At 31.5% G+C, this 57,671-nt stretch carries 52 protein-coding genes, 1 pseudogene and 2 other annotated features (1 of these 55 running past the window's edge); of the genes and pseudogenes, 44 read left to right on the top strand and 9 right to left on the bottom strand.

What is annotated here, in order from left to right; genetic code table 11:
* Window positions 1-1,237, top strand: partial view of a helix-turn-helix domain-containing protein gene (locus tag ACREV6_RS24310; protein ID WP_431580628.1) — the 3' portion only. 59 nt of this gene lie to the left of the window's left edge; only the last 1,237 of its 1,296 coding nucleotides appear in the window; the start codon falls outside the window, past its left edge; it ends in the stop codon at window positions 1,235-1,237.
* 129 nt (window positions 1,238-1,366) lie between these two features.
* On the opposite strand, the gene ACREV6_RS24305 is transcribed toward ACREV6_RS24310, so the two are convergent.
* The 4 genes from ACREV6_RS24305 to ACREV6_RS24290 form a co-directional block, all read right to left on the bottom strand.
* Window positions 1,367-1,708 (bottom strand): hypothetical protein, encoded by a 342-nt coding sequence (locus tag ACREV6_RS24305; protein WP_431580627.1) that lies wholly within the window; start codon window positions 1,706-1,708, stop codon window positions 1,367-1,369.
* 70 nt (window positions 1,709-1,778) lie between these two features.
* On the bottom strand, window positions 1,779-2,027 hold the full coding sequence (locus ACREV6_RS24300; protein ID WP_431580626.1) for a hypothetical protein: 249 nt from the start codon (window positions 2,025-2,027) through the stop codon (window positions 1,779-1,781).
* A gap of 39 nt (window positions 2,028-2,066) precedes the next feature.
* Window positions 2,067-2,570 (bottom strand): hypothetical protein, encoded by a 504-nt coding sequence (locus tag ACREV6_RS24295; protein ID WP_431580625.1) that lies wholly within the window; start codon window positions 2,568-2,570, stop codon window positions 2,067-2,069.
* A 192-nt stretch (window positions 2,571-2,762) separates the two neighbouring features.
* Window positions 2,763-3,092, bottom strand: coding sequence for a hypothetical protein (locus ACREV6_RS24290; RefSeq protein ID WP_431580624.1), 330 nt, complete (start codon window positions 3,090-3,092; stop codon window positions 2,763-2,765).
* Between the two features lie 385 nt (window positions 3,093-3,477).
* On the opposite strand from ACREV6_RS24290, the gene ACREV6_RS24285 reads away from it, so the two are divergent.
* The 22 genes and pseudogenes from ACREV6_RS24285 (at window position 3,478) to ACREV6_RS24180 (ending at window position 28,107) form a co-directional block, all read left to right on the top strand.
* Window positions 3,478-4,113 (top strand): serine hydrolase domain-containing protein, encoded by a 636-nt coding sequence (locus ACREV6_RS24285; RefSeq protein ID WP_431580623.1) that lies wholly within the window; start codon window positions 3,478-3,480, stop codon window positions 4,111-4,113.
* The gene (locus ACREV6_RS24280) at window positions 4,092-4,523 is read left to right on the top strand and encodes a response regulator transcription factor (RefSeq protein ID WP_431580633.1); all 432 of its coding nucleotides are present in this window, start codon (window positions 4,092-4,094) and stop codon (window positions 4,521-4,523) included. Before ACREV6_RS24285 ends, ACREV6_RS24280 begins: the two co-directional genes overlap by 22 nt.
* Window positions 4,481-4,630, top strand: coding sequence for a winged helix-turn-helix domain-containing protein (locus ACREV6_RS24275; protein ID WP_431580622.1), 150 nt, complete (start codon window positions 4,481-4,483; stop codon window positions 4,628-4,630). The genes ACREV6_RS24280 and ACREV6_RS24275 overlap by 43 nt, the downstream gene beginning before the upstream one ends.
* A 13-nt stretch (window positions 4,631-4,643) precedes the next feature.
* Window positions 4,644-5,363 carry a HAMP domain-containing protein gene (locus ACREV6_RS24270; RefSeq protein WP_431580621.1) on the top strand — a complete coding sequence of 240 codons (720 nt, stop codon included), beginning with the start codon at window positions 4,644-4,646 and terminating at the stop codon, window positions 5,361-5,363.
* 36 nt (window positions 5,364-5,399) lie between these two features.
* A complete protein-coding gene (locus ACREV6_RS24265; protein WP_431580632.1) occupies window positions 5,400-5,657 on the top strand; it encodes an ATP-binding protein in 258 nt (85 codons plus the stop codon).
* A gap of 280 nt (window positions 5,658-5,937) precedes the next feature.
* Window positions 5,938-6,054: pseudogene (locus tag ACREV6_RS24260) on the top strand (DNA-binding response regulator); the annotation flags it as partial.
* 121 nt (window positions 6,055-6,175) lie between these two features.
* A complete protein-coding gene (locus ACREV6_RS24255; RefSeq protein ID WP_431580620.1) occupies window positions 6,176-7,942 on the top strand; it encodes a sensor histidine kinase in 1,767 nt (588 codons plus the stop codon).
* Complete coding sequence (locus tag ACREV6_RS24250) at window positions 7,942-8,700, top strand: response regulator transcription factor (protein WP_431580619.1); 759 nt, start codon at window positions 7,942-7,944, stop codon at window positions 8,698-8,700. The genes ACREV6_RS24255 and ACREV6_RS24250 overlap by 1 nt, the downstream gene beginning before the upstream one ends.
* Window positions 8,701-8,879: 179 nt before the next feature.
* Window positions 8,880-9,920, top strand: coding sequence for a BMP family ABC transporter substrate-binding protein (locus tag ACREV6_RS24245; protein ID WP_431580618.1), 1,041 nt, complete (start codon window positions 8,880-8,882; stop codon window positions 9,918-9,920).
* 29 nt (window positions 9,921-9,949) lie between these two features.
* Complete coding sequence (locus ACREV6_RS24240; RefSeq protein WP_431580617.1) at window positions 9,950-11,251, top strand: pyrimidine-nucleoside phosphorylase; 1,302 nt, start codon at window positions 9,950-9,952, stop codon at window positions 11,249-11,251.
* A 19-nt stretch (window positions 11,252-11,270) separates the two neighbouring features.
* Entirely contained in the window at window positions 11,271-12,470 is a 1,200-nt protein-coding gene (locus tag ACREV6_RS24235; protein WP_431580616.1) for a phosphopentomutase, read from the top strand.
* A gap of 36 nt (window positions 12,471-12,506) precedes the next feature.
* Complete coding sequence (locus ACREV6_RS24230) at window positions 12,507-13,709, top strand: NupC/NupG family nucleoside CNT transporter (RefSeq protein ID WP_431580615.1); 1,203 nt, start codon at window positions 12,507-12,509, stop codon at window positions 13,707-13,709.
* Between the two features lie 295 nt (window positions 13,710-14,004).
* Window positions 14,005-14,871: a DUF1002 domain-containing protein gene (locus ACREV6_RS24225; protein WP_431580614.1), complete on the top strand. Its 867-nt coding sequence runs from the start codon at window positions 14,005-14,007 to the stop codon at window positions 14,869-14,871.
* A 231-nt stretch (window positions 14,872-15,102) separates the two neighbouring features.
* Window positions 15,103-17,022 (top strand): OPT family oligopeptide transporter, encoded by a 1,920-nt coding sequence (locus ACREV6_RS24220; RefSeq protein ID WP_431580613.1) that lies wholly within the window; start codon window positions 15,103-15,105, stop codon window positions 17,020-17,022.
* Complete coding sequence (locus ACREV6_RS24215) at window positions 17,009-17,350, top strand: PqqD family protein (protein ID WP_431580612.1); 342 nt, start codon at window positions 17,009-17,011, stop codon at window positions 17,348-17,350. Before ACREV6_RS24220 ends, ACREV6_RS24215 begins: the two co-directional genes overlap by 14 nt.
* Before the next feature lie 238 nt (window positions 17,351-17,588).
* Entirely contained in the window at window positions 17,589-18,557 is a 969-nt protein-coding gene (locus ACREV6_RS24210; protein ID WP_431580611.1) for a tRNA dihydrouridine synthase, read from the top strand.
* A 474-nt stretch (window positions 18,558-19,031) separates the two neighbouring features.
* A complete protein-coding gene (locus tag ACREV6_RS24205) occupies window positions 19,032-19,181 on the top strand; it encodes a hypothetical protein (protein ID WP_431580610.1) in 150 nt (49 codons plus the stop codon).
* Entirely contained in the window at window positions 19,171-21,078 is a 1,908-nt protein-coding gene (locus tag ACREV6_RS24200; protein WP_431580609.1) for an acyl-CoA dehydrogenase family protein, read from the top strand. Before ACREV6_RS24205 ends, ACREV6_RS24200 begins: the two co-directional genes overlap by 11 nt.
* 55 nt (window positions 21,079-21,133) lie before the next feature.
* The gene (locus ACREV6_RS24195; protein WP_431580608.1) at window positions 21,134-22,333 is read left to right on the top strand and encodes an FprA family A-type flavoprotein; all 1,200 of its coding nucleotides are present in this window, start codon (window positions 21,134-21,136) and stop codon (window positions 22,331-22,333) included.
* Between the two features lie 334 nt (window positions 22,334-22,667).
* Complete coding sequence (locus tag ACREV6_RS24190; RefSeq protein WP_431580607.1) at window positions 22,668-23,081, top strand: RrF2 family transcriptional regulator; 414 nt, start codon at window positions 22,668-22,670, stop codon at window positions 23,079-23,081.
* Between the two features lie 605 nt (window positions 23,082-23,686).
* On the top strand, window positions 23,687-26,215 hold the full coding sequence (locus ACREV6_RS24185; RefSeq protein WP_431580606.1) for a glycoside hydrolase family 31 protein: 2,529 nt from the start codon (window positions 23,687-23,689) through the stop codon (window positions 26,213-26,215).
* 62 nt (window positions 26,216-26,277) lie between these two features.
* A complete protein-coding gene (locus ACREV6_RS24180) occupies window positions 26,278-28,107 on the top strand; it encodes a glycoside hydrolase family 66 protein (RefSeq protein WP_431580605.1) in 1,830 nt (609 codons plus the stop codon).
* Window positions 28,108-28,283: 176 nt separating this feature from the next.
* Here ACREV6_RS24180 and ACREV6_RS24175 read toward each other — a convergent pair whose 3' ends face one another.
* Window positions 28,284-28,790, bottom strand: coding sequence for a GNAT family N-acetyltransferase (locus ACREV6_RS24175; RefSeq protein WP_431580604.1), 507 nt, complete (start codon window positions 28,788-28,790; stop codon window positions 28,284-28,286).
* Between the two features lie 310 nt (window positions 28,791-29,100).
* Here ACREV6_RS24175 and ACREV6_RS24170 point away from each other — a divergent pair, with 310 nt between their 5' ends.
* From ACREV6_RS24170 to ACREV6_RS24120, 11 genes are all read left to right on the top strand, one after another.
* The gene (locus tag ACREV6_RS24170; protein ID WP_431580603.1) at window positions 29,101-29,799 is read left to right on the top strand and encodes a response regulator transcription factor; all 699 of its coding nucleotides are present in this window, start codon (window positions 29,101-29,103) and stop codon (window positions 29,797-29,799) included.
* Between the two features lie 2 nt (window positions 29,800-29,801).
* On the top strand, window positions 29,802-30,725 hold the full coding sequence (locus ACREV6_RS24165; protein ID WP_431580602.1) for a sensor histidine kinase: 924 nt from the start codon (window positions 29,802-29,804) through the stop codon (window positions 30,723-30,725).
* 133 nt (window positions 30,726-30,858) lie between these two features.
* Window positions 30,859-31,779: an ABC transporter ATP-binding protein gene (locus ACREV6_RS24160; protein ID WP_431580601.1), complete on the top strand. Its 921-nt coding sequence runs from the start codon at window positions 30,859-30,861 to the stop codon at window positions 31,777-31,779.
* Window positions 31,772-32,515: an ABC transporter permease gene (locus ACREV6_RS24155; protein ID WP_431580600.1), complete on the top strand. Its 744-nt coding sequence runs from the start codon at window positions 31,772-31,774 to the stop codon at window positions 32,513-32,515. The genes ACREV6_RS24160 and ACREV6_RS24155 overlap by 8 nt, the downstream gene beginning before the upstream one ends.
* Window positions 32,516-32,868: 353 nt before the next feature.
* The gene (locus ACREV6_RS24150) at window positions 32,869-33,456 is read left to right on the top strand and encodes a DUF1062 domain-containing protein (RefSeq protein WP_431580599.1); all 588 of its coding nucleotides are present in this window, start codon (window positions 32,869-32,871) and stop codon (window positions 33,454-33,456) included.
* 359 nt (window positions 33,457-33,815) lie between these two features.
* Complete coding sequence (gene glpQ / locus ACREV6_RS24145) at window positions 33,816-34,910, top strand: glycerophosphodiester phosphodiesterase (RefSeq protein ID WP_431580598.1); 1,095 nt, start codon at window positions 33,816-33,818, stop codon at window positions 34,908-34,910.
* A 192-nt stretch (window positions 34,911-35,102) separates the two neighbouring features.
* Window positions 35,103-35,783 (top strand): response regulator transcription factor, encoded by a 681-nt coding sequence (locus ACREV6_RS24140; RefSeq protein ID WP_431580597.1) that lies wholly within the window; start codon window positions 35,103-35,105, stop codon window positions 35,781-35,783.
* Window position 35,784: 1 nt separating this feature from the next.
* Complete coding sequence (locus ACREV6_RS24135) at window positions 35,785-37,197, top strand: sensor histidine kinase (RefSeq protein ID WP_431580596.1); 1,413 nt, start codon at window positions 35,785-35,787, stop codon at window positions 37,195-37,197.
* Between the two features lie 108 nt (window positions 37,198-37,305).
* A complete protein-coding gene (locus tag ACREV6_RS24130; RefSeq protein WP_431580595.1) occupies window positions 37,306-38,094 on the top strand; it encodes a DUF3919 family protein in 789 nt (262 codons plus the stop codon).
* A 33-nt stretch (window positions 38,095-38,127) separates the two neighbouring features.
* Window positions 38,128-39,162: an ABC transporter substrate-binding protein gene (locus ACREV6_RS24125; protein WP_431580594.1), complete on the top strand. Its 1,035-nt coding sequence runs from the start codon at window positions 38,128-38,130 to the stop codon at window positions 39,160-39,162.
* Between the two features lie 56 nt (window positions 39,163-39,218).
* Entirely contained in the window at window positions 39,219-40,568 is a 1,350-nt protein-coding gene (locus ACREV6_RS24120; RefSeq protein ID WP_431580593.1) for an MFS transporter, read from the top strand.
* A 76-nt stretch (window positions 40,569-40,644) separates the two neighbouring features.
* Here the strand turns inward: ACREV6_RS24120 and ACREV6_RS24115 are convergent, their stop codons facing one another.
* Entirely contained in the window at window positions 40,645-42,303 is a 1,659-nt protein-coding gene (locus ACREV6_RS24115; protein ID WP_431580592.1) for an ABC transporter ATP-binding protein, read from the bottom strand.
* Window positions 42,304-42,443: 140 nt separating this feature from the next.
* Window positions 42,444-44,249: an ABC transporter ATP-binding protein gene (locus ACREV6_RS24110; protein ID WP_431580591.1), complete on the bottom strand. Its 1,806-nt coding sequence runs from the start codon at window positions 44,247-44,249 to the stop codon at window positions 42,444-42,446.
* Window positions 44,250-44,558: 309 nt separating this feature from the next.
* On the opposite strand from ACREV6_RS24110, the gene rodA reads away from it, so the two are divergent.
* The 3 genes from rodA (at window position 44,559) to ACREV6_RS24095 (ending at window position 47,632) form a co-directional block, all read left to right on the top strand.
* Window positions 44,559-45,707, top strand: coding sequence for a rod shape-determining protein RodA (gene rodA / locus ACREV6_RS24105; protein ID WP_431580590.1), 1,149 nt, complete (start codon window positions 44,559-44,561; stop codon window positions 45,705-45,707).
* Between the two features lie 227 nt (window positions 45,708-45,934).
* Window positions 45,935-46,093 carry an aspartyl-phosphate phosphatase Spo0E family protein gene (locus tag ACREV6_RS24100; RefSeq protein ID WP_431580589.1) on the top strand — a complete coding sequence of 53 codons (159 nt, stop codon included), beginning with the start codon at window positions 45,935-45,937 and terminating at the stop codon, window positions 46,091-46,093.
* A 333-nt stretch (window positions 46,094-46,426) separates the two neighbouring features.
* Entirely contained in the window at window positions 46,427-47,632 is a 1,206-nt protein-coding gene (locus ACREV6_RS24095) for a BaiN/RdsA family NAD(P)/FAD-dependent oxidoreductase (RefSeq protein WP_431580588.1), read from the top strand.
* Between the two features lie 73 nt (window positions 47,633-47,705).
* Here the strand turns inward: ACREV6_RS24095 and ACREV6_RS24090 are convergent, their stop codons facing one another.
* Together ACREV6_RS24090 and ACREV6_RS24085 are read right to left on the bottom strand one after the other, a co-directional pair.
* Window positions 47,706-48,155, bottom strand: coding sequence for a GyrI-like domain-containing protein (locus ACREV6_RS24090; RefSeq protein ID WP_431580587.1), 450 nt, complete (start codon window positions 48,153-48,155; stop codon window positions 47,706-47,708).
* A gap of 73 nt (window positions 48,156-48,228) precedes the next feature.
* The gene (locus ACREV6_RS24085; RefSeq protein WP_431580586.1) at window positions 48,229-49,200 is read right to left on the bottom strand and encodes a helix-turn-helix transcriptional regulator; all 972 of its coding nucleotides are present in this window, start codon (window positions 49,198-49,200) and stop codon (window positions 48,229-48,231) included.
* A 206-nt stretch (window positions 49,201-49,406) separates the two neighbouring features.
* Window positions 49,407-49,634, top strand: a binding site (T-box leader).
* Window positions 49,635-49,920: 286 nt separating this feature from the next.
* On the opposite strand from ACREV6_RS24085, the gene aspS reads away from it, so the two are divergent.
* The 7 genes from aspS to ACREV6_RS24050 all read left to right on the top strand — a co-directional run bounded on the left by aspS (window position 49,921) and on the right by ACREV6_RS24050 (window position 57,470).
* Window positions 49,921-51,210: an aspartate--tRNA(Asn) ligase gene (gene aspS, locus ACREV6_RS24080; protein ID WP_431580585.1), complete on the top strand. Its 1,290-nt coding sequence runs from the start codon at window positions 49,921-49,923 to the stop codon at window positions 51,208-51,210.
* A 94-nt stretch (window positions 51,211-51,304) separates the two neighbouring features.
* Entirely contained in the window at window positions 51,305-52,213 is a 909-nt protein-coding gene (locus tag ACREV6_RS24075; protein ID WP_431580584.1) for an AraC family transcriptional regulator, read from the top strand.
* Between the two features lie 99 nt (window positions 52,214-52,312).
* Window positions 52,313-52,569, top strand: a binding site (T-box leader).
* A gap of 61 nt (window positions 52,570-52,630) precedes the next feature.
* Complete coding sequence (gene metG, locus ACREV6_RS24070; protein ID WP_431580583.1) at window positions 52,631-54,262, top strand: methionine--tRNA ligase; 1,632 nt, start codon at window positions 52,631-52,633, stop codon at window positions 54,260-54,262.
* Window positions 54,263-54,497: 235 nt separating this feature from the next.
* Window positions 54,498-55,013 carry a GNAT family N-acetyltransferase gene (locus tag ACREV6_RS24065; protein ID WP_431580582.1) on the top strand — a complete coding sequence of 172 codons (516 nt, stop codon included), beginning with the start codon at window positions 54,498-54,500 and terminating at the stop codon, window positions 55,011-55,013.
* Between the two features lie 31 nt (window positions 55,014-55,044).
* Window positions 55,045-55,854: a GNAT family N-acetyltransferase gene (locus ACREV6_RS24060; protein ID WP_431580581.1), complete on the top strand. Its 810-nt coding sequence runs from the start codon at window positions 55,045-55,047 to the stop codon at window positions 55,852-55,854.
* Between the two features lie 367 nt (window positions 55,855-56,221).
* Complete coding sequence (locus tag ACREV6_RS24055) at window positions 56,222-56,791, top strand: GNAT family N-acetyltransferase (RefSeq protein WP_431580580.1); 570 nt, start codon at window positions 56,222-56,224, stop codon at window positions 56,789-56,791.
* A 4-nt stretch (window positions 56,792-56,795) separates the two neighbouring features.
* A complete protein-coding gene (locus ACREV6_RS24050; RefSeq protein WP_431580579.1) occupies window positions 56,796-57,470 on the top strand; it encodes a Type 1 glutamine amidotransferase-like domain-containing protein in 675 nt (224 codons plus the stop codon).
* Window positions 57,471-57,671 lie beyond the last annotated feature (201 nt).

The following is a 57,671-nucleotide window of genomic DNA, read 5'->3' as shown; positions in this document are numbered from 1 at the left end:
GATTAAATACAATAGGATTAAAGAAGGTATTAGTCAAGAAGCTTTAGCCCATGGAATATGTTCTGCCAGCCATTTAAGTTATTTCGAAAATGGTAAAAAGAAACTTAGAAGTGAGTTAATAGAGGCCTTATTAAAAAAGCTAAAAATAACTAATATAACAGGTAGAAAGGATATTGGGTTAATCCGTCAAAAATTTCATGCATTGATGTTTCAAGTAGAAAGTTTTGACTATGAATCAGCTGAAATCACTTATAATGAGTTGTCTACTTTGGAACCTCTCCTACGTAATTCACCTTATAATATAGAATTTAATATTTACTCTCTAATGTACAATATTTTAGTTGAAAGAAAAAGTTATAACGAACTGGAAGCAGCTATTAATATTCTTGATAAAGTTTACAGCAGTTTACACCCAGATCTTCAATATATATATATGTTAGTTACAGGAAGATTTCTCTATGAATATATAAGCCAAACTGAAGGCATCAGAAGACTTGAGAAAGCTTACGAAATCAAGGAAACTCCATGGATTAATTATCGCTTGGGTGTGGCTTATTGTCTAAACTGGCAACATTTAAAAGGCATTATTTACCTAGAGAAGGCATTAAATAGTTATTCACTTTCAGGACGATACAGGAATACCCTACAGTGTCAAAGCTTTTTAGGGTCAAGTTATATCTTTTTAAAAATGTACAAACAGGCAGAATTTCATTTAACGTCTGTAGCTAATGGTTCTGATTATTTTACTTTAGATAAAAATATATTTGGTGTATATACTAACCTGGCTAAACTATATTTGGATATGGGTAAGTATGATAAAGCTATTGCATATTGCCAGCTTGCTATGAATCCATTAAATTCATGGGAAACTGATAAACGTTGGATAAAATCTGCATGGCATGCAAGTGAACAACCAATACTTGGTGCTTGTATCTACATAGAAATCCATAAAAAATTAAATGATGTTTTCAATTATAAAGAAATATTTGATGAATTCTTAACTGATTACTATAAAAATTCCGTATATTACAATTATCTTTATTGTCTATCTTTAAGTGTTTTTAATTTAAATGAAGATATATTTTATAATGAAGTAACTAATACTATATTGCCATTTTACAGAGATAATGGATATTTAGACATTCATTATAAAATAACACTTTTACTAATAAAACATCTAGAAAGTAAGAGGAAATACAAAGCTGCAAATAACTTATACCGAGAGTTATTATGTTAAACCTGATTATATAATATGAAAAATGAAGTGCGACGTAAAAAGAACGTAAAATTCAATTGAATTTTACGTTCTTTTCTACAGTTGTGACTCACTCTGACCATAGATTATTCTCATTTTGCGAGGTTCTGTTTATAGGCCACCAAATATGTATGATAGAACACTTGAATTTCTAAGTATAAACACTATAAGTAATGTCAACATAAAAATTCGTAACCATTGTTTTTTATTCATTGGTAAAATTAGAAATAATATGATAGCAGAAAAAATATCAAATCCCAAAGTAAATGTAAACATATAAAAAAAAGGATAACCTTGTGAAACTAACAAGCCAATGGGCATTGAGGCACATAACGCTGCAATCCATCCATTTCCTCTGCTAAACCATACTATATAGGCTGCTATTGGCGATGCTAACGCTATTCCACTCCAACGGATAAAGTAATAAGTGGGGAAAAAGCCAAACAACTTCATTGAATAGATATAATATGTCAACAACATGCCGCTAAAAAATGCAAAAACCTTTATGGCTCCAATTCTCGGGTTATTGCTCCACGCAACTATTATTGTAGCCAACAGAACCCATATACCTAAAATTGGTAGTTATGTTGCTGACAGTCGGCCAAATGCTTCTCATTAGGCTGTTTGATGGAATTGTATCGCTATATTTGGATATAAAACCAAGAAGCATTCCTAATGCAAAGATTAATAGCACTTTTAAAATTATCTGTTTTATTGTTAATGGAGCGTATTGTTCTTCTCTTATTTTGTTCAAAGCTTCTTTTATAGACAAATATTATGACCTCCTTGTTCATCACTACATAAATAATCCTTACTTAACCCCAATATTAAGTATCAATTCACTTTCTACCTCAGAAGTATTAATATCCACATATTTCAGCACAAGCTTCTCACTACCCATAGATTTAGCTTTAAATAAAAGGTTTTGTCGCCTATTTGAATCACCCTTTAAAGAAGTAAACTTAAAGTCATATGGCTCTATAAAATTATCTCCGTTATACTCTAGATTTTTAATGTATTTAGCCTGTTCTACTTCCCATTTACATGGCCTAGTAATATTAGCAGAAAGTGACACTAAAAATTCAGTATCTTTTGGTACAAGCAAATTAAGGTTTTTATTTTCGTTTAATTTATACTGTTCAAACATTGTGAGAGGTGTCTGAAATTTTATAATATAAACTGCTTGCGAATTATACTTATGATTTTTCAAAATAGCATTACTCTTTCCCATATAGATCACTGTTTTGGAATTAAAATATAGTATATATAAAAACAATAAAACTACTATAAACACTAAAGGGAGTTTTTTTTTCATAATTTCATCCTCCTAAAGTTCTTATTTTGAGGAAATAAACTTTATTATTTATAATACTGGAAGCTTAAATCTAATTAGTATAATCATTGTTTTCACCTATATCAGTAATTCGCTTTATATCTAATGATATGGGTTTACTTGTGTCGACATATATGAAAGATGTGAACTAAAATCAATATCCTCTAATCTTAATTAAGGCATAATACCAAAGCCAATAATAGTTAATATAGATAGTATAGTTAAAACTATATTTCCTCCAAATCCTACTTTAGATAAAATTCTAATGATTTTATTTTCTGGTGTTCTTAAAGATTTAATGGAACCCATTCCTAATGCCCAGTATATAAAAAATAGAAGCATAGCCAAGTTACTTGAAGCTATTATTGGTAAAAGTTCAGAATCGCTTATCCTTAATCCTGATACCCAAGCAAATATACTAAAGCTTAATAATAAACATGATAAAATAACTAAAATACTTCTAATAAGTTTAATAAGTTTGTTAATAATAAAACCTCCAAACATTTATAGTTTTCTTTTTTAGTTGTTGCATAGTAAATTACGAGCACGACATATTGATTTAGTTAATCATACTATAATTGCCATAATTTATATATATAAATTAAGATGGGTTTTATAAAAAAACTATTTACTATAATAAATGTGCACACAATAAATGTCGTGAAATATTAATTATATTTTTATATATAAACTTTAGTTTTTCGTAAGAAAAAAGTTAAATTTAAAAATTTGTTTTGTTATAAAATCTAACTATAGAATAATTAAGGAGTTGGAATTTATGAAAATGAAAGCAAAAAAAATTATGGTAATATTATTAAGTACTATATTGATAAGCTAAGGGTTACATAGTAATAGTTTTGGAAAGGAAATAGAGAAGAAACATTTAGAGGTGAATAACAGTCAGAATTTACAGCGATTCACAGATGTTTTTTTAAAGAAAAATATGGGGAAGTATTCAATCCCAGGAGCAGCTATAGATATTGTTAAGGATGGCAAAGAAGTGTTTAAAAGGAGATATGGATATAGTAATATTGAAGGAAAGATACCAGTAGATCCAGATAAAACTGTTTTCCCAGCAGCATCAGTAAGCAAAATGTTTACTGCAACAGCTATTATGCAATTGTATGATATTGCAACCAATTCATTAAATCCACTTCCGTTTAACTTTGAAGAAGAGTTTTTAAATAAATTTTATCCTGCTATTAATAATAAATTTAATGAAATAAAGAAGAATCTATCTAAGGATTTCAGTAAATATGAAGGAACATATAGAAGCTATGATGGAATAGCAAAAAGTAATATTATGAAGATTGGTTTTTTATTTAATCCTTCAATGGATATGAAAATTAAAGATAACAAAGATGGTACATTAACACTTAATGAATATACGTCTGCTAAAGAGGAAATCAATACAACTCTTGTTGAAAAGGAAGAAGGAGAATTTGTAAGGGCAGATGGACGAGGAGATTTTGCATTTAAAATAAATGATAATGGTAAAGTAATATCCCTGAGGTTGATGGTATAGAAATTTGCAGAATCATTAGGAATTCTTCCCTTGTACCTATAATAATGCTCTCTGCTAAAAGCGGAGATATAGATAAAATTTTATCCTTAGGAGTGGGTGCCGATGATTATATTACTAAGCCATTTTCACCCATGGAGGTAGTTGCTAGAATTAAAGCTCATCTCAGGAGATATAAAACCTTCTCAACTCCATCAAATAATATTTCCGAGAAAAAGGACTTTGGTCAGCTTACTATAGATAGTAAAAGCTATAAAGTGACTTACATGGATAAAGAAATTCATTTTACTTCCAGGGAATTTGAGATAATAGATTTCTTATCTCAGTACCCATCTCAAGTATTTTCAAAGGAACAACTCTATGATAATGTTTGGGGATTAAGTGGATTTGGGGAGCTAAATACCATACCATAGCTGTTTATATAAAAAGAATTCGTGAAAAACTTTCTTCATACAATCTAAATTATATTAAAACCGTTTGGGGAGTTGGCTATAAGTGGGAAGAGGATTTAGATAAATAAAAGAGGTATAGATTTGAAATTTAAGGTTTTCACATTATCAATAATTATATTAAGTACCTTTGTTATTATATATTCAGCTGCTCTCATATATAGTAAAAATGAGTTTTATCCTACGGCAAACAAAGGTAGGCTCTTAACAAATTCTGCAAAAATAAATATTGAACAAGCTTTAGCAAAAAATGGTTTTACCAATGAGATAAAATCTCAATATTCTTTTACTGTTATAGACTTAGGTGGGAGAGTTTTGTCATCATCTATTACGAAATATAAAAAAGATATGGTAATTAATTTAAAGGACTTTATAGAATATGATAATAAAGCTTCTCCAGAGGAACCTGGACTTGTCAAATATTCTACTCCACTAATTATAAATAATACACAAATTGGAACAGCAATTTTTTTGATTTCTAAGGCGGATTTTTTTAATGTTTTACCGATTGCTTCAACCTTATTAAATATACTTCCTATGATTATCTCATTGATTATAATAATTATAATAGCAATTTCTATATATGTTTTTTCTGAAAACGATATTTTAGCTCCTTTAACTGAACTTCATAAAAGTGCGCGTAGAATTTTAAAAGGGGATTTTTCTTATAAAACCCAGTATGATTATGATAGCGAGATAGGTAGCTTTTGTCACGATTTTGAGGCTATGAGGGATGAACTGAAGCTTTCAAAGGAAAAGGAAATAGCGATAAAGATAAAGAGGGCATTGATAATTATTGCTTAGTAATATTAAACAGGGTAAAGAAAAGAACAGGGAGCAATTTCTATATATTTTGAAGATGGAGATAACTATATTCATGTATATGTGAAGGATGCAGGGATAGGCATTTCTTCTGCTGATATACCCTATATTTTCAATAAATTCTATAGAGGAGAAAAGAGCAGAAATCAAAATATTGCAGGCTCTGGTCTCGGTCTTTCAATATCTAAATATATAGTCGAGGCTCATGGGGGTTATATTGAGTGTATTGAATCATCTTCAGATGGGACGATTATGTGTTTTACACTGCCGATATAGGAAACATACTTTTAGAAAACTTGAGTGTTCTGAGTATTTAACCATGGTGGATTTCAGCCACCATGGTTCGCCTCCACCATTGAAACCCACGACAGTACAGAAATATATTGTCCTGGGTTTTTATATTTAAGGAAGATGACTATCTTTTGTTTCTGGAATGAAAGATGGTATAATAACAATATCTCAAGAAAAAAAATTGTATAACAGATAAAGGAATAAATTAGAATGGGTTAGGGCATTGAAATGAATAATACATATAAATTATTGATAATTGAAGATTGTGGTTCTTATGGATATTAGCCTTCCAATTTGTGATGGCTTTTATTGGTGTAAAAATATAAGAGAAATATCTAAAACACCAATCATATTTGTATCTTCAAGGGATAGTAATATTAAAAGTTATTGTTTAATATAAGATTTTTATAATAGTCATACAAAATAAAATAATAAGGCATCTTGAAAAATAGACAAGCATCTTGACTTGTTATTTTTTTTGAGATTTATAAAGGGAAAATAATATGAAAATGAACAGAAAGAGCATAATATTTAAGCTGTTTTGTATACTGTTTACTTTGCTACTATCAATTTATATCACAGTTGGAATATGGACTATTAAGGATACTAATAAGATAGTTAAAAAGGAAATGTACCTTATGAATAGTCAGGTACTTGGGGGGATAGGAAATAATATCTTAATTTTATTATCCAATGTAGAAACAATAATGGATGACATTGCTGTTAACAACAAATTAATAGATATATTATCAATTCCTAATGACACTATACTTAAAGATAAAAAAAGTACTACATCTATGAATTCATACGTACAAGGGTTATTAATAGATAAGGTTTTTAGTTATTCTAAGTTCAATATGAAACCTGAACTTTATGTCATAGGGAAAAATGGACTAACATATAGCACATATTCTAAAACAAAGTATGATATTAAGGGTATAGAAAATGATCAGTGGTATAAGGACATAATTAATTCCAAAGAGAATACAGTACTTATTAACACTTATAAAGATGAGGACGGAATAGGACCCTATAAATATATATTTAAAATGGGTAGACCTATAAAGGATCTTATTACTGGAGAGGTTTTAGGGGTTTTAATTATAGATATAAGTGAAAAGATGTTATACGATAGGTATCGTGAAAGTTTAAGTGATGGCAGGTATATTTGTATAGTTGATGGCAATGGAAAGGTAATATCTAGTAAGGATAAACGATCTATAGGTGAATATTATGAAGATGCTATAGATAAAGATAGAGGGAATAATATTATTTTAAGAGATAATATAGAGTTTATGAAAATAAGCTCAGATATAAATGAAGATGGATGGAGAATAATAGAGGAACTACCTCTAAAGGTTATAAGGCAGCCAGCTATGCAAATAACTAAAAGACTACTAATAGTATTACTAATATTAATTATACTGTCTATTGGAGTTAGCTATAAACTTTCGTTTTGGATAACAAAGCCAATTCTTAATATAAAAAATAAGATGAAGGAAGTTAAGGATGGTAACTTAAAAATAGAGATAAAGGATAAAAGAGATGATGAAATAGGTGAGCTTTATGATGCTTTTAATAGTATGGTAAATAAGTTAGATTATTATATAGATGAAATCAAGAGGGAAGAGAAGGAAAAGAGAATGGCGGAACTTAGTTTCCTTCAGGCTCAAATAAATCCACATTTTCTCTACAATACTTTGAGTAGCATAAGATTTTTAATTTCTATGAATAAGAATGAAGAAGCAGAAGAAATGGTTTATAGAGTTACAAAGCTCCTTAGGGCACTTTTACCTAAGGCAAATGAGTTTATAACATTAAAAGAAGAAATGCACAATATTAAAAACTATGTGGAGTTACAAAAAATGGGATACCCTGGTAAGTTCACTTTTAGTTGTGATATTGAAGAAGAAATAAATAATTACAAAGTTCCATCATTTATATTACAACCTATTGTAGAAAATGCAATTATATATAGCATGGAAAAAGAAAATAATGTGGGGGCTATAAGTGTAGTGGCTTATAGAAGCCATGATTGTATAAGAATTGTGGTAAAGGATAATGGAATAGGTATGTCTGAAAGTAAAATAGATGAGGTACTAAAAAAAGAAAGGGTACTTAAAAAAAAGGGATCAGTAAATAGAGTAGGCGTCATTAATGTTCATGAGAGGATAGTACTAAGTTATGGATTAAATTATGGATTAAGTATAAATAGTATTGAAGGAAAAGGGACAAAAGTGATTTTTGTATTGCCAAGAAAGGAGGAGTAATGATGTTAAACATATTAGTAATTGAGGATGAAGCACCAATAAGAGAGTGGATTGTATATACTATTTCAAATTTATCTAAGAATTATAATGTAGTAGCTGCATCAAATGGAAAAGAGGGATACTTGCTTGCACTGAAGCTAAAACCAGATGTGATTTTCACAGATATAGGCATGCCTATAATGGATGGACTAGAGTTTACTAGAGAAATAAAGAAGGTAATGAATGATGTAGTAGTTATCTTATTAACTAACTTTGAAGAGTTTTCATATGCAAAAAAAGCTATTAGCTATGGAGTTTATGAATATCTTATAAAATCAGATATAAGGACCAAGGATATAAGCGAATTGCTAGTAAAATTGGACAAGAGTATTGAAGGTACTTCTAGTGGAGGCGCTTGTATTGAGGTTGTAGATATAAATAAATGTGAAGAAAAAATAGGAAATAAATATTCAAAAACAATTAACAGCGCTATGGATTATATATATGAGAATTATAAGGAGCATATTTCACTGGGGGATATCTCAAGGCACGTATACATATCACACGAGTATTTTTCAAGATTGTTTAAGGAAGAGGTAGGAGAAAACTTTAGTACATATCTTACAAATTATAGAATGAAAAAGGCTGAGTACCTTTTAAAGAATACTGATAAGAAGATAGCTGAAATAGCTAGTGAGGTAGGATATGTTAATACAGGGTATTTTTCTAAAAGTTACAAAAAATACAAAGATGTTTCTCCAGAAGATGATAGGTACTAATAATAGATATATCAATATAATTTTAAAATGTCAATATTGTTCAACAGAAAATCAAAATCCTTGTAAAGGTTATCAAAAAACTTCATTTAAAATAATCTCAATGTTTAATATACTATAAGTGTTGCAGGGGACAAGTTTAAAAATACCTGCTCGCCTATGAAGCGTCATAGGAGGAAATAATGAAAAAAAGCAAAAGAGTAGTTTCAATTCTTATATTATTGTGTTTAGTTATATCAATGACAACAGGCTGTTTTAAGACCAAAGGTAAGAGCGAGAAAATAGCAATCATTTTTAGTTCTGTTGGTTTAGGGGACAAGTCCTATAACGATTTGTGCTATGAAGGTGTACTAAAGGCACAAGAGGAACTAGGAATAGAATTTGATTACTGTGAACCTAAATCATCCAAGGAGTATGAAGCTGTAATTAGGAAATGTGCAGAAAATGAAGAGTATGTTCTAATAATTACAGTTGATTCAGAACAAGTAGATGGTGTAGAAAAGGTATCTAAAGATTTTCCAAAGCAAAAATTTATAACATGTGATTCAAGAGTTACGCTACCTAACGTGGTTTCTATATATGAAAAATGGACAGAACAAGTTTTCTTAAATGGTTCCATAGCAGGCCTTTCAATGTTAAGTGGCATGGATAAGGTTTCGAAAAAAAATGTTGCGGGCGTAATACTTGGCATAGAGAGTAGTCAACTTAGAGAAGCGGCTGTGGCGTTTGAGGCAGGAGTCAAATATGTAAATCCAAATGCAAAAGTTATATCCGCAGTTGTTAATGATTTTTCATCATACTCAAAGACAAAAGAACTATCATTACTCTTATATGGCAAGGGAGCAAGCTTCATACAGCACTTAGCAGGTTCAGCTGGTCTTGGAGTATTTGCAGCAGCAAATGAAGCTGATAAATATGCTTTTGGTGTTGATGGAAATCAGAATTTATATGACCCTAATCACATTGTGGCAACAGCAAGAAGAGATATTGATAATATATTATTTAAGGAAATTAAAGATATGAAATCCGGAAATTTTAATCCTGGGGTTCATGAATATGATATGAAGGAAGATGTACTTCGTGGAGCTAGAGAAGGATCTAATGTAGTGTTATCTGAAGAAATAATACAAAGAGTAGAAAACATAAAAAGTAAAATTATTAATAAAAAAATTATTATCCCATCAACTGCAAACGAGCTAGAGAGGTGGGAAATTAAAAAATAATAAGTATAAATAAAGGGAGAGATTTTAAAATGAGAATGTATGATATTATCAAAAATAAGAGAGATCATAAGGAATTATCTAAAGAGGAAATTGATTTTTTTATCGAAAATTATGTTAGCGGAGAAGTAACCGATTACCAAGCTTCAGCTTTACTAATGGCAATATATTTAAATGGGTTTACAGATATAGAAACATCAAATCTTACTATGGCAATGGTTAATTCAGGAGATGTAATAGACCTTACAATGATAGATGGAATTAAGCTTGATAAACATAGTACTGGCGGGGTTGGAGATAAGACTTCTCTTATATTAATACCAATGGTAGCAGCAGCGGGTGGTAAGGTTGCCAAATTATCAGGAAGAGGACTTGGACATACTGGTGGAACTTTAGACAAATTAGAATCTATTCCAGGTTTTAATATAGAGGTAGATGAAGATAAGTTTAAAGAATTAGTTAAAAATGCAGGACTTGTAATAGCAGGTCAAACTCAAAATCTTGTGCCAGCAGATAAAAAGATTTATGCTTTAAGAGATGTAACGGCTACGGTTGACAGCATACCTCTTATAGCAGCAAGTATTATGAGCAAAAAAATAGCTTCAGGATCAGATGCAATTCTTTTAGATGTTAAGTACGGTGAAGGAGCATTTATGAAGACCGCAGAAGATGCAGAAAAATTAGCAAGGGCTATGGTTAATATAGGTGAAAGTTTAGGACGTAATACCTCCGCGGCAATTACATTAATGGGAGAACCTTTAGGATACTCAGTAGGTAATGCACTTGAAATTCAAGAAGTTATTGAAGTGTTAAGTGGTAGAGGTCCAGATGATTTAAGAGAGTTATGTCTAGAACTTGGAGCTCAGATGCTTAAACTGGGGAATATAGAAAATGATGTTCAAAAAGGAAAAAAACTGCTTAAAGAATTATTAGCTAACGGAAAAGCTCTTTCAAAATTAAGAGAATTAGTTGTAAATCAAGGTGGAGATCCAAGTGTTATAGATGATCCAAAGAAATTTACCATATCACCACTTAAGCATGAAGTTAAGTCACCTAAAGAAGGATATGTATTTGATTTAAACGCAGAAAAAGTGGGTATATCATCATTAATTACTGGAGCAGGAAGAGAGACAAAGGCTGATGATATAGATCATGGTGCAGGAATTGTTTTAAAAATAAAAATGGGAAGTTATGTTAAAAAAGGCGATGTACTTGCTACATTATATTCTAGTAAGGAAGACTTGTTTGCAAAAGCAGAAGTGATTTTATTAGAAGCATATGATATTCAAGGTAAGAAACCAAATAAAGTATCAATAATTAATAAAATCATATAAGAGTAAGGAGATTTATAGTATGAGTAAATATAAAAGAGTATTTTTAATAGTTTTAGATTCAGTTGGTATTGGTGAATTAGATGATGCAAAGGAGTACGGAGATCAAGGAGCTAATACTATTTGCAATATAGCTAATAAAACAGGAGGACTTACTTTAAGAAATCTTCAAAAATTAGGAATTGGGAATATTGCATCAATTAAGGGTGTAGATAAAAATCAAAAACCATTAGGATATTTCACCAAGTCAAAGGAAGTATCTAATGGTAAGGATACAATAACAGGCCACTGGGAAATGGTAGGATTACATACGCAAAAACCATTTAAAACCTTCACTGAAACAGGATTCCCCAAAGAGTTAATAGCTGAACTCCAAGAGAAAACAGGTCATAAGTTTATTGGAAATATGTCTGCTTCAGGAACAGAAATACTAAAAGATTTAGGAGGAGAACATTTAAAAACTAAAAGCTTGATTTTATATACATCTGCAGATAGTGTTCTTCAAATTGCAGCTAACGAAGAAATAATACCTTTAGAAGAATTATATAGAGTTTGTACTATTGCCAGAGAAATTACATTAAAAGAAGAATATAGGGTTTGTAGAATAATAGCTAGACCATTTATAGGAACTAATAAGGATAACTTTAAACGTACTTCAAATAGAAAGGATTTAGCTTTAGAGCCACCAAATAAAACAATTTTAGATGGAATATCAGAAATGGGGTTGGATGTTGTAGCACTAGGTAAAATCGGGGATATATTTTCTTATAAAGGAATTACTCACAGTGAAAAAACTAAGAGTAATGATGATGGTATTTTAAAAACTATTGAAATAGCTCGTAGCAATTTATATGAGGGATTAATATTCTTAAATTTAGTGGATTTCGATTCTTTGTATGGTCATAGAAGAGATGTTGAAGGGTATAAGACAGCATTAGAAGAATTTGATATTCGTTTAGGTGAGTTAATGGATGAACTTAATTCCGATGATCTTCTAATAATAACAGCAGATCATGGAAATGATCCAACTTTACCTGGTACTGATCATACAAGAGAACATGTGCCGGTTCTTATTTACAGTCCTTCACTTAAGGAATCAGGAGAGCTACCAGTACTTAAAAGTATGGCAGATATGGGCATAAGTATTTTAGATAATTTCAATGATACTAATAAAGAATATAACCTTGAACTTGGGGAAAGTTTCATGAGTTTAATAAAATAATCTAAAGATAAGTGTTAAAAAGTGGAGGGGTAGTTTATGATAATAATAAGAAACTTATTGGGAATTGTAATATTATTTGGTGTTTTATATCTAATATCAAATAATAAGGCCAATATTAATAAAAAACTGATTGCTAAAGCATTTGTTATACAAGTTGTAGTGGCGTTATTATTAGTTAAAGTTCCATTGGGAAAAATAGTTATACAAAATGTATCAGATGGGGTTAGTAATGTCTTAAACTATGGCAGCCAGGGGTTAAACTTTGTATTTGGATCATTAGCAAACGGCAGTGCACCAACAGGTATGATATTTGGTATACAAGTATTAGGTAACATAATATTTGTATCAGCATTGGTTTCAGCTTTGTTTTATCTAGGAATTTTAGGGTTTGTAGTTAAAATAATAGGTGGAGCAATAGGGAAGGTTATTGGGACAAGCAAAGTAGAAAGTTTTGTGGCAGTAGCGAATATGTTTTTAGGGCAAACAGATTCACCATTACTTGTAAGCAAGTATTTACCTAAAATGACTGAAAGTGAAATAATGTTAGTGCTTATATCAGGTATGGGTAGTATGTCTGTTAGTGTAATAATGGGATATGTTGGTCTTGGAATACCTATGGAATATCTTTTAATTGGTAGTACATTAGTGCCCCTGGGAAGTATAATTATCTCTAAAATGTTGATTCCAGAGGTAGAAGTAGCCAGTGGAATAGATAATTTGAAAATAGATAACAAGGGTGATAATGAAAACTTAATATCAGCTATTTCAGAAGGAGCATCTGCAGGACTTAATATGGCTCTCGGAATTGGTGCAGTTCTTATAGCAATAGTAGCACTAGTTGCAATGCTTAATGGGTTTCTTGGAATGTTTGGAGTATCACTGGAAGGAATACTGGGATATGCATTTGCACCAATAGGTTATTTAATGGGTGTTCCAAATGATAAAGTATTACTTGCAGGGCAATTACTCGGAAGTAAGATGGCATTAAATGAGTTTGTAGCATTTGGACAACTTGGTAAAGTAATAAGCACCTTAGATTATAGAACAGGACTTATGCTTTCAGTATCATTAGCAGGTTTTGCAAATATATCAAGTATGGGAATCTGTGTATCAGGAATATCAGTATTCTGTCCAGATAAGAGAGGACAACTATCAAAACTTGCTTTTAGAGGAATGATAGGTGGTTTCTGTGTAAGTGTATTAAGTGCATTAATTGTAGGTATAATTATTGCAATTTAGATAAAATTACTTTTTATTTATATAATTCACTTCTTTCAATGGATAGTGATATAGTTAGGTAGGCTTCTCCTCTACATAAGAAAATTTAAAAATTTATGCAATAGAAGACCCTTGATTTTAAGGGTTTTCATTGTTTTTTGGGTGAAAATGAAAGGGTTTCAAGCTAAACTACTGGGTATCTATAGTTCATACAATTTAACAGCAAAAAAAGTCATTTACCAAATTAATATAATTTGGGTTATAATATATTTAAGTCACAACAGTAAAATAATGTGGAATATGGAGGTATTGTTTAATGAATAAGAAATTAGTATTAGGTTTAGTGTTAACAGCAAGTTTGCTTGCAACACCTATAAACAATGCATATGCTGATTCATACAAGAGTGTTACTATAGGGTATGATTTGACGAATCAACAGAAACAAGACATGCTAAAGTATTTTGATGTAGATAGGAATAGTGCGAGTATTGTTGAAGTTACAGCTAATGAGGAAAAGAAATATCTGGGAGATACAGTATCTAGAGCTCAATTGGGTAATAAGGCCATATCATGTTCCTATATTGAGCCAACAAATACTGGTGGGTTAGTAGTGAACACAAACAATGTAACTTGGGTAAATGATAGTATGATAAAGAATGCCTTAATTACAGCAGGAATTGAGAATGCTAATGTTAAAGTTTCTGCACCATTCACTGTATCAGGTACGGCAGCTATGACTGGCATACTAAAGGGATTCGAAAATAGTAAAGACGGTAAGAAATTAGATGAAAGTACAAAGAAAACCGCTAATGAAGAGGTGGCAGTTACAGGCAAACTAGGTGAAAAAATTGGACAAGATAAAGCTGCGGGATTAATTAATGAAGTAAAGAGTGAAGTTATAAAAGATAAACCTAAGAATGAGAAAGGTATAACAAAAATAGTAAAAAATGTAACGAATAATTACAATTACGATTTGTCTAAAGATGATGTAAGTACTATTGTTGGATTAATGACAAATGTAAATAAATTAAACTTGGATTACAGTAAAGTAAAAGGACAGCTTGAGGGTGTAGCTAGTACGATGAAAAATACATTAGAAAGTGATAAGACTAAAAGTTGGTTCGCAGGTGTGTGTGATTCTATTGGAAATTTCTTCAGAGGAGTATCGAATAGTTTAAAATAATAAATGAGATGAGCAGGCTTAGCCTCCACCAGTGAACCCCTCGACGAATGTCGAGGGGTTTTAAGTATTTTAGCTAGGTTAGAATTGTGAAAGATTAATTGTATAATTATTAGAACTATTGCAAATTACTAAATAAGTAAATATCTTTATTCGCAAAATTGAGAAAAATCGTTTTATGTCGAAATCGTGTTATAATATATAATATATAAAATACAAAAGGAGGTATGACTTATGGATAATAAGTTATCAAAAAATGCATATGGTGGTGTAGATGGTAAAGACTACGTTCCCTACATTTCCAGTGGTTCTAAATCTGGTGGAAACGTTGCCGTATTAATAATCGGTATTATTTTAGCTGTAGTATTTGCAGCATCAACTGCCTATTCAGGTATGAAATCAGGGCTTACAGTTGCAGCTGGTATACCAGGTTCTATAATAGGTTCTGCATTTATAGCTGCATTTGCTAAGAAAAAGGGTATCCTTGGCAAAAACTTAGTTCAAGGTATGGCAAGCGGTGGAGAATCTGTTGCTAGTGGTATAATATTCGTTTTACCAGCAATTCTATTAATAGGTTCCAAAATTACTTTCTTAGAAGGTTTTGCTGTTGGTGTAGGTGGAGTTTTATTCGGTATTGGAGGAGCTTCTCTTGTTTACAATTACTTAATGGTTGAAGAACACGGTAAATTAATGTATCCTGAGTCAATGGCTATATCTGAAACACTTGTTGCTTCAGAAGGTGCTGGAGAGGCAATGAAGTTCATGGGAATAGGATTCGGAATAGGTGGTATTATAACTGTTTTAACTAGTTCATTTTTGAATGTAGTTAATAACAGTATAAGTTATGTAAACGAAACCTTCTACAAGTGGAAATTTGAAGTTGAAGTTAACCCTCTATTATTAGGTATAGGATTCATAGTTGGTTTAGAGGTTTCTGTAGCTATGTTTGCTGGTTCTATATTATCTAACTTCGGTATTATGCCTTTAATAGGTTACTTCTCAAGTCTTGCAAAAGATGGTGTAACTGTATGGAATGATCCGAGTGTTGCTATAAACACTATGCAAGTTAAACATATCGCTGGTAGTTATGTAAAATATATTGGTGCTGGTATGATGCTTTCTGGTGGTTTAATAGGTGCTATAAAACTTATACCTACTATAATAGCATCTATAAAAGAAACTATGAATGCTAAGGAGTCAAATAGTGGTAGTGGCTCATCTATTGGAAACCTAATATTACTTGGTGGAGTGGTAGTATGTTTCATAGGTGGTTTTATGGTATCTGGTGGTAATATAGTAATGGCTATAGTTGCTTCTATTTTATCATTATTCTTATCATTATTATTTGTTATAGTTGCTGGTCGTTTAACTGGTACCATAGGAACTTCAAACCTTCCTGTATCCGGTATGACTATAGCTTCTATAGTTGTTGTAACCTTATTATTCGTTGGGATGGGATGGAAAAATCCTGAAAACAACAAAACATTACTTTTATTTGGTACATTTATAGTTACGGCTATATCTGTAGCTGCAGGTTATGCTCAATCGCAAAAGGTTACTTTCATAGTAGGCGGTAACAAAAATGAAATGGATAAGTACTATGTTATATCTGGCGTGATTGGTGTTGTAGTAGTTATTGGTACTATATTATTACTTTCAAGTCAACTTGCAATAACTGGTGATAATGTCCAATTTGCACTACCTCAAGCTAACTTAATGGCAACATTAACTGCTGGTATAATGTCAGGTGAATTACCTTGGGTTATGATCATTGTTGGTATTGCTATGGGAATTGTTTTATATTTATTAAAACTTCCTGTAATGACAGTAGCTATAGGATTCTATTTACCGATAGCTACAACTTCTATAATATTAATAGGAGCATTAGTTCGTTTATTTATAGAAAAAACTTCTAAATCTGAAAAAGAAAAAGAAGCTAAAGTTTCTAATGGTATAAGTTTATCTTCTGGACTTGTTGCAGGTGGTTCTATAATAGGTCTTATAGGTATAATACTTCGATTTAAGTTTTTTAAGGATAATGCACCAAGTGGATTTACTGCTTCTAATGGAATGGCAATTATAATATTAGTAGTTCTAATAGTAGCTACTATAATGCCTATAGTAAAAAGTAAGGTAAAAAATGCTAAGCAATAACGAAGACGTTTTAAATATAATATATGAAATATCTGACAATTTTCAATATGAAGTAGATAAAGGAAATATTGTGACTATACTTGAAAAACAAGATCATAAGTTTCAAAAGTTCTTTAGAAAACTTAAATTCAGAATTCCAGAGTATAAAAAAACTTCTTTGGATGAATATGGAAGTTGTGTGCTTTTACAGATAGATGGCAAGAAAACTGTAAAAGATATTGGAGAAAGTCTAGAAGCAAAGTATGGTGATAAAGTTCAACCACTTTATGAAAGATTATTGTTGTTCTTAAACCATATCGACGTTAATTGTCACTATATAAAAAAATAAATTTCTAATACAAAAGGGCTGCTACACTAAGAAATTAGTGTAGCAGTCTTTTTTGCAAAAAAAATATGATTTCAGGGCCCCAAAGGTCAGGGAAAAGGTGTAAATTAGCTTTTTTCTTCAAGTCTGCTTATACGGCTACCTCATCAATAATATTCAAATCTAAATAAACATGGTATAATAAAGTGAAAAAATTGTACGAACAAAAGGGAACTACGTAAATAAAGGAGTTATTGAATATATGAATTTTTATTTCGCACCTATGGAAGGTTTGACTGGGTACATTTATAGAAATGCCCATAATGCTTTTTTCAATAATATAGATAAATACTTTTCACCTTTTATTACTGCAAATCAAAGTGAAAGTTTTAAAACTCGGGAATTAAATGATATTTTGCCTGAAAATAATCAAGGACTAGTTTTGATTCCACAATTACTAACCAATAATGCAAAAGATTTTATTCATACTTCAAAGAAAATAAAGATGCTGGGATATAATGAGATCAATTTAAATTTAGGATGTCCTTCTAGAACTGTAGTTTCAAAAAATAGAGGATCGGGATTTCTTTCGAAAAGAGAAGAACTTGATGTGTTTTTAGAGGAAATCTTTTCTGAGTCTATAACAAAAATCTCATTGAAAACCAGGATAGGAAAAGATAAGCCGGAAGAATTTTATGATTTAATCGAAATATTTAATAAATACCCTATAGAAGAGCTTATTATTCATCCAAGGACGCAAAAAGATTTTTATAAAAATAAACCTAATCTGAAAATCTTTAAGCAAGCTTTAGTTTCAAGTAAAAATCCTGTTTGCTATAATGGTGACATTTTTACAATCGAAGATTACAAGGAGTTTTCCGCTGCTTTCCCTAGTGTAAATACTTTAATGATTGGCAGGGGATTATTAGCTAATCCTGGACTCAGCAGCTATATTACAGATAATATCAAACTTGACAAAAAAATATTGAAAGACTTTCATGATAAAATTTATGAAGACTATAAAAAAATACTCTTTGGAGATAGGAATGTCTTGTTTAAAATGAAAGAATTATGGTCTTACATGATTCCGGTGTTTTCTGATAATGTAAAGTATGCAAAAAAAATTAAGAAATCAGAAAGATTATACGATTACGATGAAGCAGTTTCAAGCTTATTTAGAGAACAGGATCTTTTAGGAAATTCAGCTGAAAGCGACGAAAGTATAGGATAGAATTAAAAAAAGATAGCAAAACTTTGTAATGAGGTTTTGCTGTTTTTTTTATTATCATCGAATATTTGCGAAATTTTGTTAATATTAAAGCAAACATGGGTATGGTATATCTTATTTAAGTATAGAGCCTAAAATCAATATTGAAAAAACAGGAAAGTAGAGTTACATTATAGATAATAACTGTTATTTGATAAATAAAATTATAAAAGAAAAATAATAATTAAACAAAAATTGTTTCTTGTACTAATTAAAATTTAAGGGAGCCCAATATATATGAAAAAGCAGTTGTAGGATTTACGCATGCAGATATAGCGGTTGCCAGTAGTAATAAAGCCCCTTGAAGAGCAGTAAGAAAAGTTTGAGTTAAACTTGTAATGTATACTTATTAGGTATACAATAAAAGTATACCCTTTAGGTATACTTTTAAGGAAGACGTTTACAAATATTGTTGGTGTAGTAAAACATATTGATTATATGGATTCCAAAGGTGAAAAAGAATTGGCGGAGTCACCTGAGTTTGATGAGTTTTGTTTGCGGCAGTTCAATGTTGTGATTTTGCAGATTTCACAAAACCACATTCATGAAACCGCATTAAGAAAAGGGAGGTATATTAATGTTTTTTAAAACTATGGAGCAACATGAAAATTTGAGGACAAAAATTAGAGAGTTTGCGCAGGAGGAAGTTAAACCTATTGCATTTATGTTAGACCAAGAAAATAAATTCCCAATGGACGCAATTAATAAGTTGGCTGATATGGGGATGATGGGGATTCCATATCCAAAAGAGTATGGTGGAGCAGGTCTGGACGTAATAAGCTATGCTATAGCAGTTGAGGAATTATCAAGAGTGGACGGTGGTACAGGAGTAATTCTTTCCGCGCATACATCTTTGGGTGCATACCCAATTTATGCCTATGGAACAGAGGAGCAGAAACAAAAATACTTGGTGCCACTAGCAAAGGGAGAGAAAATTGGTGCATTCGGTCTTACCGAAGAAAATGCTGGTAGTGATGCTGGTGGTACGGAAACCACTGCAGTACTGGATGGTGATAATTACATTTTGAATGGTGAAAAAATCTTTATCACAAATGCTGGTGTGGCTGATATTTACGTTGTTTTTGCAATTACTACGCCGGATATAGGTGTTCGTGGTATAAGTGCATTTATTGTGGAAAAAGACACAGAAGGCTTTAGTTTTGGACAACATTACGACAAGATGGGTATTAGATCATCTGCAACTGCAGAGCTTGTATTCAATGACGTGAGAATCCCTAAGGAGAATCTACTAGGTAATGAGGGTGACGGGTTCAAGATTGCTATGGCAACTTTGGATGGTGGTCGTATTGGTATTGCAGCTCAGGCTCTAGGAATAGCTCAAGGGGCTTATGAAAATGCTTTAGAGTACTCAAAAGAAAGAGTTCAATTTGGCAAACCTATATGTCAGCAACAGATTATCTCTTTTAAGTTGGCAGATATGGCGACAAAACTTAGAGCAGCTAGATTACTTATTTACAGTGCGGCAGAGCTTAAAGAAAATCATGAGAGTTACAGTATGGAAGCTGCTATGGCGAAACAATATGCTTCAGATGTTTGCCTTGAGATTGTAAATGATGCTCTTCAAATATTTGGTGGAAACGGATATTTGAAAGGCATGGAAGTTGAGCGTGCTTACAGAGATGCTAAAATTTGTACAATATATGAAGGGACTAATGAGATTCAACGTGTGGTTATTGCTGCTCACATCATAGGTAGGATGCCGAAAAAAGAGAACACAGGTAAAGCTACTAAACGTGGGCCTGCAACAGGTTATCGTAAGAAAGTGATTTTCAAGGAAGGAACTGCCAGTGAAAAAGTAAATGCACTTGTGGAAGCTCTTAAGGCAGATAAATATGATTTTACAGTTGGAATTCCAATGGACACTCCTATAACTAAGGCTGAAAGAGTTGTAAGTGTAGGACTAGGTATAGGCGAAAAGAAGAATATGCAACTTATAGAAGACTTGGCAGTTCAAGCTGGTGCAGCTATAGGTTCTTCGCGTCCAGTAGCTGAAACACTTAAATATTTACCGCTGAACCGTTATGTTGGTATGTCTGGTCAAAAATTCAAAGGGAATCTTTATATTGCTTGTGGAATTTCAGGTGCAGGTCAGCATTTGAAGGGCATAAAGGATGCTGCTACAATAGTTGCTATAAATATCGATTCCAAAGCGAAAATTTTTAAGAACTCTGATTATGGTATCGTTGGTGATTTAATGGAGATATTACCATTACTTACTGCTGCTTTAGATAATGGACAGGCAAAGAAAGATGCTCCACCAATGGTGAAGATGAAGTCAACTGCTCCTAAAAAAATTGTTCAAACTTGGAAACATTATGTATGTAACGGATGCGGTTATGAATACGATCCTGGCATGGGTGATTCAGAAGGCGAAGTAAATTCCGGAACTCTATTTGAAAACATACCTGAAGACTGGACTTGCCCTGCTTGTGGTGAAGAAAAAGATATGTTTATAGAAGTCTAATTTTTATAATAATTAAATATAATAACGTGTTTTAGTATAAAGGAGGATTATATATATGTATTGTGTTAGAAATATAACTGAGGATCTTTATTGGGTTGGTGGAAGCGATCGTCGCCTTGCCCTTTTCGAAAACATTCATCCAATTCCAAGAGGCGTTTCTTATAACTCATATTTACTAATGGACGAGAAGACAGTGCTCTTTGATACAGTAGACTGGTCAATTTGCCGTCAGTTCATTGAGAATATTCAATCAATATTAAAAGGCAAACCTTTAGATTATATGGTAATTAATCACATGGAGCCTGACCATGCAGCATGCATTGAAGAGATTATTCTTCGTTATCCTGAGGTGAAAATTGTATGCACTGAAAAAGCTTCTTTATTTATGCATCAGTTCGGTTTCGCTATTGATGGCAAGATAGAGGAAGTTAAAGAAGGAGATACAATGTCATTTGGAAAACATGTGGTTGCATTTGTAGCAGCTCCAATGGTACATTGGCCAGAAGCTATGGTAACATTTGATACTTATAATGGTGTATTATTTTCAGCTGATGCCTTCGGTTCTTTCGGGTCACTGGATGGTCAGCTGTTTAATGATGAGGTGAACTTTGATCGCGATTGGATTGATGATGCCAGAAGGTACTATACAAACATTGTAGGAAAGTATGGTCCTCATGTTCAGGATCTTTTGAGGAAAGCGGGTACTATTGACATCAAAATTATTTGTCCGTTACATGGACCAGTATGGCATAATGATTTGGGGTACTTGTTAGATAAGTACGACAAGTGGAGTAGGTATGAACCTGAAGAAAATGGCGTAATGATTGTTTATGGAACAATGTACGGCAATACGGAGGCGGCTGCAAGTGACCTAGCAACAAGACTTGTAGAAAAGGGAATGACGAATGTGGTTATGTATGATGTTTCAAAAACCAATGTCTCCTATTTAATTTCTGAGACATTTAAATATAGTCATGTGGTTCTTGCCTGCGTAACCTACAATTTGAAGATTTATCCACCTATGCTGAATTATATAATGGATATGAAGGCATTAAATCTTCAAAAACGTACTTTCACTCTTATAGAAAATGGCTCATGGGCTCCTCAATCAGGCAAATTGATGCGTGAACTATTGGATGAGATGAAAGAAATGACTATTTTAGACAATGAGATGTCATTGAACTCTACTATGAAGGAAGATGATGTTGATTTAATGGATTCGGTTGCGGATAGCATTATCGAGTCGATGAAGTAATTTCAGAAAAACATAAATTTGGGACCTAATCATGGATGAAATTCGTGGACAGGTCCCTTTTGATGTACATGTTAATATTAATTTTGGCGAAGGTTACATGTAATTTAAATGTGAAAATCCATAAAAACCCCATTGACAAAACAGGGTAAAAGTCTTAAACTTAAATCCATACCAAATGAGTATACTTTAATGACATTTCAGAAGGAAAGAATCCTACTTTTATAAGTAGTAGTTACATGCTATAACAAATAGAAAACTTCGAAGGAGTCTAAATCTCCTTTTGAAGTCGTTAATATTGCAGTATCGCAGATGATGATTTAAGGAGAAATATAATATGAAAATAACACAAGAAGCAGATTACGGACTTAGAGTAGTACTTCACTTATGTAAATTAGGCTACGGGGAAAAAATAGAAGCAAAAGCAATTTCAGAAAAAGAGGGCATACCCTTAAGATTTCTATTAAAACTTTTAAGAAAACTTACACAAGTAGATATTCTAAGATCGTATAGGGGAGTCAAGGGAGGATATGCTATAAATAAATTGCCAGAACAAATAACCTTAAAAGATGTTATAGAAGCAATAGACGGACTTGTATGTGTTAATAGATGTGTAATTGAACCGGATTTTTGTAATTTGAATAGAAGTGGTGTATGTGTTATACATAGAGCTATGACAAAAGTACAAAAAAAATTAAATGCAGAATTAGAAAGTATAAATTTTAAACAGCTAGTCGATGGAGAAGTTTAAAAAATCAATTAATAAATGGGTATTTCTTTACTAAGGCTTCTTTTGGAAAGTTTAAAATCGGTGAAAATTCTGTTTTAACCGATTTTAGTGATGAGAAAGAGTACTAGAAAGAGCATTAATGGCTAGAACAGTAGCCATTGGTGCTCTTTTTGTATTTGGAGAACTTCTATAATACAGTGAATCTGTAAATTTGCATTAGTAAGCTCGCTTTACTGGATTGTTTACAGTTTGTTTTACTTTTTTGATTATTTATATAAAAATATTAAAAATATATACGCAGAAAATGTTGACAATTGTAGATAAATATATATAATTATATAAGAGCGCAAAATGTTACAGAATTCGACAGCAGGACCAGCGATTAATATAAGGTTATCTTTACACTAGGCATGGGTACAGAAACCAGAGTTAAATATGAAAAGATAACATATATGAAGTATTTTATGAAATAGAATGGAACAAAATTTGAGTAGCTATTTTAGGTGTCTGCAGGTGCCTTTGATATAAATATTGCAATTAATGTAATTGTTAATTGTAGTAAACAGTTGGGAATAATATTATAAATTTAATTGTAAGGGTTCAAAATAAAGTATGAGGTGAAAATTATGAAGTATAAAAAAATATCAAAGATTTTAATTTCTACATTGTTGGCAATATCCATTGCCTTAACTTCAAGTTCGCAAATTATATTTGCTGTAACACAACCGGAACCGGACACACCTTTAGTAAAGCAAAATATTAAGCAGACATTGACAGTTAAAGCTATTAAAAAATTGAATAATGGAGTTAAGTTTGACCTGGGAAGTTATGATGCTTATATTAGAGTTCTTGATAATGATTTAGCTAAAGTATCCCTAGTGAAAAAAGGACAAAGTGAAACTGTTTCCCAGGGGATAGCAAAAAAGGATTGGAAGACACCTAAGTTTAAAACACAAGATTCAGATAATGAATACATAATTACAACAAGTGAAATAACTGTTAAAATAAATAAAAAAAAGTTTGGTGTAAAATTTCTTGATAAAGCCGGTAATGTAATTAATGAGGATTACATGAAATACGGCTCAGGCTATGAAAATAACAAACCTTTCGTATTTAAGAAAACAGATAAAAATGAGGCTTTCTACGGATTTGGAGAGCAGGCAGGTCTTAACCTTAATCAACGTGGTAAAGAAATAGGAATGTGGAACACAGACGCATATTCCTACACGAAGGATACAAAATACCTGTACACGACTATTCCATTCTTTATGGGATTGAAAAATGGAAATGCCTATGGTATTTTTATGGACAATGCTAACCGTTCTTATTTCAATATGGCAAAGGAGAGCGATGATTACTACTATTTCTATGCCAATTCTGGACAACTTACTTATTATTTCATGAATGGTCCGGAAGTAGAAGATGTATTGGATAGATATACTGAACTTACAGGTAAGATGGAAAGACCAGCTCAATGGACACTTGGTTTACATCAAAGTAAGTGGGGATATACACCAGAAGAATTAGTAGATGTAGCTAATACTTACCGTGAAAAGAAAATTCCATTAGATACAATGCATTTTGACATTGATTATATGGATGGATACAGGGTATTTACATGGAACAAGGATAAGGATTATCTTGGAGCCTTAAAGAAATTGAAACAGCAGGGTTTCCGTGCAATAGCAATTAATGATCCAGCTGTAAAAGTTGATGAGAATAACGAAACCTATAAGGAAGGTATTGCTAAGGACTATTTTGCAAAAAATCCTGATGGTTCTGTTTACAATGGTGAAGTATGGCCAGGAAATTCCGCATTCCCTGATTTTTCAAAGTATGATGTTCGTAATTGGTGGGGGAAAAATTTAAACCCTCTATATAATGCAGGATTTGACGGAATTTGGAATGATATGAATGAGCCAGCTGTATTTAATGGTCCAAATCATACAATGCCACTTGATATAAAGTTTGGTGAGGGAGACAATGAAAAGACACATGCTGAGTATCATAATTTATATGGACATGATGAAGCCGTGGCAACTTACAATGGAGCTAAAGAGAACAAGCCAAATCAAAGACCATTTGTATTGACTCGTGATATGTATGCTGGTACGCAGCGTTATGCGGCTCTTTGGACAGGAGATAACGTAAGTAATTGGGAACATCTTCAAATGTCAATTCCTATGAATGCAAATGTAGGATTATCAGGTCAGCCATTTGTTGGAAATGATATCGGAGGATTTGCTCAGCGTCCAACACCAGAATTATTTGCAAGATGGATCCAAGTAGGAGCACTTTTACCATTTGCACGTGTTCATTATGACAGTGATTCAAAAGCATCTGCATCTGGACAGGAACCATGGGTATTTGGAAAGGAAGTTGAAGACATAAGCCGTAAGTACATTAATTTAAGATATCAACTTCTTCCATATCTTTATAATGCATTTGTAGACGCTTCAAAGACAGGAGCACCTGTACAGCAGCCTCTTGTTTACCAGTTCCAAGAAGATAAAAACACCTATAATATAGCTGACCAATTTATGTTTGGAAGCTCAATTATGTCAGCACCAATAGTAAAAGAAGGACAAACATCCAGAAGTGTATATCTTCCAAAGGGTACAAATTGGGTTGATTATTGGACAGGAGAAAAGTTTAATGGTGGACAAACTATTACACGTAAAGCTGATTTAGGAACTATGCCTCTTTATGTTAAGGCGAATTCCATAATTCCGACCCGTGAAGTTCAGCAGAAAACAGATGAAAAACCATTAACTAACCTTGTACTTGATACTTACCTTGACGGAAAGGCTGAATATTCATTTTATGAAGATGATAATAATACCTTAGATTACAAGGAAAGTGAAGAGTTTAATATAACAAACTTCACAGTAGCAAAAAAAGGTAATAAGATAGAATTCATGCAGGAAAAGAAGACAAAAAACTATAAGGATTCTAAACTTACAAATTATACATTAAAATTAAATGGAATAAATAAAAATCCATCTAAAGTTCAAAATAAATCTAAAAAGTATACTAAGGTTAATAGCATAGCAGAACTTAACAAAAAATCAGGCTCTTATTTCTATGATAATAAGGCTAAGGTTTTATATGTTAACATTCCTGCTAACCAGTCAGGAAAAGTCATGATAAACTAAATAGATAATTAAATAAGAGGAGGGGCTAATGCTCCTTCTTTTATTGCTTGAGGGTGAAAACAATGGGTAAAAAGAAATTTATTATAGTGATCATTTTAATTTTGACAGCTGCTGGACTACTTTTTATTGGGAAATCATATTTAAAATCAAATCCTGATAATATAGCTATTTATCAGGATATGTTAATAATGGATGTGTACACTGATAAAAGTTCCTATAAGCCACATCAAGAGGTTTATTATGTTGTAAAATTGAAGAATGATTTAGAAGTGGATTATAGTGGAAAACTCAGAATTTACTTTAAACATTTAGACAAAAGTATATATCACGAAGATGTTAAGGTGAATTTAAACAAGGGTGAATATAAAGAGCTTAATTTAAAGTGGTTTCCCCCTAATGATAATTATAGTGGATATATGCTAGAAGTATATGCAGTTATGGAAAATAAAGTTATTGATCACAGAAATACTGCAATAGATGTATCTTCAGATTGGAGCAAGTTCCCAAGGTATGGCTATATAGCTAATTTTCCGGAAATTGACAGCAATAAGGCAAAGGATATAATAGATAATTTAAGCAGGTTCCATCTAAATGGGCTTCAATTTTATGATTGGCAGTATAAACATGACCAGCCACTTGCAGGCACCGTTGATAACCCAGACTCCACATGGCTTGACATTGCAAATAGAAAGACCTCAGGTAAAACAGTAAAAGACTTTATAGATTTTGCTCATAATAAAAATATGATGGCTGCAAACTATAATCTCATGTATGGTGCATATGAGGATTATGAAACTAGAGGTGTAAAGAAGGAGTGGGGACTTTACAAGGATAATAACCATAATGAGGGGGATTCTTTCTCTCTTCCAGATAGCTGGGCTGTTAAAAAGGTAGGTTTAATGAATCCGGGAAATAAGGAGTGGCAAAATTACATATTTCAAAGAGAAAAGGATGTTATGGATGTATATAAATTTGATGTATTTCATGTTGATACCCTAGGATCTAGGGGAACTGTTTATGATTATAATGGAAATGAAGTTAAGCTTGATGAAACCTATACTGATTTTTTAAATAATGCAAAACAAGCTTTAAATAAGAGAATAGTTGTTAATAATGTTCAAGAGTTCGGAAAAAATCCTGTATCAAAGGATGCGGATGTTGATTTTTTATATACAGAAATATGGCCTCCCGATTATGCATCCTATGAAATGATAAAAAAGACTATTGATAATGATTTGACTTGCAGTAATGGAAAAAAAGCGTCAGTAATAGCCGCCTATATGAACTATGGGAGGCAGTCAGGTGAAAAATTTAATGAACACTCTGTTAAGCTAATGGATGCTGCTATTTTTGCTGCAGGTGGAGATCATATGGAGCTTGGAGATACAGGCATGCTTTCAAATGAGTATTTTGCCAATGATAATGTAAGGATGACACCTTATCTTATAAGTTCTATGAGAAAATATTATGATTTTATTGTAGCCTATGAAAACATACTTAGGGATAATATGAAGGAAGTAAATACTACAATTGAAATTCCAGGTGTAAATGTAAGCAAAAATGGAAGTGTAAAAACAATATGGGCCTACAGCAAGGAAAACAAAAAGTACCAAACGGTTCAGCTAATAAATCTTTTAAGCAGAGAAGATGATAACTGGAGGGATGAAAAAGGGAATTGTAGTCCTCCTGAAACTAAAAAAGATTTTATTTTGAAACTCTATGTGGATAATACAGATATAAAGAGTATAAATTTAGCATCTCCAGATTTAAATGGAGGGACGTCAAGGCCATTAAAATATAGTAAAAACAAGGATTCGAAGGGTGCTTTCTTAGAGATTAAGGTTCCAGAATTGCAGTATTGGGATACAATTTTTATCGAACGTTCTGTTTAAAATATTAAATTATTAAGGATAATGGGAGATTGATAGTAAATATAAACTGCTTTTGCACACTTCTTTCAATGAAGGGTGATATAGTTAGTATTGGGTGGACTCCACTAAAAAAACTCTCGACTAATTAATTGGTCGAGAGTTTTTTTATGCTTTAATACTATGTAGTTTTTTGTCATTTACACCATTTCTGCCAGTGAAGCCAACTTCTCACCTTCAACGCGATAGACAGTCCAATCGCTCATTGGGCTTGCACCCATCTCTTTGTAAAAATCAATGGATGATGTATTCCAATCTAGACACCACCAATCGAGTCTACCGCATCCACGATCAATAGCTATTTTCCCTAAAAATGCCAGCATAATTTTACCGAATCCTTTTCCTCGTACCTCGGGTTTGACAAACAAATCTTCTAAATAGAGATTTGATTTGCCTAAGAACGTTGAAAAATTGTGAAAGAAAAGTGCGAATCCGATTGGTTTACCCATGTACTCCCCGATGATGACTTCCGCTTGCTTCTTTTCGAATAAAGAAATTCTAAGAATGTCTTCTGTAGCAACGACTTCATGTAATAAATGCTCATAGTCCGCCAAATCATTAATAAACTGTAGGATCAACGGCACATCCTCTACAGTTGCGAATCTAATTTTAAAGTTATCCTCTGATGTTTCAAAATATGTTTTCATTGTATATGCCTCCCAATAATATTATTACTATTACCTAAATTCAACGTTTACTTATTTGGACATCAATTAATAGTGAATACTTACCAAGACAGTACTATAGTTTGATTTAATTCCATTTTAACACAATAACTACCCCATAATAAGAATTTTGCTCCACACTGTTTTTTAAAACATTACTATTTTATGATACCATGTTACTAAGCTTTAGATTTAAAGGATAAAATTAAAGTTATAACAAATTAGTAGTATAATACTATTATGGAGAAATCACCATAGAAATAAATGAAAGTTTTTGAAATGAGGAGTATATTTGAAAAGTATAAGTATTTTAGTGATTGAAGATGACAACGAAATTAACTATCTTATTGCAAATTATTTGAGAAAAGAAGGATATATTGTAGATTGTAGTTTTGATGGTATAGAAGCCATATATAAATTTGAAAATATGATATATCAATTGGTAATTTTAGATTTAATGTTACCAAAACTTAATGGTGCTGAAGTACTTTTAAAAATTAGGGAAAAAGGTACAATTCCAGTAATTATTTTATCAGCAAAAGATGAGCAAACAGATAAAATATTTGGACTTGAATTAGGAGCAGACGATTATATTACAAAGCCTTTTGATATAGGAGAGGTTATAGCCAGAGTTAAAGCTCAATTAAGGAGATATTTACATTTTGACAATAGTAAAATCGAAGAAAATCAAATATTAGAACACGGAAAGCTTCAGTTAAATTTAAATAATTATGAACTTAAAGCTGGAGAAACAAAAATACCTCTTACTTCAAAGGAATTTGAGATAATAAAGCTTTTTATGAGTTATCCAAATAAAGTATTCACTAAATCTCAACTTTTCAATGCTGTTTGGAAAGAGGAATACAATACTGATGAGAATACAGTAATGGTACATATAAGTCGTATAAGAAGTAAAATTGAAGAAAATTCTTCTAACCCTGAATATATAAAAACCGTTTGGGGAATAGGATATAAGCTGGGGGATGTGTAGGAATGAATATATATATACTGCTTTTTTTAATAAGTACATGCTTTATTTTAATATTTAGAAATATTTATTTTTCTAATCAGATAAATGAAATTAATAGAACATTACTACATATAAAAGACGGTAATTTTAATATTAGGCTACGCTTTTATTCTGGAAATAAGGGTATACGAAACTTGGGTGTTAACTTAAATTCTATAATAGAACAATTTCAATGTATGGTTGAAAAAAAGGAATATCTTGAAGAATCAAGAAAAAAAATGGTGTCTAATATATCACATGATTTAAGAACTCCATTAACATCTATTCTTGGATATTTAGAAGCACTACATAAGGATTCAAAGTTAAATGATAAAGAAAAAAAGTATTTTTTGGATGTGGTATATTCTAAGTCTCAAACATTATATTCATTACTTGAAGAATTTTTTCAGATATCTAAATTAGAAGCAGAAGATGTACTAATTAAAGTAGAAAAAATTAATTTGACTAATATGGTTCAAGAAGCCTTAGTAGGATTTTATCAAGAATTTATAAATGAAAAAATTGAGCCTATCATTGAGATACCAGAAAAAGATTTTTTTGTGTGGGGAGATGGTAAAGCAATAGATAGAATATTATCTAACCTTTTACTTAATGCACTTAGATATGGAAAAGAACAAAAAACAATTGGTATAAAAATGAGAGGGGAAAACTCTATGGTTTGGATAGATATATGGAATGTAGGAACTGGTATTAATATCAAAGATATTCCATATATTTTTGATAGATTATATATCGGAGAACCTTCAAGAAATAAAAAATCACACGGAAGCGGATTAGGTCTTACAATAGTTAAAAAACTTGTAGAAAGGTTAAAAGGAGAAGTTTTAGTTAAAAGCATACCAAATGAAAAAACTACTTTTTCATTTTCATTACCTTTATGTAAATAGCTAATGTAAAGTGCTAACTTTATGTTAGCTATTTATAATTTAAGGTATTTGTAAGGTATTTGTTAGGGTTATTTTAAACTTATAGAGTATTCTATTAACATTATAATAAATTAATAATAGGGGGAGAGAATGGATGGCATGTATATTAAAAACTTATAATTTAACGAAAAAATACAAAGATCATAAAGCTGTTGATAATGTAAATATAACAATAGAAAAAGGAGATATTTATGGATTCTTAGGTTTAAATGGTGCAGGTAAAACAACTACTATGAGAATGATTATGGGGTTAATTAAGCCTACCAATGGAAATATTGAGTTGTTTGGTGAAAAGCTGAGTAAGGACAAAAAACATTTTTTTTCAAGAGTTGGATCTATCATAGAGTTTCCAGGCTTTTATGAAAATTTAACTGCGGTGGAAAACTTAGATATTCACAGAAAACTTATGGGTGTTCCAAGTAAGGATTGTATAGAGCAATCGTTATTGGCAGCAGGAATACTTGACGCTGCTAATAGAAAAACAAAAGAGTTTTCACTAGGTATGAAACAGAGACTTGGCATAGCAAGAGCTTTACTTCATAATCCTGAGTTTTTAGTATTGGATGAACCAACAAATGGGTTAGACCCTATGGGAATAAAAGAAATAAGACAACTTATACTTGATTTATCGCGAAAAAGACATATAACTGTATTAATATCAAGTCATATTTTAAGCGAGGTTCAGCAATTAGCTACAAAAGTAGGCATAATACATAAGGGGAAATTATTGGAAGAGATAAACTCCGAAGCGTTAAAAAAGAAAAATAGACATTATATTGAGCTTAAAGTTAACAATGATAGAGAAACTGTATTTATGTTAGAACAAAAATTTAATATAACAGATTATATAATTTCAGAACCGGGAGTGATTAAGATTTATGAAAGGTTAACAGAGACTGCGAATATTAATAAAATACTAATACAAAATAATGTTGAGGTTAAAGAAATATCTCTGCTCAGAGACAGTCTTGAAGATTATTTTATTAAGTTAGTAGGAGATGATATAAATGAATAAAGTAGCAAGTTTATCAACTGTGATAAAGACTGAATTCCTTAAGCTAAGAAAATGCAAAGTTTTGTGGTGCATTCCTCTATGCGCTTTTTTGCCTGACCTATTAATATTTTCTATGTTTGCATTAAACAAAAAATTCCCTACAGTTGTTTGGGAAACCTATTTTACAGATGCTATAATGATGATTAATATGTTGATGGCCATTGGACTGTTCTCTTTATTAGCAGGGTTTATATTTTCAAGGGAATATCAAGAAAATACAATAAATAGTATGTTTGCCTATCCAATAGGTAGAATACAATTTTTCATCAGTAAACTTATTGTTATACTAATTCTTATTTCTATTACACTTATGGCTTCATTTATTTTGTTAGTACTTTTAGGATTGACTATAAAACATGAACCTTTAACCTTTAGTATTTTACTATATTACACTAAAACCTATATTTTTATGATTATTATGCACTTTGCATTAATTCCTATAATAGCATTCTTAAGTATTTATAATAAAAGTATAATTCCACCAATTATACTTGGAGTAAGTGCTATTACCCTTAACCTTCTAATAATGAATACTCGATTTAATACAATATTTCCTTGGAGTATTCCAACTATATTAAGTCCTCATGAAAATGGAATGACTTATACAAATTACACTTTAGGTATTATTGTTTTATGTACAACCTTTATCATTGGAACCATATTAAGTATAAAAAGCATAAAGAAAGATGTACATTAGGAGAAAGAAGAAATAGGCTGGTGCCCCATCAAATAATAGGTGTGAGTTGAAAAAATACTTTGATAAACTCAAAGGCTAGTAGATAAGATATAATAATGGTGAACACTAAAAAATCATATAACATGAGCCTGAATCAAACAATTTGATTCAGGCTCATGTTCATTTCTGAATAGAAAATTAGGTGGTTTACATAAATGTAAATTAGTATAATACTTAATAGGATAATAATTTAAAGGGGGTTTTTTGTATGAGGAAACTTATTATTTGTGCTTAGCAAAGGCTATGCATGATAAAATAAACATTGTGAAATAGTCTTTGCGCAATCCTAGAAATAATTAATTAGGAGGAGCAAAATGAGCTATTTAAAAAATATAAAATGGGAAATAGTTGCACTAACAATGCCTAGGGTAAAAAGAAATTGTCCTAAGTGTGGAAACGATGCGTCTTTTAAAAATAGTCAAAAATTTAGAGTGAATGCAAATAAAAATAAGTTAGATGTATGGCTTATTTATCAATGCGAAAAATGCAAATCAACTTGGAATATGGCTATATATGAAAGAGTAAGTTGTATAGATATAGATTCAACACAATATGAATTATTTTTAAATAATGATTTAGAACTAGCAAAAGAATATGGGTTTGATATAGCTATTCATAATAAAAATAAGGTGAAGCTAGAGTTTGAGAATGTTGAATATGAAATTATTGGTGAAGATATAAATATACTTCAAAGTGATTTTAATAAAAAAAATAAAATTGTTGTAGATATTAGATGTAAATACTCACTTGGTTTGCGAGTTGACAAGGTGCTGAGCAAAAAGCTTGGTGTTTCAAGGGGAAAAGTAAAAAAACTATATGAGAATTCAATAATTTGTGAGGCAAGCCAAAAAGATTTGTTGAAAGAAAAAATTAATGATAAAATAAGAATTTATATAGGGTGACTATGTAGATACATATTATATGATAAATAATACAAGGTATATAAAAAAGTGTATGCGATTGGTGGATTATATAGTATAGGGTTTGTATCCATCAAAAAAATCTTGGACAGAGATGTCCGGGATTTTTTTATGCATATTTAAAATATAAATCAACATTAGGAGGACATATTAAAAATGTTACAATGCTGTTACATTTCTGATGGAATTTTGATAATGTCTTTTGTTATTGTTAAAAGGAAGATTAAGATGCATATATTATTTTATACTTATTGAAAACGTTTCCCCTATGGAGAATTTGAAAGTTTTTAAAGTATATTAAGATAGGTTTACACTATCAGTATTAATAAGGAGGGTATAACATGAAAAATGCAAAAAAACTAATTATTCTAGGATGCACACTTGTCCTAACTATAGGAATATGTAAGGGATGGGGTCAGAAACCTAAGCACATTACCTTAGCAGCAAATAAAACTACAACTGGTTCCACAAAAATTAAGGGCAATAAAATAGTAATTGGACATAGAGGTGCCTCTGGATACTTACCTGAGCATACTTTAGAGTCTTATACTTTAGCTTATGGACAAGGTGCAGATTATATAGAATGTGATGTATGTTTATCTAAAGATGGTGTTCCGGTAATAATGCATGATACTATGTTAGATACTACAACGGACGTAGCTCAGCGCTATCCAAATAGAAAGCGTGTAGATGGACATTATTATGTAATTGATTTTACATTAAGTGAAATTAAAACACTTAGGGTCCACGAACGTACAAAAATAGATTCTAAGGAGCCTGTTTATCCTGGCAGATTTCCTTTAAATAGTTCTCATTTTGAAATTCCAACCTTAGAAGAAATGATAGAACTTGTACAAGGATTGAATAAGAGTACGGGTAATGATAAAGGAATTTACCCTGAATTAAAAGAACCTAAATTTCATACAGATAATGGACAAGATATTGGAAGTGTGGTACTAAAAGTTCTTAGAAAATATGGGTATGATACTCCTGAATCAAAAATTTATTTGCAATGTTTTGATCCAACTTACTTAAGAAAAGTCAGGACAGAGATGGGTGCAAAAATGAAAATGGTTCAGTTAATTGGCGAAGAAGCAGATTGTCCAGGAGCAAATTACAAAACAATGATGTCAAATGAAGGACTAGCAAAAGTAGCTGAATATGCAAATGGTATTGGACCTTGGTATCAACAAATAATAGATGAAAATGGAAAGAAGAATAGAGCTCCAGTTATTAATCCTAACTTAGTAAAAGATGCACATAAACATAATCTTGTTGTTCATCCCTATACATTTAGAAAAGATGAAATACCCAAATATGTAACTAGCGTAGACCAGCTAATTCAAAAATTTTATTTTGAAGTTGGCGTAGACGGTGTATTTACTGATTTTAGTGATATTGCAGTAAAAGTATTGGCAAATAATTCGAAAAAATAATTCGATATAAATTGAGAGCACTTAAGGTATTTTTAACTTAAGTGTTTTTTAATTTGATTATTATACAATTTTAGACAAACAATTTGAAGATTCTACAATTTTTACGTATAATAAGTAGAAACTACAAAATCTTATAAGTACTTTGAATGCTTTTAACTATTACTTATTATATATAAGAAGGAGCGGTTTAAGATGAAAATTTTATTGGTAGATGACGAAGAGAGTATTTTAAATTTAATCCGTATGAACCTAGTATTGGAAGGTTTTGAGGTAGTAACCAGTGCTACCGGTAATATTGGAATCAAGGCCTTTCAAGATGAAACCCCAGACTTAGTGTTACTTGATTTAATGCTACCTGATTTAAATGGCTATGAAGTTATGAAGAGAATGCAACAGATTAATAGGGAAACTCCCATTATCCTTCTTACTGCAAAGGGGCAACTCAATGATAAACTCCTAGGGTTACAGTTAGGTGCAGATGATTATATTACAAAACCCTTTGATAGTCGAGAAATTATACTGCGTATACGGGCAATTTCAAGGCGAATAAATCAATCAAAGCTTCTTAATGAAAATTCTGAAAACAAAATAGAAAAAGGATTCATCAAACTTCTAAAAGCTGAAAGAAAGATTTTTATAGATTCCATAGAAGTTCAATTTACTTTTCGTGAATTTGAAACTATAAATCTTTTAATGCAAAATATTAATAAGGTTTTTAGTAGAAAAGAGCTACTAGAAAAACTTTGGGGCTACGATTATGAGGGTAACACTAGAGCTGTTGACATTCATATAGAACGAATTCGTAAGAAGCTTAAAATACATGGAAATGCCATTCAAACTATTTATGGTGCCGGATACAGATTAGAGGTATGAAATGAAAATTGGTATAAAAAATAAAATCGTAATTATGAATATAGCCGTGTTACTTCCGGTTTTACTTATTGTATGCTCTATTACCATTGGCAATCTTTATAAAAATATACTTAATAGCTCTATTACCATGTTAAAACAAGAAAGTTACAACAGTCAATTAAATATCATTACCTATTTAGATAATGAAAAAAACATAGGGTTGCCAGTACTTCTTAAGAATATGGGCCCTTTTATTGCTAAAAATTTGTCTGATCATTACAAATTCAGAATTCAATTATACAACAAGGATGGGCTAGTAGGGGATTCCGAAGAGTATCCTATAATTTCAGAGAATAAGGATGTGGTTCATGCACTTTCAGGAACCAAATCCTATATTATAAAAAAAATTGAAAACAAGGAATACGTTTTATTTTCAAGTCCCCTTTATTTTGAAGGAGAAACTATTGGTTGCTTTCGATATCTTTATCCCCTAGATAAAGAAATAGGCCTAGTTAAAAATACCAGTGTAGCCATGTTGCTGATAGGTATACTAGCGCTGTTTCTTTCTATTTTTTTAAGCAATATGTTTTCTAGAAAAATTGTAAGTCCTATTGTATCTTTAAAAAGAGCTTCCCAGAAGGTTGCAAATGGAGATTTTACAAATACTATAGAAATTGATACCACAGATGAGATAAAAGACTTAGCGGATTCTTTTAATCTTATGTCGACTAATATCAGTAATTCTATTTTGAAATTAAAAGATGAAAAAGCAAATCAAAAAAGATTTTTAGATAATGTTACCCATGAATTAAAAACCCCCATAACCTCAATAATTGGATATGCAGATTTACTTCCTAGAGTAAAGACGGAAGAAGACAAAACCCAATGTTGTGATTATATCCAAAAGGGTGGACAACGCTTGCTTTGTCTTGTGGAAGAATTGTTAAATCTTTCTAAATTAAATAAGGAGGATTTTCAAATGGAAGCAAAGCAAATAAACATTAAAGTAGTAATAGAGGAAAGCTTGTTAATTTTAAAGCCTAGATTAGATAAATACAATATTTCTATAGAAACGTTGTTATTTGATCATTTACTTTGGATAGATGAACAAAAAACAGAACAAGTGCTTTTAAATATACTTGACAATGCCATTAAATATAGCGAGTGTACCTGCATTGTTATAAAAATGTCCGACGCTGGAGGGTCTTTAATTGTTTCTATTTCAGATAATGGTGTAGGTATAAGTAAGGAACATTTGAAAAGGGTTTTTGAACCATTTTATACTGCAAATAAAAGGTTGCAAAATCAATACGGTGGTATGGGTCTTGGACTTGCCATTTGCAAGGAAATTATGAAAAAAGAGCAGGGTGATATTTCTATAAGCAGTGAAAAGGGAACAAAAGTGGAGTTATTTTTTGAATTGTTGCAAAGCTGATACAATTTTGATGTAATTCTGAAAACGTTTTTTGCTATTATAAGGGGGAAGAGAAAAATAAATATTTTAAAAAAATATAAAAAATTATTTATTATTTATTTTGTTTTTATGCTATCGCTAGGAATTATAATATTTTGGCAATACAAAAAAAATTATGATCATTTAGTACTTATTCAGGATAGAGAACAAGTTTTAGAAGCTGCAAGGACCTCCACACCTGTAAAATTAGAAGTTTATAGTAACCGTTGGGGCAAGGCTGTTATTTCTGATAGTAGGGTTATTGAAAATATATGGAATATTATAGACGAAATGTCTAAGAGTAGCCCCTTGCAAGAGAGCCAAAGTACATATACTTCTGATGAAATCAGTGGCACTATTTATTATTTGAATGGTAAAAAATCTACATTTAGTTTAGGAAGTCACCTAAAAATCAGCGCTATTATATATGGAAATCCTAAAGATAAGCCTTATGTAGATCAGCTTAAAAATTATGTATATGAAATCTTATGTGGTCCTGAAAATCTAGGTAACCTTATTAATGAACGAAATAAAGTTACCGTAGTAGATAGCAATAATAATATACAAAAATGTGGTAGTGATGATAAAAACTCTATTCGTAATAAAATACTAAAATGCTCTAAAATTCAAAATAATGAAGCACTAGAAGAAGCAATCAATAAAAAGGGAAAAGTGCTATACCACATAAAAACCTATTTAGAAAAAGAAAGTAAAGCCATTCTAAATAAAAAAGGAACTTCCTATGTAATTATAAACATTGATGTATATGAGAATGGATATATTGTTATTCAAGATTTTAGTAATGAGGTACTAAATGCAATATATATGAAAGGAAATTTAGTAGAAGTTTGTAAAAACATAAGTAAAACTGGTATTTGATTTTTATAGTTCATATATTTTGGAGGTATCCTAATGAAAGCTTACAAATTTATTATATTTATTCTACTCTTGTGTTGTTTTACATTGTTCACTGCATGCAATAAAAGCCAAAGTGCCTATCCTAATTTACAAGGCAAAAAACTTTTGGTTTATGTAGCCTTTCATGAAGATGAGGCTAAACCTTTACTAGAAGGCTTTAAACAAAAAACTGGTTGTGAGTATTCCCTTTTGAGATTTCCTACTGGGGAAGCTTTAGCCCGGGTAATGGAGGAAAAAACAGCTCCTAAAGCAGATGTTTTTTTAGGTGGCACAGCAGATGCCCATGAATCCATGAAAAAAGAAGGCATAATTGAAAAGTATATTTCAAAAAATGCCAGTTTCATTCCTGAAAGATATAAAGATAAAGATGGGTATTGGACAGGACTTTACATAGAAGCCTTATCTATTGGCATCAATAAAGAACGATGGGACGCGGAGTTTAAATCAAAGGGAATAAAGCAGCCAGAAAGCTTTGAAGATTTGCTAAATCCTGCTTTTAAAGGTGAAATTATTATTCCTGACCCAAAAACCTCCGGCACCGGCTACACTTTTGTTTCTTATCTTGTACAATCTATGGGGAAGGAAAAAGCCTTAGAATATCTAGGCAAACTCAACCGTAATGTGGCACAAGTTACTGCAAATGGTCTTACCCCAGCACAAAAGGTAGGGATTGGTGAGTATTTAATTGCTGTTAATTTTATAAACCAACAGCTTATAGTTAAAAAGTCTGGATTTAATATACAATCTAAAATTCCTAAAGATGTTGGATGGACTCTTTGTGCGGTTTCTAAAATTAAAAATGGTCCAGATTCTAAGGCTGCAAATGCGTTTATAGATTATTGCTTAACGCTAGAAGCTGGCAATGCACTGAAAAATTTTTCTATGGCTATGTCTACAAGAGAAGATGTATCCATTCCAGAGGGAGGAGAAAAGTTGAAGAATCTTCTATCTAATGAAAAATATGATTTTAAAAAAGCAGCTATCGATAAAAAAGAGATGATAGATGCTCTTGAAAAGATCAATCCTTAAATTTATATATAAATCAATATGCTTAAAAAAATTTAAACGAAAGGTTGATGAAACCAATGGGAAATTTATTTAGTTTTTTGAAACCCGCTTTACCTATTGAGAGATTACCAAAAGAAAAAATTGATCCAGCTTACAAAAAATATCGTTTACAAGTGTTTATAAGTATATATATTGGTTATATGGGTTACTACTTTGTTAGGAGTAACTTTTCACTAGCCAAGATGTACCTCATTCATGAAGGATTTACAAAAACACAACTTGGTTTAGTTGCCTCTGCGCTAGGAATGGCTTATGGTATAAGCAAATTTGTTATGGGTAACGTATCTGATAGGTCCAATGCCAAGTATTTTTTAGGTATCGGGTTAATTTTGTCTGGTATTACAAATCTGTTTTTTCCACTCACCTCAAGTCTTACAGTAATGTTTATATTGATGCTTTTGAATGGATGGGTTCAAGGTATGGGCTGGCCACCATGTGGAAGAGTCATGACCCACTGGTTCTCAGATAAAGAACGTGGACTTAAAATGTCTATTTGGAACACCGCACATAATGTGGGTGGTGGATTTATAGCCGTTATTGCACTTCTTGGTGTTCAAATATTTGGAAGTTGGAAAGGGATTTTTTATTTACCTGCTATTATTGCAATTGTAATTGGAACAATGTATATGGTCTTTGCAAAAGATACACCTCAATCTGTGGGACTTCCTCCTATAGAAGAATATAAAAATGATTACCCTGCTGTAAAGGTAAAAGACAGGGAAAAGGAAATGACTGGAAAAGAAATACTATTTAAATATGTACTCAATAATAAATATTTATGGTATATCGCTCTTGCAAACGGTTTTGTATATATGGTACGATATGGGATTATTAATTGGGCTCCACTATACCTACAAGAAGTAAAAGGTTTTAATGTTAAAGAGTCAGCAATTGCATTTTCATTATTTGAATATGCTGCAATTCCGGGTACTATACTTGTGGGATGGATAAGTGATAAGGTATTCCACGGTCGTCGTGCACCAGTAGGGGTAGCTTGCATGGTAGGTGTTACGGCTGGTGTGTTCATTTATTGGCAATCTTCAAGTATTTTAGCAATAAACATTACCTTAGCTTTAATAGGTGCTTTAATATATGGACCCGTTATGCTTATTGGAGTAAGTGCCTTAGATCTAGTTCCTAAAAAAGCGGCTGGTACTGCGGCTGGTTTTACAGGACTCTTTGGATATCTTATTGGACAAGTTTCAGCTGAAATTGTAATGGGAATGGTAGTAGATAAATACAACTGGGATGGAGGATTCACGCTTCTTATGATTTCTTCTGTACTTGCTATTGTATTTCTATCCCTTACTTGGAACGTACATGATAGGTCAAAACCAGAAGTTAAAGATGTTACTGCTGCAAGTTAAATAGGTACTTAGCATAAAAAATAATCCTTAAAGGGGCTATCTGCCATAGAAAATTCTATAGCGAGATAGCCCCTTTTTATACATTAAATGTAGTATAATACTGTGCCTGAGCTTCCCACATATCTGCATATAGACGGCAATTTGAAAGCAATTTATCATGAGTGCCTATGCCTACGATTCTACCCTCTTTCATAACAACAATACGGTCAGCAAATTTAATAGAACCTAATCTGTGAGTTACTACCACCGCAGTCTTATCCTTTGCAATCTCTGCAAATCGCTTATATATCTTGGTTTCTTCTACTGGATCAATAGCTGCAGTAGGCTCATCTAATATTATCAGTTCATGCTCTCTATAAAAGCCCCTAGCAATTGCTACTTTCTGCCACTGGCCGCCTGACAAATCTACACCATCAAATTCTCTAGATAGCATGGTGTCATATCCATTTGGAAAAATCTCAGTATTTGTTTCAATTCCAGCTTGCGTAGTAGCATTTTTTATATCTTTCTGTGTCTTTGAATCAGCTTCCATTTCACTCATAGTAATATTATCCGACAAACTGAGCTGATACCTTTGGTATTTCTGGAATACACCGGAAATGCCTGTAAACAACGCACTTGGTGTAAAATCTTTTGTGGATTTATTATTATGCAGTACCCTACCGTTTTTCGGAAGATACAATCCTGCACACAACCGAATCAATGTAGATTTACCGGAGCCATTTTCACCTACCACGGCAATTGTTTCACCACTGTGAATTGTAAGATTAACATTTTCTACTGCATTCCTATTTGAAAGTGGGTAGGAAAAACTGACGTCTTCTAAAATGATATCTCCATGAAAGGTTTTTCCCTGTATCTTTTCATCTTCGCCTCTCTCTGGAAGGTCTAAAAATCTTAAGTAGTTTTGTATTTTTCCAAAATTCTCTGCATAATATCCTAATCGTCCGCAAATAACATCTTCCATCATATTAAACATGCTGCCAACAGAAGCGAATACAGCCGCAAAAGCACCTACAGTGATCTGCTGCATCATCAAGGCATCAAACAGCATCCATAAGATACCAAGGTACCCGGCAAGTGACACCATCTTCATACTAAGTTCTATCAAATTCGTCTTTACTTCCGCCTTCCATTTTAAATGGTTCATCTGAACCAAGGTTTCTTTAAGTAGTCGCATAAAATACGGACAAGCGCCTAATATACGGGTTTCTTTAAGATACTCCCTGTCTGCTAGACAGTTTTCATAGTATTGGCCTTTTCTTCTAAGAGTTGCTGAATCATCTTCTAGTTCTGCAAATACCTTTACCCGTAACAGCTGGGTAAGTAATACTGGAAAAAAGACTAAAAGCAGAGACGCCGCTAAAATTGGTTTTAATGTAAAGAGATATACGCCCATAAATAGAAAATATGGAACATACAAAGTCATAATGTCTGTAATGGTATTGATAAAATTCTTAGCAAATTTTACTCCCAAATAAGATTTGTTAATATCATCTAATATTTCTGTATTCTCAAAACAAATGGGATCTAATCTAGCCATTTTCATATTTATGATGTGAGAAAGTTTTCCCGTGGTTTTCACGTCATAAGTTTCACCTATAAAATTGGCAACTCCACTAGCGATTTGTTCTAATACTTTTACTGCTGATAAGAGTATCAATGCTAATACAGCAGCTTTTAATGTACCTTTATTAGCTGCTAAATCTGTTACGCTATCAAATAATCTTTGCATAAAAAAAATTGATACCGCAAAGAAAGATCCATTAAAAAAAAAAAATTATGCAATTTAAAATAAATAGTCTAGGAGAAACGGATACTACCTGGGGCAAAATCCTTACTATCATGGTCCATACAGATATTTGTTTATTTTTCTTACTCATTATACCAACTCCTTTGTGCCTCAAACATTTCTGCATAAATGCCGTTTTTATGCAGAAGTTCCGCGTGGCTACCTCGTTCCGCAATAATGCCCTCGTCTACTACTAATATTTCATCTGCAATCCTTGCAGCTCCAAGTCTATGGGTAATAAGAATGGTTGATTTTCCTTTGCTTACTTTTTCAAACAGTGCATATACCTTACTCTCACTGATTGGATCAAGTGCCGCAGTGGGCTCATCCAGAATATATATAGGTGCATTGTGTGCCAAAGTACGGGCAATAGCAACCCTCTGCCACTCACCACCGGATAAATCCACACTGTCCTCTAAAAGTTTACCTAGAGGTGTATCAATACCTTTTGGTAGCTTATTAATAACCTCATTTAGCTCCATGGAGTCTAATGCATTTTCTACCAAAGCTTTCTGTTTATCCTCTTTGTGAAATTCGCCACAATTACCCAAAATCACATTGTCCTTAACAGTCACATAATACTTCGCAAAATCCTGATACACCACTGAGAAATAAGCCTTTAACTGTTCTTGGGTAAAGCTTCTGAGATTTTTACCGTTAATCAGTATCTCACCTTCGTAATTGTCATACAAGCCAGTGAGAAGCTTTGTAACAGTTGTCTTACCTGCTCCGTTCTTTCCAACAAAAGCATATTGTTTATTATTTTCCAAACGCATGGATAGACCCTTTAGAATCTTTCTGTCAGTTCCAGGATAAGAGAAATGTACATTTTTAAATTCTATGCTCTTAAAGGGAATCTTCTGCAGGGATATATCAGGTAATGCATCCGCACCCTCAATTTCTTTAATATTTGAAAAGGTTGTAAAATCTCCTAAATACAGTTTATTTTTTGCATATTCTTGCATGACAAAAGATAATTCCCAGGACATCTGCTGTACAAGACTAAAAGCAGCGGTAACTAAACTCATATACATACCAACGGTAATCTGCCCACTGCTTACAGGTGTAAGCAGTACCAGTGCAATAGCCATGGATAAAAATGCAGTAATGATACCTCCACTATTCATTCTAATAAAATTACGTTTCATTGCTTTGTACTCTATTTTACGTGCAGTTTCAAACCTATCAAACCACATTTTATCTATGGCATGGCTATATCCAAATAAGGCACGTTCTTCTACATTTTCTCTTGAAGAAAGGACTTCCTTTAAATAATCAGCCTTTCTTGTATATTTCTCTGCCTCTGTATATGCTTCATAGTCAACTTGTCCACTTTTAAACGCTAATGTAAAAAGCGGAAATGCAATTGCTACAATGGCAATAGTTACCCACCATACTTGTGTAACAATTATCAGCATAAGTGAAACAATTTTCACTCCATACTCTAGGATATTTAACAGATTGTCAAACCCTTTCACCATTTGTTCAGAGGGGTCTTCACCTACTCTTGTAATCAATTCCCAGATGTCATTATTCTCGATATACTCATAAGCCAGACGGCTACGTTTTTTTACCACTGCTAGACGCATGCCTTCGTTCATTTTTAAATCAATTCTTAATTTCACAAAAGCCAGTAGCAGGGAGGATAACCATGAAAATGCGACTAGCACCATGATTTGAAATAAGGGGAGGTAAATATTTGCTATACCTCCATTTTTAAAAATATGGATGGCTGTATCTACAAATGTAGCTGTTGCTAATACTTGAAGACTTGGAATAGTGGCCACAAAAACTCGTAAAAACATCATACATATTACAGGAATGGGTGCAATCTTTAAAGGTATTCTAATATAATCAATTACCTTATACTTTTTATTTTTAATTTCCACAATTAGCCCTCCTTGTTAATTAATTTCCCGATTTACTATATAATACAACGATTTTAAGGAAAAAAATGTATTATATTGGAGCGATTTACATATAATTATTGTGCTTTTTGTTCTATATATGTAAATATATTCTATAATTATAAATATACCTAAAAGTAGCTTTAATTTTTTTAGAAGTCTTTAATATTGTGTTGTATTTAACTTATTTAAGGTTATATTTTAAGAAAAATATGCCTTAATTCTCAAATTATATGATATACTGCTAAGTATGAATATACTGCTAAGTATGTGATATACAAGGAGGATAATATGCTTCAGATGTTTAGAATTAATAAAAAGTTATTTAAACAACTAGATTTTGGCATAATAATTATTTGTATAATTATTGTGTTATTTGGTTCGTTAAATATTTTAAGTGCAACTCAACATCTTTATAAAGGAAATAATATGGGTAGCACCGTTTTAAATTTTCATTTTCTTAAGATGCACTTGGCATGGCTTGTGATAGGGTTGTTTGTAATGTATTTAATAATTCTTATAGATTACAAAGTCATTCAAAGTTATGCAAATATAATATATTGGGGGGGCATATTCCTACTTATACTTAATGCAATAATGCCAGTCAGGGTTAATGGAGCAGAGTCATGGCTAAAAATTGGACCGTTACCACAATTTCAGCCCTCGGAATTTGTAAAGATTGCATTGATAATTATGATTGCTAAACAATTAGAGGAAATGGAAGGCAATATAAATAATATTAAAAACTTTCTTAAACTTTCTGTTTATGCTATTATTCCAGTGGTTTTTTTATTAAAGCAGCCTGATATGGGAATGACTATGTTTTTTTTCTTTATCCTTTTAGGCATGTTTTTTATGGCTGGGCTAAATTCTAAGGTTATTGTTGGTGGCTTAATAGGTGTGGCTGGTACTGTAGCATTAGTTTGGAATTCAGGGTTAATTAGAATTTATCAAAAGAATAGGTTGGTATCTTTTTTAGATCCGGATTTAGATCCCATAGGTACTGGTCATCAACTGAGGATGTCTCAAATTGGAATAGGTAAGGGTGGACTTTTTGGTACTGGATTTTTAAAAGGCGCCTGGGCGGCAGTTGGAAGTACCCCTGAATCCAGCACAGATTGTATTTTTTCAGTGGTGGGAGAAGAGTGGGGGCTTATTGGTGTAATTTTTCTTCTAACTATGTATGGATTATTAATTTATAAGCTAGTTAAAATTGCTAAAGAGTCTAAGGATATATTTGGTACAATGTTAACTGCGGGTATTATATCTATGTTCTTGTATTCTATTTTACAGAATATAGGTATGAATATAGGTATTATGCCTATTACAGGACTTACTCTTCCTTTTATGAGTTTTGGAGGAAGTTCAATGATTACAACTTTTATATGTATTGGTCTTGTTTTAAACGTAGGCATGAGGAGAAAGAAAATCAATTTTTAGGACCAATAAAATCCTGGACAGAGATGTCCAGGATTTTTTATGTCTTAATATTTAGAATATGAATGTAGCAATCTGTAGTGCTCTATTAATTATTAAACTTTAATATTTTGTAAGGGAAAAGTTAAAATTAATAACTTATCTTTTTTTTATTTGAAAATTAGTTAAAATATTGAAATATATGTTGCAATTGGATGCGTAATGTATTATTATTAAAATTGTGAGTTTTTATGAAAAGAGTGATAATTATGAATGAGCAAATGGAATTAGTTAGAAACAAATTAGAAAAATTAATAGCAGTTACTGGAAGCCTTGTTGATAATGAGGTTGTTTCTTTAAGTCAGGAACTGGACAAGCTTATTTTTCAATATTATTTATGTGAAAATTAAATATAGATAAATATAAATTTATCCCTCTGGATTAATAAGGGGGAATTTTTTATTTTGGTAAAAATTTTAAAATTTAAATATTTGAGAATAGCTTGTATAACTGTATTGGAAAATCCCAATGCAGTTTTTGTTTTTTTGAGTTAGGATTAACATCGGGTAAAAGTATAAAAAGTGTGTACAAGAATAAATTGATTTTAGTTTGCCCATGAAATCATTTAAACATATACACTTTCATATTTTTCATATATAATTGGAACTTACAATGGTGGGTTTGAATGTGGTTAAATCTAATTTAAATGGAAATAGAAAAACGAAACTTAGTGGGGTGTATGTATGTCAAAAGTTATTGTTGTTGGCGGAGGGCCTGCTGGTATTATGGCAGCCATTAGTTCAGCAAAAAATAGTGAAGTTATATTAATAGAAAGAAATAAAGAAATTGGTGCCAAGCTAAGACTGACAGGTGGAGGCAGATGCAATATCACAAATAATAGAGATATAGAGGAATTTTTTGATAAAATAGTAAGTAATAAGAAATTCTTATATAGCGCTCTTTATACATTTTCAAACCATCAACTTTTAGAATACTTTAAAGGAAATGGATTAGAATATAAGGAAGAGCTTGACCAAAAGGTATATACCAAAAGTAATAGGGCCGATGAAGTTATAGAATTATTAAAGGTTGATTTAGAAAGAAATAAAGTTAAGATTATGTATAACAGTAAAGTTCAAGAGTTAATAGTTGAAGATGGAGAAATTAAAGGGGTAGTAACTGATGATGGCAAGCGGATTCTAGGGGAAAAGGTAATTGTTACAACAGGAGGAAAGAGCTATCCAGATTCTGGTTCAGATGGGTCTATGTTTGAAGTATTAAGGAAGAATGGGCACACTATAACTCCTTTATATGCAGCCTTAATTCCATTAGTTATAAAGGAAGAGTTTGTTAAGAGCCTGCAAGGTGTTGCAATGAAGGATGTTGTAATTTCAGCTAAGATTAAAAAAAGTAGAATAGAGAAGTTTGGTGATATGATATTTACTCATTTTGGAATATCAGGACCAGCGGTATTAAAGCTTTCATCTTATATAAGTAAAGCGTTAGCAGAGGGAGAAGTCGAAGTTACTTTAGATTTTTTAAGGGATAAGTCTAAGGAGGAAATATCAGAGATTATGAGGAGTAGTCTAAATAAAACTGTGCTTAATAATTTAAAAGGTACTCTTCCACAAAATTTCTTAAAAGAAATTTTTGATCTGTTAGGACTAACCGAGATTAAGATTAGTGATTTAAAGAAGATAGACGAGAATAAGATAATTGAGTATATGAAGCAAATGAAGCTAACAGTTAGAGAAACATTATCAATTAAAGCAGCTCAAGTGACTTCAGGTGGCGTTAAAGTCAAAGAAATAAATGCTTCAACTATGGAATCAAAGCTTATAAAAAATCTTTATTTTGCAGGAGAAGTTATAGATATTGATGCTGAAACAGGTGGATATAATCTTCAAATGGCATTTTCCACAGGATACTTAGCAGGAAGTAATGAATAAATCAAATAAATTGTAACTTAGTAAAAAGCCATAAGAAGTTAATTTCTTATGGCTTTTTATAGAATAAAAAATATTACTTAATAGGGACATATATGTCAAATTCTCCATTGTTCATAAATCTTTCATCGTATACTTCTAGTTGTGGTCTATATTCTATTTCATACCCTGAGGCTGGAACTAAATTGGTAAATATATTATTGTAAAACTCACCTAAATCTTTTATAGCTCCTCTATAAGTATAAACCAAGTGTCTACCCTCTGGAACAACCTTTGTTATCATACCTTCTGGTACATCTAGAAAGCTGTCTACTTCTACGCAAGCAGTATAGTGAAATCTACCCTCTGAATCCATTCCACAATCACATATACCATAACAGAGCATGGACTTACTTTTTTGATTTATGTCTTTGCAGTTTTTGTTAAATGCTTCCCAAAGGGTAGCAATTTCACCATTACTATTGTTTCCAAAGTAAGGTATACCTACAGCCTTAAACCCTTTTATGCTTACTATTTTTGCTTCCATAACTATGACCTCCATCTATTTATTTAATATGTTAATTATATCAAGTAATCATTGCCAACAGTATGTCAGGAATTTATTTAACCTTATATAACTTTAAAATTTTATTTATTTTTCTAATTACATAATCTCTAAGTTCTATAGGTTCTAAAACCTCAATCCGATCACTTAAAGGAAAGATTACATTACAGGCAGTTTGAAAACTTATCATATCTATATCGTAAACCCAATTATCTGCAACTTTTATGGAAGAGAGTACATAAAAGCCTTCAAGGGTTCGCTTCTTTTCTTCATAGAGTTTAATTTTAACAGGATATGAATTATGATCTACCTTAAGGTATGCTTGTCTTATAAATTGATGCTTACTATTTTCCCAAAACTCTTCCAGAGAAAAGTTTAGAGGCATACCGAAACTTTCAGTTAACACTTCAATATTTTCAATTCTGCTGCACTTAAAAATCCTAATCTCATTTTTAAATTCACAAAAGGCTATTACATACCAATCCGAATTTTTTACCACTGCACCATAAGGTCGGATAATCCTTTCAGATACTTCTCCATCATATTTTTTATAGTGGATTTTTAACTTCTTTAAATTAAGTACTGATTTTTTAATTATATCTACATTCTGATTTTCTATTCTTTTTCCCCACCAAGGGTCTGAATCAATAAAGAATTTTTCTTTAGCCTTAATAATTTCTTCTTTATGCTCTTTTGATACAGTATTTTCAAGCTTAATAATGGAATTTTTAAGCTGTTGTGCCATTTCAGTGTTTTTTTCTGAGTGGATACCCATACTTGAAAGTAATAGATTAACTACATCTCCACTCTCTAAGTCATTTGAATCGATTTTATAGTTCTCCATAAAAGAAAAACCTCCATTAGGACCTGGAACTGACAAAATAGGAATACCTGTTTCGCATAATATATCCATATCTCTGTATATGGTTCTTTCTGAGGTTTCAAGTATTTTAGCTAAGGTTCCAGCTTTCATTATTCCTCGGGAATTAAGTAGCATAATAATTCCCAGTAGCCTGTGAAGTCTCATGAGATCACACTCCTATTATCATTTTTTTTATTGATTAAAATACCACATGTGAAAATATGATTTTATTAAAGGTAAGCACGTAACATTCCTTATAATTATTATAAGGAATTAAACAATTTAATTATATAGTGGCAAGGGCTTAATATACAAAAAACTTTATATTGACAATTAAAAAAATAAGAGGTAATATATAGAAAATGAATATTCAGAATTCTTTGAAGGGAATAGTAAATATTATCTTAGTATCCAAAGCGAGTAGAGGACAGTGAGAGCTCTACGAGAAAAGTAATATTGAAGTGACATCCTGGAGATACTTATTTGAAATATATAGTAGGATAAGTCGGATTCCACCGTTAAAGGGATTAAAGATGACTTAGTTGATTATAGCTTTGTCAAATTAGGATGGCACCGTGAATACAACTTTCGCTCCTATTATGGAATGAAGGCTTTTTTTTATTTAACGCAGTTTCAACGTAATGGTTGGGGGTGGGTGGTGACAATAGATGAGGCCGAATCTACGGAAAGAGAGCTACTCTATTGATGGTGTTTAATATTTGATAAATTTGAATTAATGAAGTTAAACAAGGGTGGTACCGCGAGAATTTTGCCCCTTGAGCTTATTGCTCAAGGGGCTTTTATTCGTTAATTTAGAAATTTAAATTATATAGTAAAGAGCGCTGGTATTTTTAATAATATATTATTTTTGAGGAGGAAAAAATTATGGGTAGAATTATGGTAAATGAATTAGAAAATCACATAAATAAGAAAGTTGAAATAAATGGTTGGGTATATCGTGTAAGAAAGTTAAAAACTATTACATTTATTATTCTAAGGGATAGAACTGGTCTGGTGCAATGTGTTGTAGAAAATAGTTGTATGGATATTAGTGGAATAAAATTAGAGTCAGTTGTATCAATAATTGGAGGAGTTAAAGAAGGTAATAATGCGTTAAATTCTTTTGAAATATTAATTGAGAAAATTCAAGTGATTAACAGCTCGATAGGAGAATTACCAATTGAAATAAATAAGGATGAATTAGAAATAAATTTAGATACTATGTTAAATAACAGAGTACTAAGTTTAAGACATGCAAAAGTAAATTCAATATTTAAAATTCAAAATATTATAGTTGGAGGGTTTAGACAATTATTAATTGATGAAGGGTTTACGGAGATATTTACCCCTAAAATTGTTGCAGAGGGGACAGAGGGTGGAACTGATATGTTCCAAGTGAAATACTTTGAAAATATAGCGTACCTTGCTCAAAGTCCTCAATTTTATAAACAAATGATGGTTGGAGCTGGTTTTGAGAGAGTTTTTGAAGTAGCGCATGTGTATAGGGCAGAGCAACACAATACCACTAGACATTTAAATGAATATATAAGTATGGACCTTGAAATGGGATTTATTAAAGATGAAGAAGATATTATGGAAATGGAAGAAAGGTTATTAAAGTTTATATTAAATAAAGTAGAAGAAGAGGGTAAAATATATTTAGAAACGTTAAATGCAGATATGCCAAAGATAGAAGATAAAATACCGAAAATTAAATTTAGTGAAGCTCTAGAAATATTAGAAAAAGAATATAATAAAACAGATTTAGATGGAGACTTAGACCCAGAAGGAGAAAAATTAATTTGCAGATACGCTAAGGAGAAGTTAGGCTGTGACTTTGTATTTTTAACTCATTATCCAAGAAGAAAAAGACCTATGTACACTATGCCTTATGGGGAGGAAGAAACAAGAAGCTTTGACTTATTATTTAGAGGTGTTGAGATTACTACTGGAGGACAAAGAATTCATGATTATAATATGTTAATAAAAAACATTGAATACAAGGGCTTAGTTCCAGAAAATTACGAAAATTACACCTCATTATTTAAATATGGAATGCCTATTCATGGAGGGCTTGCTATAGGACTAGAGAGAATAACAGCACAATTATTGTGCCTTGAAAATGTTAGAGAGGCATCTCTTTTTCCTAGAGATAGAACAAGACTTGTGCCTTAAGTATATTCTGAATAAGCTTACAATATTGTGCATGAAATGCAAGGCGTTCCAGAAACATATCTGATAAACTAATAATTGCAAGGAAGGTGTATAGATGGATTTGCTAAAAAAAATGAATGATGCATTAAATTATATTGAGGATAATATGCTTAGTGATATTGATTATTCTAAAGTTGCAAGGGTAGCTTGCTGTTCTGTTTATAATTTTCAACGTATGTTTTCATTTATAACTGATGTGTCATTATCTGAATATATTAGACGTAGACGGTTAACGCTTGCCGCATTCGAATTTCAAGACAGTAATGTAAAAGTAATTGATCTTGCACTTAAGTATGGTTATGAATCACCAGAAGCATTTGCTCGTGCATTTCAAAATATTCATGGCGTGACACCCACAGTAGCAAGGAATATGGGTGTAGAGCTTAAGGCTTATCCTCGCCTATCCTTTCATATTTCGATTAAAGGAGCTGTAGAGATGAATTATAGAATTGAGAAAAAAGAAGCATTTACGATTTTTGGTGTGGAGGGGGTTTTTACAACAGAAAACGAAAAAAATTTAGTGGAAATACCTAAATTTTGGAGTGAAGCTATGGAGAACGGAACAATAGATAAGATAGCTGATGCTACAGGTGAGAATTGGAATAATAAGCATGAGCTTTGTTCCGTTAATGCAGTATGTGATTATCGTGAAATAGGCGGAAGTAGATTTGCGTATATGCTTTGTGCATTTAAAACCTCTAAAAGTGTTACTGAAGGTTTTACCGTAGTTGATATTCCAGCTGCTACCTGGGCAATATTCACCTCAGAAGAATATGGAGAGGGAGAAATTGCTAGTGCTACTCAGGACTTAGTAAAGCGTGTATATACTGAATGGTTACCAACAGCAGGTTATGAAAAATTAGATGGCTATGAATTTGAAATGTATTATACTAAAGAAAATGGTAAAAATTATACTGAAACATGGATAAGAGTAGCTAAAAAGGTGTATGAAAATACTTATTAGAGAAGTAGGGTTTGGATATAAAGTCATATTAAAAGCGTGAAATTTATAGCTTGACAATCAATTTAATGAGCGTATAATAAAATTAATTAAATATTATTCATAAATGTTAAGAAAAGGAAAGTAACTTTAAAAATACTTATACAGAGAGTTCTTGTTGGTGAGAAAGAGCAAAGGATATTAAGGAGAAAATGGCCTTGGAGCGGTGCACCGAAATTCTAAGAATTTAGGCTGCAACGGGTTCACCCGTTATAGTGACAAAAGTATAATCACGTAATCGTGACGTACTTGATGAGGCCTATATTGTGAAATATAGGTGAATTAGGATGGTAACGCGAAGTTTAACTCTCGTTCCTAAGATTTATTTCTTAGGTTCGGGAGTTTTTTATTTTGCAAAAAATTATTAGGGAGGTATTTTACATGAATATTTTTATTGGAGGAGCATGGCCTTATGCAAATGGGTCACTACACATAGGGCATATTGCAGCACTATTGCCAGGGGATGTAATAGCAAGGTATTATAGAGCTAAAGGAGATAATGTATTTTACGTTTCAGGAAGTGATTGTCATGGAACACCTATTGCTATAAGGGCTAAAAAGGAAAATATATCAGCTAAATCTATTGTAGATAAATATCATGATGAATTTAAATATTGTTTTGATAAATTAGATTTTTCTTATGATTATTATTCAAGAACTGATGATGAATATCATAAACAAGAGGTTCAGACATTAATTAAGCTTTTATACGAAAAAGGATTGATTTATGAAAAAGAAGTAGAACAACTTTATTGTGAACATTGCAATCAATTTTTGCCGGATAGATATGTAGAAGGTATATGTCCAAATTGCAAAAGCATTGCTAGAGGGGATCAATGTGATAACTGTTCAAGTTTATTAGAACCATTAGAATTATCAGAAAGAGTATGTAAACTTTGTGGGAATGAACCTATAGTAAAATTTTCCAAGCAAATATATTTTGAGTTGTCAAAATTTGAAGGTGAGATAAGAAAGCATTTAGAAAGTTCTAAAGAGAATTGGAGAATAAATGCAGTAAATAATACAGAGAGATATTTGAAAGAAGGATTAAAAGATAGAGCTATATCAAGGGATTTATCTTTAGGAATAGATATTCCAATTAAGGGGTATGAGGATAAAAAAGTTTATGTATGGATAGATGCTGTGTTAGGTTATTTTACTGCATGCAAAAAATGGGGAGAAGAAAACAATAAAGACTTTACAAAGTTTTGGAAGAGTGAAAGTATTTCTTATTATATTCATGGGAAAGATAATATACCTTTTCATTCAATTATTCTTCCAGCGCTTTTAAGTGGTATAGGATATAAAAAAATGCCTGATAAAATTATATCTAGTGAATATGCAACCCTTGAGGGCAAAAAAATATCAACTAGTAATAATTGGGCTGTATGGATACCAGATATTATTGAAAGATATAATAGTGATTTGATAAGATACTTTTTTATAGCAAATGCTCCTGAGAAAAGAGATGCGGATTTTTCATGGAGAGAATTTATAAATAATAATAACGGTGAATTATTAGGTGCTTATGGGAATTTAGTTAATAGAACTTTAGTATTTGTTAAGAAATATTTTAATAATATAATTCCAAATGGAATTGTAAATGAAGAAATTAGAAGAAATGTAGAGCAGCTATATAAAAGTGTGGGTAGCAGTATTGAGAAAGGAAATTTAAAAATGGCTATTGAGGAGGTATTTGAATTTATTAGAAGTATAAATAAATATTTTGATGAGAAAAAACCATGGATTACTGTTAATAGCAATAATGAGGAGTGTAGTGACAGCATTTATAATTGTTTATTTTCAATAATAAATATAGCAAATCTATTAAATCCATTTTTACCCTCATCTTCGCATAAGGTAAAAACTTGGTTAGGATGTGATGTTAGTAACTGGAGATGTGTTGATTTGAAAGCTAATATTGTTATAGGGGAGTTTGAATTATTGTTTGAAAGGTTAGATAAAAAACTAATTGATGAAGAGTTGAATAGATTGAAGGAAAGTCTAAAATAGAAGTATAGAAAATAATTTATAAATATCCAAATAAAATAATTATTTCCAAAAATGTATTGACAATGTATTTGTAAGATTGTAATATATTATTATATTCAGTGAGTGTACCTAGTTTGTACTAGCGGTACAGGGATCATCCTACACGTAGATAACTCTACGGAGTCACTTCTTAAGTGATTTCGTGGAGTTTTTTTTGTTTATAAAAAGAAAAGTAAAATAGAATGGAGTGATAAAATTGAAACTTGAGTTATTAAGAGCTAACAATGAGATGGAAGAACAATATTATGATTTTATTAATGAATGGGAAAACTGTGGAGAAGAAATAACCCCCTATGGTGCAAGATTATTGGGTATGAATTATATAACATGGCTTACGCACACTAATAAAATGGAAAAGGTGGATACTTGTCCAGCACACTTAGTTCCATCACACATGTATTTTCTGGTTTTAGAAAATAAAAGAATTATAGGAGCAATAAATATTAGGCACTATTTAAATGACTACTTACTTAGTTTTGGTGGGAATATTGGTTATGGTATTCGTCCATCAGAACGAAAAAAAGGATATGCCACATTAATGTTAGCTATGGCGTTACCTATAGCAAAAGAACTTGGAATTAGTAAAGCTTTAGTTACTTGTGATAAAAATAATTTAGGTTCTGCCAAAACAATCACAAATAATGGCGGAGTTTTAGAAAATGAAGTTATAGAAGAGGGGGAAATAACTCAAAGATATTGGATAGAGGTATAGGTTGTAGGATAGAATTTATGGGGGGATTAATATGTTTACATCATTTGTTAAGGAAGAAGGAGTTTTAAATAAAAAGACATTTTTAGATTGTGAGGTTCAATTTAATCTCTTCCATAGGATTATTGAAGGAAAAGAACTTATTGCATTAAAAACAAAGGATGGTAATGTAATAGCTATGCAGAATCCAGGTCATGCAATGTGGATATGGGTTAATGAAGTACTTGAAGGGTTAGAAGTTAACAATGTAGTTAATTCATTATGTAATATAATAAAGGATAATAATATAAGTGAAATATCAGGACAAGTAGAAATAGTAAAAAGAATAGCCAAGCAATATTCAAACCTATTTGGTGTATCTTATAAAATATCTATGAGAATGCAGTCATATAAGTGCCTAGAGGTTATTAGACCACAAAATGTTCAGGGGGAATTAATAAGAGCAGAGTTGTGTCATGTTGGTATTGTTGCAGAATATTGTAAAGGTTTTGCTTTTGATAGCTTTGAAAAAATAGTAACAAAAGAAAGTCAGGTTTCTGGAGCAGAAAGCTTAGTAAAATCAGGCGATTTATTTTTATGGCAGGTAAACAATAATGTTGTTTCAATGGCAAATATAGCACATCGTTCTATGAGACATGCTCGTATAAATAGTGTATATACTCCTAATGAACAAAGAAAAAAAGGGTATGCATGTGCATTAATGGCTGAATTAAGTTTTAATGTACTGAAAGAAAGACTAACACCAATGTTATACACGGATATAACGAACCCTGATTCAAATAAGGTGTATAAAAGTATTGGATATAAGGAATGTGGGAGAATTGATGAAATTCATTTTGTTTAACGATATTTAATTTTTATATAGAAAACAGACAATATGCCACTTGCCATGTGGGTGGCACTTTTGAAAGGAGTTGATTTTATGAAATATCCGTTGCCGCTTAAAAAAGGAGATATTATAGGAATTACTGCGCCATCTATGGGCGTATTAGGGGTTATATATATAATCTAACAGAAAAAGTTATTTGGAAGTCGCTAATCGAAGACCGTAAATTTACCACCTCAATTAACATTAATAAATGGTTCTTATGCAGAAGTTTTTTATGATAATGGTAGAGGATCAATAAAGCAACAAATGGTATAAATACATTATGATAATACTGTGGTACTAATGTACGCCATTACTATATTAATAACGGAGGGGAATATAAATGAAAAGAATAGAAGACGTTTTTTATGAATTACCATATCTTGAAACTGAAAGATTGATATTAAGGAAAATAAGTATAGATGATAGAGAGGATATGTTTAATTATGCGTCAGATCCAGAAGTTTCTAGATATACTGCATGGTCTGAACATAAGATTTTAAATGAAACAGAAGAATTTATATTGAAAATTATAAGTGAATATGAAAATAGGAGAGGTATGACCTGGGGAATAGTATGTAAGGATAATATGAAATTTATTGGGACTTGTGGTTTTATGCGATGGAGTCCAGGACAAGCAATTGGTGAGCTTGGATATGCGTTATCTAGGGCATATTGGAATAATGGATATATGACAGAAGCTGTTAAGAGATTAATAGTGTTTGGTTATGAGCAGATGGATCTAAATAGAATCGAGGCAAGATGTATTGTAGATAACGTAGGTTCAGCTAAAGTAATGGTTAATTCAGGTATGAAGTTTGAAGGGATACTTAGACAGCAATTGTATGTTAAAGGGCATTTTCATGATATTAAAATACACTCTATGGTGAAAAGTGATATGTTAAGGAGATGATATTATGGGTACATTAGTTTTGCTTAGTGATTTCACTGAAAATGATAATATAGATTTTAAAAATAGTGTAAGAAAGCTTTTTTCAGATAAGAAATACATTTTAACATATATTGCATCAATGACAGATATAGAACTTAAGTATTATAAAATGAATAAAGAAAGCTTAAGCGAATACGGTAATTTTGAATTTCATTATTTGGATATTGATGAATTTTATAACCCAGATAATATAGAGGAATTATTTAAATCGGATGTTATATATCTTTCAGGTGGAAACACATATTATTTCTTAAACAATTTGAAGAAAAGAAATTTAATAAATAGGCTTAGAATATACGTTGAAAATGGAGGGTGTATTTTTGGATTAAGTGCTGGTGCAATAATGATGTCAAAGGATATTTCAGCTTCACAATTTGGTGATGAAAATGTAGCTTACTTAACAGACTTATCCTCATTAGATTTAGTAGATTTTGATTTTATGCCTCATTGGAATCAAGATAGTAGCTATTTAAATGATTTAAAAGAGTACACGAAAAATAAAGGAAGAATTTGTTATATATGTAATGATGGAGATGGAATTATAGTAAAAGATAATGAAACAAAATTTTATGGAAATATAAAAATTATAGAAAATGGAATATTTAACAACATTTCAGAGGAGAATCTCCCGCTTCTATAGGTACAAATATTTGGAATATATATTCTGAAACAACGCAACCGCATAATTTTAATTTATTAAAAAGCCATAAGAAATAAAGTGGACCCTGTGTCAAGGACATTTTAAAAAAAGAGCCTTAAGACTACCCTTAATGTCACAATTGTGATATAAGGGTATTTTTTTTATATTTTTATAGGGTACTCACCTGTTTTTAAATATGAG

The sequence above is a fragment of the Clostridium sp. genome (assembly GCF_050717515.1).
Lineage (GTDB): Bacteria > Bacillota > Clostridia > Clostridiales > Clostridiaceae > Clostridium_AD.
The sequence above is the reverse complement of the archived record's forward strand: the minus strand, read 5'-3'. Positions and strand labels throughout refer to the sequence as shown.

Bases quoted from the DNA above. Each gene is read 5' to 3' on its own strand.
- ACREV6_RS24200 (WP_431580609.1), top strand. From the start codon at position 19,171: ATGTTTTTTAAAACTATGGAGCAACATGAAAATTTGAGGACAAAAATT.
- ACREV6_RS24240 (WP_431580617.1), top strand. From the start codon at position 9,950: ATGAGAATGTATGATATTATCAAAAATAAGAGAGATCATAAGGAATTA.
- ACREV6_RS24140 (WP_431580597.1), top strand. From the start codon at position 35,103: ATGAAAATTTTATTGGTAGATGACGAAGAGAGTATTTTAAATTTAATC.
- ACREV6_RS24255 (WP_431580620.1), top strand. From the start codon at position 6,176: ATGAAAATGAACAGAAAGAGCATAATATTTAAGCTGTTTTGTATACTG.
- ACREV6_RS24185 (WP_431580606.1), top strand. From the start codon at position 23,687: ATGAAGTATAAAAAAATATCAAAGATTTTAATTTCTACATTGTTGGCA.
- ACREV6_RS24095 (WP_431580588.1), top strand. From the start codon at position 46,427: ATGTCAAAAGTTATTGTTGTTGGCGGAGGGCCTGCTGGTATTATGGCA.
- glpQ (WP_431580598.1), top strand. From the start codon at position 33,816: ATGAAAAATGCAAAAAAACTAATTATTCTAGGATGCACACTTGTCCTA.
- ACREV6_RS24210 (WP_431580611.1), top strand. From the start codon at position 17,589: ATGAATTTTTATTTCGCACCTATGGAAGGTTTGACTGGGTACATTTAT.
- ACREV6_RS24245 (WP_431580618.1), top strand. From the start codon at position 8,880: ATGAAAAAAAGCAAAAGAGTAGTTTCAATTCTTATATTATTGTGTTTA.
- ACREV6_RS24115 (WP_431580592.1), bottom strand. From the start codon at position 42,303: ATGCAAAGATTATTTGATAGCGTAACAGATTTAGCAGCTAATAAAGGT.
- ACREV6_RS24215 (WP_431580612.1), top strand. From the start codon at position 17,009: ATGCTAAGCAATAACGAAGACGTTTTAAATATAATATATGAAATATCT.
- ACREV6_RS24120 (WP_431580593.1), top strand. From the start codon at position 39,219: ATGGGAAATTTATTTAGTTTTTTGAAACCCGCTTTACCTATTGAGAGA.
- ACREV6_RS24305 (WP_431580627.1), bottom strand. From the start codon at position 1,708: ATGAAGTTGTTTGGCTTTTTCCCCACTTATTACTTTATCCGTTGGAGT.
- ACREV6_RS24075 (WP_431580584.1), top strand. From the start codon at position 51,305: ATGGATTTGCTAAAAAAAATGAATGATGCATTAAATTATATTGAGGAT.
- ACREV6_RS24195 (WP_431580608.1), top strand. From the start codon at position 21,134: ATGTATTGTGTTAGAAATATAACTGAGGATCTTTATTGGGTTGGTGGA.
- ACREV6_RS24155 (WP_431580600.1), top strand. From the start codon at position 31,772: ATGAATAAAGTAGCAAGTTTATCAACTGTGATAAAGACTGAATTCCTT.
- rodA (WP_431580590.1), top strand. From the start codon at position 44,559: ATGCTTCAGATGTTTAGAATTAATAAAAAGTTATTTAAACAACTAGAT.
- ACREV6_RS24220 (WP_431580613.1), top strand. From the start codon at position 15,103: ATGGATAATAAGTTATCAAAAAATGCATATGGTGGTGTAGATGGTAAA.
- ACREV6_RS24060 (WP_431580581.1), top strand. From the start codon at position 55,045: ATGTTTACATCATTTGTTAAGGAAGAAGGAGTTTTAAATAAAAAGACA.
- ACREV6_RS24235 (WP_431580616.1), top strand. From the start codon at position 11,271: ATGAGTAAATATAAAAGAGTATTTTTAATAGTTTTAGATTCAGTTGGT.
- ACREV6_RS24290 (WP_431580624.1), bottom strand. From the start codon at position 3,092: ATGTTTGGAGGTTTTATTATTAACAAACTTATTAAACTTATTAGAAGT.
- ACREV6_RS24180 (WP_431580605.1), top strand. From the start codon at position 26,278: ATGGGTAAAAAGAAATTTATTATAGTGATCATTTTAATTTTGACAGCT.
- ACREV6_RS24205 (WP_431580610.1), top strand. From the start codon at position 19,032: ATGGATTCCAAAGGTGAAAAAGAATTGGCGGAGTCACCTGAGTTTGAT.
- metG (WP_431580583.1), top strand. From the start codon at position 52,631: ATGAATATTTTTATTGGAGGAGCATGGCCTTATGCAAATGGGTCACTA.
- ACREV6_RS24165 (WP_431580602.1), top strand. From the start codon at position 29,802: ATGAATATATATATACTGCTTTTTTTAATAAGTACATGCTTTATTTTA.
- ACREV6_RS24250 (WP_431580619.1), top strand. From the start codon at position 7,942: ATGATGTTAAACATATTAGTAATTGAGGATGAAGCACCAATAAGAGAG.
- ACREV6_RS24160 (WP_431580601.1), top strand. From the start codon at position 30,859: ATGGCATGTATATTAAAAACTTATAATTTAACGAAAAAATACAAAGAT.
- ACREV6_RS24230 (WP_431580615.1), top strand. From the start codon at position 12,507: ATGATAATAATAAGAAACTTATTGGGAATTGTAATATTATTTGGTGTT.
- ACREV6_RS24050 (WP_431580579.1), top strand. From the start codon at position 56,796: ATGGGTACATTAGTTTTGCTTAGTGATTTCACTGAAAATGATAATATA.
- ACREV6_RS24190 (WP_431580607.1), top strand. From the start codon at position 22,668: ATGAAAATAACACAAGAAGCAGATTACGGACTTAGAGTAGTACTTCAC.
- ACREV6_RS24135 (WP_431580596.1), top strand. From the start codon at position 35,785: ATGAAAATTGGTATAAAAAATAAAATCGTAATTATGAATATAGCCGTG.
- ACREV6_RS24085 (WP_431580586.1), bottom strand. From the start codon at position 49,200: ATGAGACTTCACAGGCTACTGGGAATTATTATGCTACTTAATTCCCGA.
- ACREV6_RS24175 (WP_431580604.1), bottom strand. From the start codon at position 28,790: ATGAAAACATATTTTGAAACATCAGAGGATAACTTTAAAATTAGATTC.
- ACREV6_RS24100 (WP_431580589.1), top strand. From the start codon at position 45,935: ATGAAAAGAGTGATAATTATGAATGAGCAAATGGAATTAGTTAGAAAC.
- aspS (WP_431580585.1), top strand. From the start codon at position 49,921: ATGGGTAGAATTATGGTAAATGAATTAGAAAATCACATAAATAAGAAA.
- ACREV6_RS24295 (WP_431580625.1), bottom strand. From the start codon at position 2,570: ATGAAAAAAAAACTCCCTTTAGTGTTTATAGTAGTTTTATTGTTTTTA.
- ACREV6_RS24090 (WP_431580587.1), bottom strand. From the start codon at position 48,155: ATGGAAGCAAAAATAGTAAGCATAAAAGGGTTTAAGGCTGTAGGTATA.
- ACREV6_RS24150 (WP_431580599.1), top strand. From the start codon at position 32,869: ATGAGCTATTTAAAAAATATAAAATGGGAAATAGTTGCACTAACAATG.
- ACREV6_RS24225 (WP_431580614.1), top strand. From the start codon at position 14,005: ATGAATAAGAAATTAGTATTAGGTTTAGTGTTAACAGCAAGTTTGCTT.
- ACREV6_RS24125 (WP_431580594.1), top strand. From the start codon at position 38,128: ATGAAAGCTTACAAATTTATTATATTTATTCTACTCTTGTGTTGTTTT.
- ACREV6_RS24130 (WP_431580595.1), top strand. From the start codon at position 37,306: ATGCTATCGCTAGGAATTATAATATTTTGGCAATACAAAAAAAATTAT.
- ACREV6_RS24055 (WP_431580580.1), top strand. From the start codon at position 56,222: ATGAAAAGAATAGAAGACGTTTTTTATGAATTACCATATCTTGAAACT.